General features: G+C 70.3%; 57 protein-coding genes and 2 pseudogenes (2 of these 59 only partly in view). 34 read left to right on the top strand and 25 right to left on the bottom strand.

The window, feature by feature from the left end:
* Nucleotides 1–412, top strand: the 3' portion of a protein-coding gene (locus FY030_RS11780) for a 6-phosphofructokinase (protein WP_202879700.1). Its footprint begins 1907 nt before the window's first position; 412 of the gene's 2319 nt are visible here — the last part of the coding sequence; the start codon falls outside the window, past its left edge; its stop codon occupies nt 410–412.
* A gap of 60 nt (nt 413–472) precedes the next feature.
* Here the strand turns inward: FY030_RS11780 and FY030_RS11775 are convergent, their stop codons facing one another.
* Nucleotides 473–1117 (bottom strand): winged helix-turn-helix domain-containing protein, encoded by a 645-nt coding sequence (locus FY030_RS11775; protein ID WP_158061674.1) that lies wholly within the window; start codon nt 1115–1117, stop codon nt 473–475.
* 181 nt (nt 1118–1298) lie between these two features.
* Between FY030_RS11775 and rplM the strand changes: the two genes are divergently transcribed.
* The 3 genes from rplM (at nt 1299) to glmM (ending at nt 3746) form a co-directional block, all read left to right on the top strand.
* Nucleotides 1299–1742 (top strand): 50S ribosomal protein L13, encoded by a 444-nt coding sequence (gene rplM, locus FY030_RS11770; protein ID WP_158061673.1) that lies wholly within the window; start codon nt 1299–1301, stop codon nt 1740–1742.
* A gap of 11 nt (nt 1743–1753) precedes the next feature.
* Entirely contained in the window at nt 1754–2257 is a 504-nt protein-coding gene (gene rpsI / locus FY030_RS11765; RefSeq protein ID WP_158061672.1) for a 30S ribosomal protein S9, read from the top strand.
* A 142-nt stretch (nt 2258–2399) separates the two neighbouring features.
* Complete coding sequence (glmM, locus tag FY030_RS11760; RefSeq protein WP_158061671.1) at nt 2400–3746, top strand: phosphoglucosamine mutase; 1347 nt, start codon at nt 2400–2402, stop codon at nt 3744–3746.
* Here glmM and FY030_RS11755 read toward each other — a convergent pair.
* The 4 genes from FY030_RS11755 to glpX form a co-directional block, all read right to left on the bottom strand.
* The gene (locus tag FY030_RS11755; protein WP_158061670.1) at nt 3724–4842 is read right to left on the bottom strand and encodes a MauE/DoxX family redox-associated membrane protein; all 1119 of its coding nucleotides are present in this window, start codon (nt 4840–4842) and stop codon (nt 3724–3726) included. The two genes, glmM and FY030_RS11755, sit on opposite strands and share 23 nt — an antisense overlap.
* Before the next feature lie 82 nt (nt 4843–4924).
* Complete coding sequence (locus FY030_RS11750; RefSeq protein WP_158061669.1) at nt 4925–5428, bottom strand: beta-class carbonic anhydrase; 504 nt, start codon at nt 5426–5428, stop codon at nt 4925–4927.
* Between the two features lie 89 nt (nt 5429–5517).
* Nucleotides 5518–6450, bottom strand: coding sequence for a carbohydrate kinase family protein (locus tag FY030_RS11745; protein ID WP_158061668.1), 933 nt, complete (start codon nt 6448–6450; stop codon nt 5518–5520).
* Nucleotides 6447–7472, bottom strand: a complete 1026-nt coding sequence (gene glpX, locus FY030_RS11740) for a class II fructose-bisphosphatase (protein ID WP_158061667.1) — start codon at nt 7470–7472, stop codon at nt 6447–6449. The genes FY030_RS11745 and glpX overlap by 4 nt, the downstream gene beginning before the upstream one ends.
* A 124-nt stretch (nt 7473–7596) precedes the next feature.
* On the opposite strand from glpX, the gene FY030_RS11735 reads away from it, so the two are divergent.
* The gene (locus FY030_RS11735; RefSeq protein ID WP_192498586.1) at nt 7597–8223 is read left to right on the top strand and encodes a DUF4245 domain-containing protein; all 627 of its coding nucleotides are present in this window, start codon (nt 7597–7599) and stop codon (nt 8221–8223) included.
* Between the two features lie 207 nt (nt 8224–8430).
* Here FY030_RS11735 and FY030_RS11730 read toward each other — a convergent pair whose 3' ends face one another.
* From FY030_RS11730 to xseA, 3 genes are all read right to left on the bottom strand, one after another.
* Entirely contained in the window at nt 8431–8721 is a 291-nt protein-coding gene (locus FY030_RS11730) for an exodeoxyribonuclease VII small subunit (protein WP_158061665.1), read from the bottom strand.
* A 270-nt stretch (nt 8722–8991) separates the two neighbouring features.
* Nucleotides 8992–10011, bottom strand: coding sequence for a type IV toxin-antitoxin system AbiEi family antitoxin domain-containing protein (locus FY030_RS11725; protein WP_158061664.1), 1020 nt, complete (start codon nt 10009–10011; stop codon nt 8992–8994).
* Between the two features lie 135 nt (nt 10012–10146).
* Nucleotides 10147–11379, bottom strand: coding sequence for an exodeoxyribonuclease VII large subunit (gene xseA / locus FY030_RS11720; RefSeq protein ID WP_158061663.1), 1233 nt, complete (start codon nt 11377–11379; stop codon nt 10147–10149).
* 54 nt (nt 11380–11433) lie between these two features.
* Here xseA and FY030_RS11715 point away from each other — a divergent pair, with 54 nt between their 5' ends.
* From FY030_RS11715 to FY030_RS11695, 5 genes are all read left to right on the top strand, one after another.
* Entirely contained in the window at nt 11434–12147 is a 714-nt protein-coding gene (locus FY030_RS11715; RefSeq protein ID WP_158061662.1) for an alpha/beta fold hydrolase, read from the top strand.
* An 80-nt stretch (nt 12148–12227) separates the two neighbouring features.
* On the top strand, nt 12228–13295 hold the full coding sequence (locus FY030_RS11710) for a 4-hydroxy-3-methylbut-2-enyl diphosphate reductase (protein ID WP_158062807.1): 1068 nt from the start codon (nt 12228–12230) through the stop codon (nt 13293–13295).
* A gap of 343 nt (nt 13296–13638) precedes the next feature.
* Entirely contained in the window at nt 13639–14535 is an 897-nt protein-coding gene (locus tag FY030_RS11705) for a transporter substrate-binding domain-containing protein (RefSeq protein WP_192498585.1), read from the top strand.
* Between the two features lie 9 nt (nt 14536–14544).
* Nucleotides 14545–15303 carry an amino acid ABC transporter permease gene (locus tag FY030_RS11700; protein WP_420371858.1) on the top strand — a complete coding sequence of 253 codons (759 nt, stop codon included), beginning with the start codon at nt 14545–14547 and terminating at the stop codon, nt 15301–15303.
* Nucleotides 15300–16070 carry an amino acid ABC transporter ATP-binding protein gene (locus tag FY030_RS11695; protein WP_158061660.1) on the top strand — a complete coding sequence of 257 codons (771 nt, stop codon included), beginning with the start codon at nt 15300–15302 and terminating at the stop codon, nt 16068–16070. The genes FY030_RS11700 and FY030_RS11695 overlap by 4 nt, the downstream gene beginning before the upstream one ends.
* 139 nt (nt 16071–16209) lie before the next feature.
* Here FY030_RS11695 and FY030_RS11690 read toward each other — a convergent pair whose 3' ends face one another.
* A complete protein-coding gene (locus FY030_RS11690; RefSeq protein WP_158061659.1) occupies nt 16210–17457 on the bottom strand; it encodes a DNA recombination protein RmuC in 1248 nt (415 codons plus the stop codon).
* Between the two features lie 17 nt (nt 17458–17474).
* Here FY030_RS11690 and FY030_RS11685 point away from each other — a divergent pair, with 17 nt between their 5' ends.
* The 3 genes from FY030_RS11685 (at nt 17475) to FY030_RS11675 (ending at nt 19426) form a co-directional block, all read left to right on the top strand.
* On the top strand, nt 17475–17675 hold the full coding sequence (locus tag FY030_RS11685; protein ID WP_158061658.1) for a hypothetical protein: 201 nt from the start codon (nt 17475–17477) through the stop codon (nt 17673–17675).
* A 74-nt stretch (nt 17676–17749) separates the two neighbouring features.
* A complete protein-coding gene (ychF, locus tag FY030_RS11680) occupies nt 17750–18835 on the top strand; it encodes a redox-regulated ATPase YchF (protein ID WP_158061657.1) in 1086 nt (361 codons plus the stop codon).
* A 180-nt stretch (nt 18836–19015) separates the two neighbouring features.
* A complete protein-coding gene (locus FY030_RS11675; RefSeq protein ID WP_158061656.1) occupies nt 19016–19426 on the top strand; it encodes a VOC family protein in 411 nt (136 codons plus the stop codon).
* Nucleotides 19427–19713: 287 nt separating this feature from the next.
* On the opposite strand, the gene FY030_RS17405 is transcribed toward FY030_RS11675, so the two are convergent.
* Nucleotides 19714–20109: a hypothetical protein gene (locus FY030_RS17405; protein WP_475475131.1), complete on the bottom strand. Its 396-nt coding sequence runs from the start codon at nt 20107–20109 to the stop codon at nt 19714–19716.
* Here FY030_RS17405 and FY030_RS16920 point away from each other — a divergent pair.
* Nucleotides 20048–20173 (top strand): annotated as a pseudogene (locus FY030_RS16920) (helix-turn-helix transcriptional regulator); the annotation flags it as partial. The gene FY030_RS17405 and the pseudogene FY030_RS16920 sit on opposite strands and share 62 nt — an antisense overlap.
* Nucleotides 20174–20515: 342 nt before the next feature.
* On the opposite strand, the gene FY030_RS11660 reads toward FY030_RS16920, so the two are convergent.
* Nucleotides 20516–21196, bottom strand: coding sequence for a response regulator (locus tag FY030_RS11660; RefSeq protein WP_238348256.1), 681 nt, complete (start codon nt 21194–21196; stop codon nt 20516–20518).
* The gene (locus tag FY030_RS11655) at nt 21193–22047 is read right to left on the bottom strand and encodes a sensor histidine kinase (protein ID WP_158061655.1); all 855 of its coding nucleotides are present in this window, start codon (nt 22045–22047) and stop codon (nt 21193–21195) included. The genes FY030_RS11660 and FY030_RS11655 overlap by 4 nt, the downstream gene beginning before the upstream one ends.
* 132 nt (nt 22048–22179) lie before the next feature.
* Between FY030_RS11655 and FY030_RS11650 the strand changes: the two genes are divergently transcribed.
* From FY030_RS11650 to FY030_RS11635, 4 genes are all read left to right on the top strand, one after another.
* Entirely contained in the window at nt 22180–22887 is a 708-nt protein-coding gene (locus FY030_RS11650; RefSeq protein WP_158061654.1) for an ABC transporter ATP-binding protein, read from the top strand.
* Entirely contained in the window at nt 22884–23675 is a 792-nt protein-coding gene (locus FY030_RS11645; protein ID WP_158061653.1) for an ABC transporter permease, read from the top strand. Before FY030_RS11650 ends, FY030_RS11645 begins: the two co-directional genes overlap by 4 nt.
* 2 nt (nt 23676–23677) lie before the next feature.
* Nucleotides 23678–24403, top strand: a complete 726-nt coding sequence (locus FY030_RS11640; RefSeq protein WP_158061652.1) for an ABC transporter permease — start codon at nt 23678–23680, stop codon at nt 24401–24403.
* 313 nt (nt 24404–24716) lie between these two features.
* Entirely contained in the window at nt 24717–25241 is a 525-nt protein-coding gene (locus FY030_RS11635) for a PH domain-containing protein (protein ID WP_158061651.1), read from the top strand.
* A gap of 27 nt (nt 25242–25268) precedes the next feature.
* Here FY030_RS11635 and FY030_RS11630 read toward each other — a convergent pair whose 3' ends face one another.
* The 4 genes from FY030_RS11630 to FY030_RS11615 all read right to left on the bottom strand — a co-directional run bounded on the left by FY030_RS11630 (nt 25269) and on the right by FY030_RS11615 (nt 30073).
* Nucleotides 25269–25778: a flavin reductase family protein gene (locus tag FY030_RS11630; protein ID WP_158061650.1), complete on the bottom strand. Its 510-nt coding sequence runs from the start codon at nt 25776–25778 to the stop codon at nt 25269–25271.
* A complete protein-coding gene (locus FY030_RS11625; RefSeq protein ID WP_158061649.1) occupies nt 25771–26547 on the bottom strand; it encodes a pyrimidine reductase family protein in 777 nt (258 codons plus the stop codon). The genes FY030_RS11630 and FY030_RS11625 overlap by 8 nt, the downstream gene beginning before the upstream one ends.
* A gap of 66 nt (nt 26548–26613) precedes the next feature.
* Nucleotides 26614–27861: an MFS transporter gene (locus tag FY030_RS11620; protein ID WP_158061648.1), complete on the bottom strand. Its 1248-nt coding sequence runs from the start codon at nt 27859–27861 to the stop codon at nt 26614–26616.
* The gene (locus FY030_RS11615; protein WP_158061647.1) at nt 27845–30073 is read right to left on the bottom strand and encodes an NADP-dependent isocitrate dehydrogenase; all 2229 of its coding nucleotides are present in this window, start codon (nt 30071–30073) and stop codon (nt 27845–27847) included. Before FY030_RS11615 ends, FY030_RS11620 begins: the two co-directional genes overlap by 17 nt.
* Before the next feature lie 102 nt (nt 30074–30175).
* On the opposite strand from FY030_RS11615, the gene FY030_RS11610 reads away from it, so the two are divergent.
* On the top strand, nt 30176–31069 hold the full coding sequence (locus FY030_RS11610; RefSeq protein WP_192498584.1) for a universal stress protein: 894 nt from the start codon (nt 30176–30178) through the stop codon (nt 31067–31069).
* Between the two features lie 52 nt (nt 31070–31121).
* Here FY030_RS11610 and FY030_RS11605 read toward each other — a convergent pair whose 3' ends face one another.
* From FY030_RS11605 to FY030_RS11595, 3 genes are read right to left on the bottom strand one after another with little or no spacing between them, the layout of a single operon-like run.
* On the bottom strand, nt 31122–31823 hold the full coding sequence (locus FY030_RS11605; RefSeq protein ID WP_158061645.1) for a type 1 glutamine amidotransferase: 702 nt from the start codon (nt 31821–31823) through the stop codon (nt 31122–31124).
* Nucleotides 31824–31873: 50 nt separating this feature from the next.
* The gene (locus tag FY030_RS11600; RefSeq protein WP_158061644.1) at nt 31874–32257 is read right to left on the bottom strand and encodes a VOC family protein; all 384 of its coding nucleotides are present in this window, start codon (nt 32255–32257) and stop codon (nt 31874–31876) included.
* 2 nt (nt 32258–32259) lie between these two features.
* Complete coding sequence (locus FY030_RS11595) at nt 32260–33165, bottom strand: helix-turn-helix domain-containing protein (protein WP_238348255.1); 906 nt, start codon at nt 33163–33165, stop codon at nt 32260–32262.
* Between the two features lie 189 nt (nt 33166–33354).
* On the opposite strand from FY030_RS11595, the gene FY030_RS11590 reads away from it, so the two are divergent.
* Nucleotides 33355–33675, top strand: a complete 321-nt coding sequence (locus FY030_RS11590) for a putative quinol monooxygenase (protein ID WP_158061643.1) — start codon at nt 33355–33357, stop codon at nt 33673–33675.
* 10 nt (nt 33676–33685) lie between these two features.
* On the opposite strand, the gene FY030_RS11585 is transcribed toward FY030_RS11590, so the two are convergent.
* On the bottom strand, nt 33686–35752 hold the full coding sequence (locus tag FY030_RS11585) for a hypothetical protein (RefSeq protein WP_158061642.1): 2067 nt from the start codon (nt 35750–35752) through the stop codon (nt 33686–33688).
* 198 nt (nt 35753–35950) lie between these two features.
* On the bottom strand, nt 35951–37408 hold the full coding sequence (locus FY030_RS11580; protein WP_158061641.1) for a sodium/glutamate symporter: 1458 nt from the start codon (nt 37406–37408) through the stop codon (nt 35951–35953).
* A gap of 149 nt (nt 37409–37557) precedes the next feature.
* Between FY030_RS11580 and FY030_RS17360 the strand changes: the two are divergent.
* The 4 genes and pseudogenes from FY030_RS17360 (at nt 37558) to FY030_RS11560 (ending at nt 41920) form a co-directional block, all read left to right on the top strand.
* Nucleotides 37558–38714, top strand: a pseudogene (locus FY030_RS17360) (2-keto-3-deoxygluconate permease).
* 4 nt (nt 38715–38718) lie between these two features.
* Nucleotides 38719–39999, top strand: coding sequence for a four-carbon acid sugar kinase family protein (locus FY030_RS11570; protein WP_158061640.1), 1281 nt, complete (start codon nt 38719–38721; stop codon nt 39997–39999).
* Nucleotide 40000: 1 nt separating this feature from the next.
* A complete protein-coding gene (gene pdxA / locus FY030_RS11565; RefSeq protein WP_158061639.1) occupies nt 40001–41032 on the top strand; it encodes a 4-hydroxythreonine-4-phosphate dehydrogenase PdxA in 1032 nt (343 codons plus the stop codon).
* 81 nt (nt 41033–41113) lie between these two features.
* Entirely contained in the window at nt 41114–41920 is an 807-nt protein-coding gene (locus FY030_RS11560) for a GntR family transcriptional regulator (RefSeq protein WP_192498583.1), read from the top strand.
* Here the strand turns inward: FY030_RS11560 and FY030_RS16415 are convergent, their stop codons facing one another.
* A complete protein-coding gene (locus tag FY030_RS16415; protein WP_192498582.1) occupies nt 41921–42073 on the bottom strand; it encodes a hypothetical protein in 153 nt (50 codons plus the stop codon).
* 136 nt (nt 42074–42209) lie between these two features.
* Between FY030_RS16415 and FY030_RS11550 the strand changes: the two genes are divergently transcribed.
* Nucleotides 42210–43898 (top strand): ABC-F family ATP-binding cassette domain-containing protein, encoded by a 1689-nt coding sequence (locus tag FY030_RS11550; RefSeq protein WP_158061636.1) that lies wholly within the window; start codon nt 42210–42212, stop codon nt 43896–43898.
* A 60-nt stretch (nt 43899–43958) separates the two neighbouring features.
* Here the strand turns inward: FY030_RS11550 and FY030_RS11545 are convergent, their stop codons facing one another.
* Nucleotides 43959–44429 carry a PPOX class F420-dependent oxidoreductase gene (locus tag FY030_RS11545; RefSeq protein WP_158061635.1) on the bottom strand — a complete coding sequence of 157 codons (471 nt, stop codon included), beginning with the start codon at nt 44427–44429 and terminating at the stop codon, nt 43959–43961.
* A gap of 338 nt (nt 44430–44767) precedes the next feature.
* Here FY030_RS11545 and FY030_RS11540 point away from each other — a divergent pair, with 338 nt between their 5' ends.
* Nucleotides 44768–45124 (top strand): hypothetical protein, encoded by a 357-nt coding sequence (locus FY030_RS11540; RefSeq protein ID WP_158061634.1) that lies wholly within the window; start codon nt 44768–44770, stop codon nt 45122–45124.
* A gap of 48 nt (nt 45125–45172) precedes the next feature.
* Here FY030_RS11540 and FY030_RS11535 read toward each other — a convergent pair whose 3' ends face one another.
* Nucleotides 45173–46225: a LacI family DNA-binding transcriptional regulator gene (locus FY030_RS11535; RefSeq protein WP_158061633.1), complete on the bottom strand. Its 1053-nt coding sequence runs from the start codon at nt 46223–46225 to the stop codon at nt 45173–45175.
* 106 nt (nt 46226–46331) lie between these two features.
* On the opposite strand from FY030_RS11535, the gene FY030_RS11530 reads away from it, so the two are divergent.
* The 8 genes from FY030_RS11530 to FY030_RS11495 are packed head-to-tail and all read left to right on the top strand — an operon-like array spanning nt 46332 to nt 54290.
* Nucleotides 46332–47579, top strand: coding sequence for an amino acid ABC transporter substrate-binding protein (locus FY030_RS11530; protein WP_158061632.1), 1248 nt, complete (start codon nt 46332–46334; stop codon nt 47577–47579).
* Nucleotides 47579–48457, top strand: coding sequence for a branched-chain amino acid ABC transporter permease (locus FY030_RS11525; RefSeq protein WP_238348253.1), 879 nt, complete (start codon nt 47579–47581; stop codon nt 48455–48457). Before FY030_RS11530 ends, FY030_RS11525 begins: the two co-directional genes overlap by 1 nt.
* The gene (locus tag FY030_RS11520; protein ID WP_238348252.1) at nt 48441–49562 is read left to right on the top strand and encodes a branched-chain amino acid ABC transporter permease; all 1122 of its coding nucleotides are present in this window, start codon (nt 48441–48443) and stop codon (nt 49560–49562) included. The genes FY030_RS11525 and FY030_RS11520 overlap by 17 nt, the downstream gene beginning before the upstream one ends.
* Nucleotides 49559–50338 carry an ABC transporter ATP-binding protein gene (locus FY030_RS11515; protein WP_158061630.1) on the top strand — a complete coding sequence of 260 codons (780 nt, stop codon included), beginning with the start codon at nt 49559–49561 and terminating at the stop codon, nt 50336–50338. Before FY030_RS11520 ends, FY030_RS11515 begins: the two co-directional genes overlap by 4 nt.
* On the top strand, nt 50328–51128 hold the full coding sequence (locus FY030_RS11510; protein ID WP_158061629.1) for an ABC transporter ATP-binding protein: 801 nt from the start codon (nt 50328–50330) through the stop codon (nt 51126–51128). The genes FY030_RS11515 and FY030_RS11510 overlap by 11 nt, the downstream gene beginning before the upstream one ends.
* Nucleotides 51125–52276, top strand: a complete 1152-nt coding sequence (locus FY030_RS11505; RefSeq protein WP_192498581.1) for a Gfo/Idh/MocA family protein — start codon at nt 51125–51127, stop codon at nt 52274–52276. Before FY030_RS11510 ends, FY030_RS11505 begins: the two co-directional genes overlap by 4 nt.
* Nucleotides 52273–53433 (top strand): dihydrodipicolinate synthase family protein, encoded by a 1161-nt coding sequence (locus tag FY030_RS11500; protein WP_192498580.1) that lies wholly within the window; start codon nt 52273–52275, stop codon nt 53431–53433. Before FY030_RS11505 ends, FY030_RS11500 begins: the two co-directional genes overlap by 4 nt.
* On the top strand, nt 53430–54290 hold the full coding sequence (locus tag FY030_RS11495; protein WP_238348251.1) for a sugar phosphate isomerase/epimerase family protein: 861 nt from the start codon (nt 53430–53432) through the stop codon (nt 54288–54290). The genes FY030_RS11500 and FY030_RS11495 overlap by 4 nt, the downstream gene beginning before the upstream one ends.
* Nucleotides 54291–54424: 134 nt before the next feature.
* On the opposite strand, the gene FY030_RS11490 is transcribed toward FY030_RS11495, so the two are convergent.
* On the bottom strand, nt 54425–56078 hold the 3' portion of the coding sequence (locus tag FY030_RS11490; protein ID WP_158061628.1) for a helicase-related protein. The gene runs 1472 nt beyond the window's last position; only the last 1654 of its 3126 coding nucleotides appear in the window; its start codon lies beyond the right edge, outside the window — the gene reads right to left on this strand; its stop codon occupies nt 54425–54427.

Genomic DNA, 56078 nt, shown 5'->3' with positions numbered 1-56078 from the left:
GGCGATCCGGGGGGAGCAGGCCAGCGAGCACTACTCGGCCGAGCTCATGACCCGCATCTTCGAAAAGGAGGGCGGCGATCTCTTCGACGTGCGGCAGATCGGGCTGGGTCACGTGCAGACCGGCGGCGAGCCCACGCCGTTCGACCGGTTGCTGGCCACCCGGTTGGCCCGAGCCGCCCTGGCGCACATCGACCACGAGCTGACCACGGGGGAAGCCAGCACCTGCTACGTCGGGGAGGTCAACGGGCAAGAGCGCTTCACGCCCATCACGCAGTTGGCCGAGGACCTGGAGCCCATGGTGGACCGGCCACGCAGCCAGTGGTGGCTGGACCTGCGGTCGATAGGGTCCGTCGTCTCCGACCGGCACGCCAGCAGCCCGGTGGTCGGCGTGCCGGTGACTGACGGCAGCTAGGAGCGCACCGATGACCGTGCCGGTTCAGCGGTGATGCTGCTGGACTGAGGGGGATGCAGATCAAGGCGAGCGGCGGTCGACCGGCAGGGCGCAGGTGTAGACGACCACCCGCTTGGCCAAAGGGTTGCCCTGGCCGACCCGGTGATAGCGCTCCAGGACCTCCAGCAGCTCGGCGCGCAGAGCGGTGGCCTGCTCGGCAGTGACCTGGACCGTGTGGTCCTGCAGCCCGCATACGTCTTGCCAGACGGGGTTCCAGGTGTGCTGCTCAGTCAGCCAGGACCGGGCTCGGTCGCCGAAGTGGGCCAGGTAGTCCAGGGCCAGCCAGTCCACAGCGTGGGCATCGTCCTCATCGACGTCTTCCTCGCCTCCCCCGGCGCTCGCGGTGACCAGGGCAACGTTCTCCTGAGCCACTGCCTCCCATACCCGGCGCCGGCCGGTGCCGGTGCCGGTGTCCTGGACCAGGTCGACGCTCTCGAGCTGACGCAGGTGGTAGGAGGTGGCGCCGGTATGCGTGTCGAGAGCCCTGGCCAGGTCACTGGCGGTCATCCGCCCGTGCACCCGCAGCTCGGCCAGGATCCGGCTGCGCAGGGGGTGGGCCAGGGTGCGCAGCGCGGACCGCTCCGGGGTGCGAGGGCCGCTGCGGGCGGCCCGGCCCCGCTCCCCGGGACGGGTGCCTCCGGCGCCCTCGTCGTTGCGGGCGGTCATGGTCGGCAGCCTACGCGCACAGACTTAGATGCACAATACTTGTGCACGTACGCTCGGCGGGAGGGGTGGCGAGCCTACAGAAAGGGCGTCTGACCTGCTGGTTTGCGTGTTTTGGGCGGGGGAGCGCGCGTCGGTAGACTTGAGGGGTTGCCCAATCACACACCAGACGAAGGTTAGGCAGATGCGAACCTACACCCCCAAGGCCGGCGAGATCACCCGCGCCTGGCACGTCATCGATGCCACGGACGTCGTCCTGGGTCGGCTGGCGTCCCAGACGGCGATCCTGCTGCGCGGCAAGCACAAGACCATCTTTGCCCCGCACGTGGACACCGGTGACCACGTCATCATCATCAACGCGGCGAAGGTGGCCCTCACCGGCGCCAAGCTGGAGCAGAAGAAGGCCTACCGGCACTCCGGCTACCCCGGCGGCCTGAAGGCCGAGAGCTATGAGGAGCTGCTCGAGAAGAACCCCGCCCGGGCCGTGGAGAAGGCCGTGCGCGGCATGATCCCCAAGAACTCCCTCGGGCGCCAGATGCTGACCAAGCTGAAGGTCTACGCCGGCGACACCCACCCGCACTCGGCCCAGCAGCCGGTGCCCTATGAGATCTCCCAGGTCGCGCAGTAAGGAACATGACGATGACTGACATCAACCTCGACGTCGACACCGACGAGTTCGACGAGAACGCGATCTCCGAGTACACCACCGAGTCCGAGACCTCCACCGAGGAGCAGGCCCTCCGCCGCAGTGCTTCTGTCCCCGGTGCCGCCACCGGCCGCCGCAAGCAGGCCGTGGCCCGCGTCCGGATCGTCCCGGGCACCGGTGAGTGGCGGATCAACGGCCGCACGCTGGAGGAGTACTTCCCCAACAAGGTGCACCAGCAGATCGCCGGCGAAGCGCTGGCCCTGCTCGAGCTGGACGGCGCCTATGACGTGCTGGTCCGCGTGCACGGCGGTGGCCCCTCCGGTCAGGCCGGCGCGGTCCGCCTTGGCGTGGCCCGCTCGCTCAACGGTGTGGACCCGGAGCTGAACCGCTCGGCCCTGAAGAAGGCCGGTCTGCTCACCCGGGACGCGCGCGTGCCCGAGCGCAAGAAGGCTGGTCTGAAGAAGGCCCGCAAGGCGCCGCAGTACAGCAAGCGCTGATCCCCGGTCCTGCGGGACCGACCCACGAAGGGGGCGCGACATCCGTCGCGCCCCCTTTCGCGTGCGGCATACTGCCAAGTTGACTGCGGCGGGCGCTGGCCGGCACGCGAATGCAACACCACCTCGAGACAAAGGACCCAGGATGGGACGACTCTTCGGCACCGACGGCGTGCGGGGCCTGGCCAACAAGGACATCACCGCGGAGCTGGCGCTCGACCTGTCGGTGGCGGTGGCGCACGAGCTCGGTGGCCAGAGCGTCTTCGGCGGCCAGCGCGCCACCGCGGTGGTCGGTCGTGACCCCCGGGCCTCCGGAGAGTTCCTCTCCGCGGCCGTCATGGCTGGCCTGGCCTCGGCCGGGGTGGACGTGCTGGACGCTGGCGTGCTGCCTACGCCGGCCATCGCCTACCTCACGGGCAGGATGAACGCGGAGATGGGGGCCATGCTCTCGGCCTCGCACAACGCCATGCCGGACAACGGGCTGAAGTTCTTCGCCCGTGGCGGGCACAAGCTCGCCGACGAGATCGAGGACCGGATCTCCGAACGATTGGGGGAGGGCTGGGAGCGCCCAACCGGTGCGGCCGTGGGCCGCATCCGCCCCTTCCCCGCCGGGGCAGAGTTCTACATGGAGCACCTCCTGAAGGCCGTCCCGGGTCGGCTGGACGGTCTGCGGATCGTGGTCGACGCCGCCCACGGCGCTGCCTCGGTGGTGGGTCCGGAGGTGTTGCGTCGCGCCGGGGCGACCGTCGACGTCATCGGTGGGGACCCCGACGGGCTCAACATCAACGACGGTGCCGGTTCCACCCACCTGGACCTGCTCCAGGAGGCGGTGCGGCTGCGGGGCGCCGACATGGGGGTCGCCTTCGACGGCGATGCCGACCGGTGCCTGGCCGTGGACGCCCTGGGGGAGCAGGTGGACGGCGACCAGATCATGGCGATCCTGGCGGTGTCCCTGCGGGAGCGGGGCTGGCTGCGTCAGGACACGCTCGTGGCCACCGTGATGAGCAACCTGGGCCTGATACAGGCGCTGCGGCGCGAGGGCATCTCGGTGGTCCAGACCGCCGTGGGTGACCGCTACGTGCTGGAGGAGATGCGGGCCAGGGATTTGTCCCTCGGCGGGGAGCAGTCCGGGCACGTGATCATGCTGGACCACGGCACCACCGGTGACGGCGTGCTGACGGCGCTGGCCCTGGCCGAGCGGGTCGTCTCCAGTGGCCGCCCGCTGCACGACCTGGCCGCGGTCATGACGCGGCTGCCGCAGGTGCTGACCAACGTCAAGGGCGTCGACAAGGACCGGGTGGGCAGCGACGAGGCCCTGCAGGCCGAGGTGGCTGCCATCGAGGCAGAGCTCGCCGGGGCGGGCCGGGTGTTGCTGCGCAAGTCCGGCACCGAGCCGGTGGTCCGGGTCATGGTCGAGGCCGACTCTCAGCAGCGGGCCCAAGGGTATGCCGACCGCCTCGCCGGCGTGGTCAAGGAGCGTCTGGCGCTCTGACCCCGTCGGCCCGGACCGGAGCGTCCGGCGCTGTGACCCGCTCGGCCCGGGCCCTTGCAGCGGGATCGCCGGCACCGCTGGGTAGGACGTCGGTCGAGAGTCGGGCGACGAGGTGTTCGATCGCCTCGACCCCGTTGACCGGCCCGTCCATGACCCGTCCGCGGGTGTCGACCAGGACCGCGGCTGGGCTGGCGCCGGCCTGCAGGTCCGAGTAGACCCGGGCCCCGGGGTCCCACCAGACCCCGGGGAGGTGATGGAGGCGGGGCTCCTTCCACGGGACGTGGGTGTGGACCAGCTGCACGCCCAGGTCCGGCAGCCGCTCGCGCCAGTCGGGCAGCCGGTCGATGGTGACCATGGTCGAGCCGCACCAGCAGTCGGCCAGCACCAGCAGCTGAGCCTGCTGGGCGGCCAGCCGGCCCACGGCGATGACCTCGAGGTCGCGATCAACGAGCAGCCCGTCAGCCACGGGACCGGCCGGGGTGCCCGCCTGTTTGTGCGCGCTGGTGGCTGTGCCGGGCTGCTGGCTGGTGACGTGCGCGGAGAAGGCGCCGGCCTGGGGACCCTGGGCACCCTGGTCGCCGCGGGTGCCGAGGACGAGGACGGTCACGGCGGCCAGCGTCACGGTCAGCAGCAGCCATGCCCAGTCCCCGGCGTCGAAGGCTGCGAGCAGGCCGGTGGCCGTCCCACCAAGGAGTGCGACCACGGCGGTGACCAGGGCGAGCGTGAGCAGAATGGTGTTGCGGATCACCGTCCGGCCGGTGATCCGGTGGTCACCCACCCGGCCGAAGCAGGCGCAGGTGGGGCGGGGATCAAAGGTCATCGCCCGGGCGATCAGCACCCAGAAGGCCAGGAAGAGCAGCACCGCGGCCAGCGACCCGAGCGCGAAGGTCCACCGCCACGGCGTCAGCAGCAGGGCCGCCACCGTCAGCTCCGCCCACGGCAGGAGACGGGCGACCGCGGCGTTGGCGACCACGCCGGGCAGCCGTAGCAGCGTCATCATGCTGTGCGTCGACCTCGAGTCCGGCAGTTTGGCCAGCCCGCTGAGGACCAGCACGGCGGCCAGCGTGAGCGGAGCCAGCGCAAGCGCGGGGAGCATGAGGTCAGGCTACGTCAGACGCCGTCGTGGGGGATCGTGCGTTCCGCGGAACGAGGCAGGCCCTGCGGGAGGAACCGACGGCTCACACCAGCTGGTCCAACGCCCCGGTGTCGACGTCGTAGAGGAACCCGCCCACGTCGACGCGGCCGGTGATGAGCGGGTGGGTGGTCACCCGGCGCACGTCCTCCACCAGGGCAGCCTTCTGGTCCTCCACGACGTGGAAGTGCTGCCACCAGGCATCCTGCCCGGAGGCCTCGGTGATCTTCTCGCGCAGATCGTTCTCGCTGAACTTCGTCATCGCGCACCGGGTATGGGGCACGATGAGCACCCGCTTCACGCCCAGCAGGTGCACGCCGAGCACCAGGGCCTCCAGCGCAGCCTCGGTGACCCGGCCTCCCGGGTTGCGGAAGATCTTGGCGTCCCCGTGGGTCAGCCCGACCATGCGCAGCGGCTCGATCCGGCTGTCCATGCAGGTGACGATCGCCACCCCGGCCCGGGCGATCCCGTCGAAACCTTTGAGCTCCTCGGCGTGCGAGGACGCGTAGTCGGCGTTGGCGGCGAGCAGGTCCGCGAAGGCGTCGGTCATGGGGCAGGGCCTTTCGTGCAGGTGGCAGGCAGGTCGCTTTCACCCTAGCGGGGGCCTGGGGACGAGTCGGGCGGGAGCTTCGCCCGCCTTCAGTGGAGGTCGGCGCGACTGGGCGCGGCGGCGCCAGCCCGGCCCACCGTCCACGAGGCGGTGGCGACCGCGCGCCGCAGGGCTGGCTCGAGGTCCTGGGCCGTGGCCCGGCGCAGGCGTTCCCTGGCCTCGCTGCCACCCAGCAGACCGGTGTCGAGGAGCCCGGAGAGCAGTCCTGCCATGAAGGAGTCCCCGGCCCCCACGGTGTCGACCACCTCCACCTGCTGCGCGGGCAGCTCTACGGTTGCCCCGCTGGCCGACAGGTGCGCCAGCGGTCCCTCACCACCGCGGGTCACCACGACCAGCAGCGGGGAGAGCCGGCCCCACTCGCGCGCCACGTCCAGCACCGGTGCGTCGGCATACAGCCACTCGACGTCCTCCAGGCTGGCTTTGACCACGTCGCTGCGGCCCAGGCACTCCTCGATCCGCTGCCGCGCGTCGTCCGGCCGGCCCATGAGCGTCGGTCGGCAGTTCGGGTCATAGGAGACGGTCGCGCCCGCCATCCGCGCCTGCGCCATGAGGTCGACGACCGCGCTGCCACCCGGCTCGACGGTCGCCGCGAGGGACCCGGTGTGCAGGTGCCCGACCCCGCCCAGGTCCTGCTCGCCGAGCCGCCAGGCCAGGTCGAAGTCGTAGGTGGCCACGCCCTCGGCGTCCAGGTGCGCCGTGGCGCTGGAGGTGCGCTCGGCGGCGAGGGAGCCCTCGGTGAGCTGCACGCCATACCCCTCAAGGTGGGCGCGGAGGCGCCGACCGCGGTCGTCGTCAGCCAGGTATGCGGTGAGCCGGCTGGGGTGGCCCAGGGCGGCCAGGCCGACGGCGACGTTGGCGGGGGACCCGCCCACGTGCTCGGCGCGGCGCCCGTCGGGGGAGACGACCACGTCGGTCAGGGCCTCCCCGACGGTCAGCACGACCGGGTCAAGGCGCTGGCTCACACGGCATCCGGGGCGTGCGCGTCGGCGATCGCCGCGACCTTGTCGAGGCGGTGGTGGGAGGTGATCTCCCGGATGGTCCCGGAGCGGGAGCGCATGACGAGGGACTGGGTGATCGCGGCGCCCGAGCCGTAGCGGACACCGCGCAGCAGGGGCCCGCTGGTGATCCCGGTGGCGGCGAAGAAACAGTTGTCGCTGGTGACGAGGTCCTCGGTGGTCAGCACCCGGTCCAGGTCGTGGCCAGCGTCGATCGCCTTCTGCCGCTCGTCGTCGTCCTGGGGCCATAGCCGGCCCTGGATGACCCCACCCGTGGCGCGCATCGCGCAGGCGGTAATGATCCCCTCCGGGGTGCCCCCCACGCCGAGCAGGATGTCCGCCGAGCCCTCCTCGCGGGCGGCGGAAAGGGCGCCGGCCACGTCGCCGTCGGTGATGAACCGCAGACGGGCGCCCGCGTCGCGGACCTGCTGGACGTAGTCCGCGTGGCGCGGCCGGTCGAGCATGACGACGGTGACGTCCTCGACGTGCTTCTTCTTGGCCCGGGCCAGACGCCTCAGGTTCTCCCGGATCGGCAGCCGGATGTCCACCCGGTCGGCGGCATCCGGTCCGACGACCAGCTTGTCCATGTAGAAGACCGCCGAGGGGTCGTACATCGTGCCGCGCTCGGAGACGGCGATGACCGAGATCGCGTTGTCCATGCCCTTGGCGGTGGGGGTGGTGCCCTCGACCGGGTCGACGGCCACGTCCACCTGCGGGCCCTCCCCGTTGCCGACGCGCTCGCCGTTGTAGAGCATCGGCGCCTCGTCCTTCTCACCCTCGCCGATGACGACGATGCCGTCCATGGCGACCTGGCTGATCACCTTGCGCATCGCCTCGACGGCGGCGTTGTCGGCCAGGTTCTTGTCGCCACGGCCCACCCAGCGGCCGGCAGCCAGCGCCGCGGCCTCGGTGACCCGCACCAGCTCCAGGGCGAGGTTGCGGTCGGGGAGCACCTGGTCGGTGGGCTTGGGGGAGCGGTCGGCTGCCATGGGGGCGGACTCCTTCGTCTGGACGGTCAGGCGAGTCCCAGCCTATCCCGGGCCGTGGACGGCGCAGGCGCGGGAGGAGGCGGGCGCGGGAAGACACAGCGCCAAAGGGTGGGACTATGAAGGGGTGAGCACCGCAACACCCCCTACCCAGACACCGGACCGACAGCCCGGCCCGCAGCAGAGCCCGCAGGACAAGCGTCGCAAGCGGCTCGCGTCCTACTCGGTGCGCAATATGGTGCTCTCGGTGCTCCCGGTGGGGGCGCTGGCACTGGTGTGGTGGGCGATCCCCTTCAACCCCGCCGAGCCGGTCCGACCCAACGTCGAGACCGAGGCGACTGCACAGTATGTCGCGCAGCAGTCCGACTTCCCGGTCTGGGTGCCGCAGCCGCCGGAGGAGTGGATCGCGACGGTCGCCTGGTACGAGGCCCGCTACGACGAGATGCCGACCTGGCACATCTCCTACGAGACGCCCGAGGGGGAGTACCTCGCGCTGACCCAGGCCGCAGACGTCACCGATCGCTGGCTCGACGAGGTGCTGCGCAACGGCACCGAGGACCGCGATGTGCAGCTCACCGGGCCCGGCGGCGAGCAGACGTTCACGCAGTTCGAGGGGCCGCGGCCCAGCAACGCCGAGCTGGCTTGGCTGCTCGGGCCGGAGGACACCGGCGGCTCGACCGTCGTCGTGCACGGGACCGCCGGGGCGGTCGCCGAGCTGCCCGAGTTCCTGGAGTCGGTGCGAGCGCGCGACTGACTCGAAGCGGCACACGCTCCGGGCTGAGGCTGAGGCTGAGGCTGAGGCTGAGGCTCGAGGCGTGGGCTCCGGTTCGGGTTGGCTCACGCGGGCCCCGGGTCGGGTGGCTCACGCGGGCCCCGGGTCGGGTGGCTCAGTCGGGTCGCTCAGTTGGTGGTGAGCGGCTCCCGCTCGGGTCTGTTTGGGGTCTGTCTGCCTCGGGTCTGTCTAGTCCGAGGCTGCGTCAGGCGTCTCGTCCGACGGCTCGCCGGTGCTGGTGGAGGGCTCGGCGATTGGCTCCCCTTCACCGGTCGCCCGGTCCAGGGTCGACTGCGCGGCGTCCAACTTCGCCTGGCAGTGTGCGGCCAGCTCCTCGCCCCGCTCCCAGAGCAGCATCGACTCCTCCAGCGGCACCTGGCCCGACTCGATGCGGGAGACGAGCCGGACCAGCTCGTCACGAGCCTGCTCGTAGGAGAGGTCGGCGACGGGCGTCGGGGCGTCGGCGTCTGAGGTGCTCACCCGCTCCACTCTAGTAGGCGCTCGTGCAGGGCAAGTCCCACCGACCGCGGCGACCCGAGGCGGCCGTTGCGCGCAGCACTCGACCCTTGACCTTGCCGTCGTGTCGGCTCGAGGGCTCAACGTGCGCGGCCAAGGACGCCTTGATCTCACCGGGCGGACGCGGGGTCGGTGAGGTGGGTGGGTGTCGCCAGAGCGACACCAGCCCACCGCGGACCCTCACGTCAACCTCGCCCGGAACGGTCCCCGGGGCTGAGATCCGGGCCGCACCGTTCACCCAGCTCGGAAGGTAGAGAGGCGCCAACGCGGGTCACGGGGAAGTCGACAGTCGCGGCCGCAGGCGCGGGGTTGTCCTGCCCACCCCCGTGCGCGCTGGGCGGCGGCCACGTCGGCGGCGAGCTCGCAGGGACGGACCACGACCTCGACCCAGCCCGCGCGGATCGTGACCTCGCCCTTACCCGCGGCTTCCCGGTCCCGGCCTCGGTCCTGAAGCTGCCGGGTTGAGTGAAAGAGGTCGCCGTCGATCTCCAGCCCCAGTCCCCGTCCCCGGTCCTTGAAGTCGAGGCTGCGCGACCGGCCGTCGGCCACCGCCTGCGGGCCGTCCATCGGCACCTGCCGCTCCATCGGTGGCAGGCCGTGGGCCTGCTCGACGTCGCGCACGTAGCGGGCCTCAGCCACGCTGCCGAGGCCGTTCTCCGCGGCGGCCAGCACCTCCTTCAGCACCTCCCGCCGCGGGTGCCGGGGATGATGGCGAAGCTCCTCGCGCAGCTGGGGAACGGCGATCCTCCTCGTGGACACGGCACGGGTGACCAGCGCCAGGGCGTCGTCCAGGGTCGTCCCCGGCAGCGCCAGGACGTCGAGGAGTGTCTGCCCCAGCGACGTGACCGGGACCTGGTGGCGCAGGGTCGTCGTGAGCCGCCGACGTCGGCGGGTGTGGACGCCCCGGAGCGAGCTGCGCCGGTGCGTGGCGTCCGGCTCGGCGAGCGTGAGGATCTGCGGCGGGTTCGGATGCAGGCCCCACAGATGCAGGGCGCAGTGCAGGCTGACGACGGCCCCAGGACCCCTGGCCAGGGTCGCGGCCCTGGCCCTGTGTCGCCAGCTGACCTCGCCGCTGTGCGTGGCGTAGACCCCCGCGAAGATCTTCTGCCACCGGCCGGTCCTGAGCCGGTGCCGGATCATGGACGGTGTGATGCCCCGCGCCAGCGCCTGCCGTCGCGAGATCACCGGTGGCAGCGAACTCGGCATGAGGATGAGGATGTCCGAGCCGGCGGCCGGGGCGCAGGGCTCGTCCACAACGGCGGTTTGACGTGCGGGCTGAGGTAGATCGGTGTCGCTATTGCGACACCGATCTACCGCACTCCCGCAGGCTGCAGTGGTGGACCGGGGCTCGCGTGAACCTCCGCGGTCAGGCCAGCCTCGGCGATCGGCTCAGCCGCTCACCGGCCGCACGGCGAAGTCACCACGGGCGACGGTGACCCGCAGCAGCTCGGCGGCGTCGACCCCCTCGCGGTCGCGCACGATGCTGCCGTCGGCGTGCCGCACCACGGCATACCCCCGCTCCAGGGTGTGCTGCGGTGAGACCGCGCGCAGGTGACGCAGCAGCTGGTGGGAGCGGTCGCGCTCGCGGACCAGTCGCTCCTCCAGCCGGCCGCGGCCCCGCTGCACCAGGTCGGCGACCTCATCGCGGTGCCGCGTGATGATCGCTGCCCGGTCGGTCATGACCGGGCGGGAGAGCAGGGCCTCCAGCCGTTCGCGTTCGGCGCGGATACGGGCACCCACGGCACGGCGGCTGCGGCCCCGGACGGTGACCAGCCCCCGCAGCTCGTCCGCGACATCCGGCACGACGGCGGCCGCTGCATGGGTCGGCGTGGAGGCGCGCAGGTCGGCGACGAAGTCGAGCAGGGGGGTGTCGCTCTCGTGCCCGATGGCCGAGACCACCGGCGTCGTCGTGGCGGCGGCGGCGCGGATGAGGGTCTCGTTGGAGAAGGGAAGCAGGTCCTCGAAGGACCCGCCGCCGCGGGCGACGACGATGACGTCCACCTCGGCCAGGGCATCCAGCTCGCGCAGCGCAGCGGTCACCTGTGCCACCGTCTCGGTGCCCTGCACCGCCACCTGCCGGACCTCGACCTGCGCTGCGGGCCAGCGCCGCGCGACGCCGGCCAGGACGTCGCGCTCGGCCGCGGTGGCCCGCCCGGTGATCAACCCCACCCGGCGGGGCAGGAAGGGCAGGGGGCGTTTGCGGCCGGGCTCGAAAAGCCCCTCGCTGCGCAGCAGCTGCTTGAGGTGCTCCAGCCGGGCCAGCAGTTCCCCGACGCCGACGTGGCGCATCTGCCGGGCCTCCAGCTGCAGGGTGCCCCGCTTGGCCCAGAACGTCGGCTTGGCGTGCACCACCACCCGGGCGCCCTGCTGGGGCGGACTGGGCATCGCGTCGAGCGCACCGGTCGGGATCGCGACGGACAGGGACATGTCGACGTCGGGGTCGCGCAGGGTGAGGAAGGCTGTCGACATCCCGGGTCGACGGTTGAGCTGCACGATCTGCCCCTCGACCCACAGCGGCGACATCTTCTCGACGTAGTCGCCGATCTTCATCGACAGGACGCGCACCGGCCAGGGGGCGGACGCGGTGGTCTCCCGGGCGGTGGCGGGCAGCTGCGAGGGCACGAGGTCAGGGTATGCGGTGCTCCGTCGCCTTCCTGCCCCCCGCACACTGGAGACATGACACGGGCGCTGATCCTCCTGCACGGGACCCGGATGAGCCGACGTCAGTGGCGCCCCTACGAGGAGCTGCTGACCGGGCTGCCGCTGGTGGCCCGTGACCTGCCCGGGCACGGGGAGCGGGCCGGGGAGGAGTTCACCCGGGAGGCGGCCCTGGCCACTGTGGAAGAGGCCGTGGCCGAGGCCCGCAGCATCGGCGACGGCAAGCCGGTGCTGGCCGGGCACAGCCTCGGCGGTTACCTGGGGGCAATGTGGGCGGCCCAGCACCCGCACGACCTGGGGGCGCTCGTGCTCATCGGGGCCACGGCCGACCCGGCCGGACCGCTGACCGGCCTCTACCGCGGTTTCGCCCGGGCCCTGCCGTATGTGGACGCCGAGCGGATGGCCCGCTGGATGAACGTGCTCTTCCGGCGTCTGGGTGCCAAGGGTGAGCATGCGCAGCTGCTCCCGGACGGCGCCGCCTACGCCGCGCTCCCGGCCGCCTGGGAGCTGGTGATGGACGAGTGCGGCCCGGAGCTGCTGCGGGAGGTGGGCTGTCCGGTCTGGATGGTCAACGGCCAGCTGGACCAGATGCGGATCCACGTGCGCAGGTTTGCCGCCGCCACCACCGACGCGCGCGTGGTGACGGTGCCCCGGGCGACCCACCTCATGCCGGCAACCCACCCCGAGCAGGTGGCCGCGGTGCTGCGGAAGGCTGTCGCCGACGCACGCTGAAGCACCTGGTCCGGGCGGTGTCCAGGGGGGTGCCAGACATCTTTCGTAGACTGTCCCCTGTGACTTCCACCACGCCGTCTATCCACCCTGCTGACATCGCCGCGCCCGCCCCCACGGGGGCAGATGGGGCCAAGCGAGTCCTGTTGGCCGCCCCGCGTGGCTACTGTGCCGGCGTCGACCGCGCCGTGATCACCGTGGAGAAGGCGCTGGAGCTGTACGGCCCGCCGGTCTACGTCCGCAAGGAGATCGTGCACAACAAGCACGTCGTGCGCACGCTGGAGAAGCGCGGTGCAATCTTCGTCGATGAGACCTCGGAGGTCCCCGAAGGGGCCCGGGTCATCTTCTCCGCCCATGGGGTCAGCCCGGCGGTGCACCAGGAGGCTCGCCAGCTGAGCTTGAAGACCATCGACGCCACCTGCCCCCTGGTGACCAAGGTGCACCGGGAGGCCGTGCGCTTCGCCAGCGACGACTACGACATCCTGCTGGTCGGCCATGAGGGGCACGAGGAGGTCGAGGGCACCGCTGGCGAGGCTCCCGAGCACATCACCCTGGTCCAGAGCCCTCAGGACGTCGAGCACGTCGAGGTCCGCGACCCGGAGAAGGTGGTGTGGCTGTCCCAGACCACGTTGTCGGTCGACGAGACGATGGAGACGGTGCGTCGGCTGCGGGAGAAGTTCCCCCTGCTGCAGGACCCGCCCAGCGACGACATCTGCTACGCCACGCAGAACCGCCAGGTCGCGGTGAAGCAGATGGCGGCTGAGTGCGACCTGATGATCGTCGTGGGCTCCCAGAACTCCTCCAACTCCAAACGGCTGGTCGAGGTGGCGCTGGAGTACGGCTCCCGCGACGGGCACTTGGTCGACTACGCCGACGAGATCGACAAGGCCTGGCTCGACGGGGTGCAAACCGTGGGCGTGACCAGCGGGGCCAGCGTGCCCGAGGTGCTGGTGCGTGACGTGCTGGACTGGCTCGCCGAGCGTGGCTATGCCGACGTCTCGGCCGTGACCGCCGCCGAGGAGTCCCTGCTCTTCTCGCTGCCGCCGGAGATCCGTCGGGACCTCAAGGCAGCCGGCCAGGAGTCGGTCAAGGTCCAGCACGACCCGGGTGCGATCCCCAGCGCCCGGAAGGCAGAGGGCTCGCTGCGCTGACCGGCCCGACGGTAGAGCACACGGTCCCGGCGGGAGCGCTGAGGTCCGCTGAGGTCCGCTGAGGTCACGGTTCAGTAACGCTTGGACAGCGGTCACGGCGCCTCGGGCCCCCTGATTCTCCGCGTTTCTCCGGGTTTCTGCGGGTTTCTTCGTGCGCGTAGCGGATCTGCCCGCGGTTGGCAACCGGGTGCCCGTCCGGACAGACGACCGCACCGGCTCGTGGCATGGTGGAGGCCACCGGGTCCGCGTCAGGCCACCGTCGGGGGGTGGTCGGGTGTCGGCCCGGGGCACGAGGGAGCCGCAGCCGGTGGCTCCCGTCGCACTGAGGAGTATCAGGATGTCGATGACCACTGCCCGCACGGCCCTCGCCGCGCTTGCCGCCTCGAGCGTGCTCGTCCTGTCCGCCTGCGGCGACAACGGTGATGACAACGGCGACGCCAACGGCACGGCCGGATCGGACAACGGCTCGGCCGCGTCCGACGACATCCAGGGTGACCTCATCAACGACGGCACCCTGGTGGTGGCGATGTCCGGTGAGTTCCAGCCGTTCAGCTACTTCGACGGCAACACGCTGACCGGCTTCGACCACGACATCGGGGCCGCGGTCGCCGAGGAGCTGGGCCTGGAGATGCAGGGTGAGGCGGCCACCTTCGCATCCCTCATCGGCGGGCTGCAGGCCAACCGGTATGACGTGCTCGTCGCCTCGATGACCCCCACGGCGGAGCGGGCGGAGGCGGTCGAGTTCACCGACGGCTACTACAGCTCCGGTGCGCAGGCGTTCGTGCAGGACGGCACCGACTGCACCGACATCTCCCAGATGGACGACCCGGTGATCGGGGTGGCGACCGGCACCACCTACATGACCTACCTAGAGGAGGAGGGCGCTGACTGGGTCGGTGAGGTCCGCTCCTTCGACTCCGACGTGGTCGCCCTGCGCGACCTGGGCACCGGCCGGCTGGACGCCGTGATGACTGACCGCCTCGTCGGCCTCTACCAGATCGAGGAGGCGGGTCTGGACGTCGTCGAGTGCGGCGACCCGCTCTACACCGAGTCCCCTGCCTTCGCCGTCAAGAAGGGCAACACCGGCCTGGTCGAGGACCTCAACGAGGCGTTGGCCGCCATCGTGGAGAACGGGACCTACGCCGAGATCAGCGAGGAGTACTTCGGCCAGGACATCTCCGGCACCGCCGGTGAGCAGACCGACGTCTCCAGCGACGACGACGCCGAGACCGACGGCTGACCATCCGTCGTGGACGAACTCCTCGCCACGCTGGAGCAGTTCTCCTGGCGGTTCGCTGAGTACGCGCCGCTGTTCATCGAGGCCACCTGGCTCACGCTGAGCCTGACGGCGGTCTCCCTGCTCATGGCCATGGTCGGCGGCGCCGGCATCGCGGCCCTGGCCGTGAGCAAGGTCCGGCCGCTGCGGTGGCTGGCCACCGCTTACATCGGCCTGGTCCGGGGCACGCCGCTGATCACCCAGATCTTCATCATCTACTTCGGACTGGCCTACGTGTGGGCGCTGCCGGCGTTCTGGGCCGGCGCGATCGCGCTGGCCTTCCACAACTCGGCCTACATCGCGGAGATTATCCGGGCCGGCTTTCAGTCGGTGCCCAAGGGACTGACGGAGGCGTCCAGGTCACTAGGCATGTCGAAGATGAAGACTCTGAAGCGGGTGCAGGCGCCGTTGGCGCTGCGCACGACGCTCCCGGTGTTGGGCAACCAGTACATCATCGCGGTGAAGGACTCCTCGCTGGTCGCCTTCATCGGGATGACCGAGCTGTTCCGCACTTCGCAGAACATGGCGGCCACCACCTACCAGCCGTTGACGGCCTACATCATTGTCGCGGTCTACTACCTGGCCATCGTGCTGGTGCTGACCCTGGTCGTGAACGGGCTGGAGCGACGGCTGAGCAGACACCGGCGACCGGTGACGGCCGACGAGAAGGACACCGACCCCTCGGGTCCTCTCACCACCGTGGGCAAGCAGGGGACGGAGGGCCTTAGATGACGCAGGAACAGAGCGCGCCGAGCCACGGCGCGGGACCTCTGGTCCAGATGCGCGGGATCGTCAAGAAGTTCGGCTCGACCACGGTCCTGGACGGCATCGACCTTGACGTGCGTGAGGGCGAGGTCGTCTGCCTCATCGGCCCCTCCGGGGCCGGGAAGTCGACGCTGCTGCGGTGCATCAACGGGCTGGAGCAGATCTCCGCGGGCACGATCGAGGTCGGCGGGGATCGGTTGGTGTATGAGGAGAAGCACCTGAACGCGATCCGCTCCCGGATCGGGATGGTCTTCCAGTCCTTCAACCTCTTCCCGCACATGACCGTGCTGGAGAACATCAGCGTGGCCCAGCGCGAGGTGCTGGGGCGCGGTAAGGGTGAGGCCAGGGAGAAGGCGGAGTCCCTGTTGGCGCGGGTGGGCTTGAGCCAGAAGGCCGGCGCCTACCCCGACAACCTCTCCGGCGGTCAGCAGCAGCGGGTGGCGATCGCCCGGGCGCTGGCGATGGACCCGAAGGTCATGCTCTTCGACGAGCCCACCTCGGCCCTGGACCCTGAGCTGGTCGGGGAGGTGCTCAAGGTGATGCGCGACCTGGCCGACGAGGGCATGACCATGGTCGTGGTGACCCACGAGATGCGCTTCGCCCGGCAGGCGGCCGACCGCGTCGTGCTCCTGGCCGACGGCGGCATCGCCGAGCAGGGCCCGCCCGAGCAGGTGCTGGACGACCCCCGCAGCGAGCGCGGTCGGGCCTTCCTCCACGAGCTGATCTCGGGGTAGCTGTGCCCCTGACCCCGGCCCTGGCGCGGAGTCGACGTCTTGGCCGCGTCTATGGGCCCTTTTCGTGCTGACCGCCGGATAATTCCGGGGTGGTAGCACGAAAAGGGCCGCCAAGACGGTATGGGGCGAAGCGCGACGTTCAGGCCAGGCGGCGGGGCTGCTGGGCCCGGGCCTCCTCGGAGGCTCCCGGTGCGGGCAGCGGGTCCTCGAGGGCGCGCTGGGGCGTGGCCTGCGTCAGCTCGTGGGCCAGTTCCTCGGCGAGCAGCTCGGGGCTGGTCAACGGGCGGGGCGCGGCCTGCACCGGCTCACTCGGGTCCAGGGCCTGGTCGGCCAGGCCCAGCTCCTGCATGCGGCGCGCAGTGACCAGGACGCGGGACTCCAGGGTGCCGACGAGCTGGTTGTAGGTCTCCACGGAGCGACGCAGCGCCGTGCCCATGGCACCCAGGTGGCGCCCGACTGTGCCCAGCCGCTGGTGCAGCTCGGCGCCCAGGCGCAGCAGCTCCTGGGCGTTGCTGGTCAGGGCCTCCTGCTGCCAGGCCAGGGCCGTGGCGCGCAGCACTGCGAGCAGGGTGGCGGGCGAGGCCAGCACGACCCGGCGTGCCTGGGCTCGGTCGTACAGGTCCGGCTCGGCCCGCAGGGCGGCGGCCAGGACTGCGTCGCTGGGGACGAAGCAGATGACGAGCTCGGGGGAGGCGGTGAACGCGCTCCAGTAGTCCTTGGCGGCCAGTGTCTCGACGTGGCCGCGCAGGGCGCGGGCGTGCTCGCGCAGCAGCCGGGTCACCTCCTCGGGCGCCAGGTCGTCGGCCTGGGCCCGCAGGAAGGCGGTCAGCGGTGCCTTGCTGTCGATGACGAGCGTCTTCGCACCCGGCAGCCGGACCACCACGTCGGGGCGCACCCGGGCGTCGTGCCGGCTGATCCCGCTGACCTGCTCATCGAAGTCGCACTGCTCCAGCATTCCGGCGTGCTCCAGCACCCGTCGCAGCTGCACCTCGCCCCAGGTGCCGCGGGTGCCGGAGGAGGACAGTGCTCCGGACAGGGCAGCGGTCTGCTGCTGCAGGGCCCGGGTCTGCTGCGCCACCTGGGCCAGGTGCTCCCCGACCTGACCGAACTGCTCGACGCGGTCGCGCTCCAGGGTCCGCACCTGCCGTTCCACCCGCTCCAGGGAGTCACGCAGGGGAGCGAGCTCCGCCGCAGCCTGGCGGTCCAGCTCCCGTGCGTCCAGGGCGGCGTCCAGCTCGCGCCGCAGCCCCTCCGCCTCGCCGCGGGCGACGTCCCGCTCGGCACCCGCCGCCGCCGTTTGCGTCCGCGCGAGGAGCCAGCCCCACGACATACCCAGCAGCAATAGCGCGATTGCGGCAAGGGTGAGGACGAGAGGGGAGAGCTCCATGGACACACCCTCCCAGCGTGGTCCGACACACCCGCGGACCCGCAGGTCACGACCCGGTCGCGTCGGCCACACGTCGTGAGGGATGCGAGCTGATCGAGGCGGCCGAGCACGTCTTCGTCGTCAGCGGCGACCACGACGCCTTCATCGTGAAGATCACCGAGGGGGTGGGCGTAGGTCCGGGCCTTCTGCGTCCACTTCCCGGGCGAGAAGAACCGTAGGAGCGTCCGGGGCGTCGCCGTCGTCAGCCCGCGCGCCAGGTGGACGGTGGTCCTACGACTAGACTGCTGACCCCGTGGCACTCTCCATCGGAATCGTCGGCCTGCCCAACGTCGGCAAGTCGACCCTCTTCAACGCCCTGACCAAGAACTCCGTGCTCGCCGCGAACTACCCGTTCGCGACCATCGAGCCCAACATCGGGGTGGTCCCGCTCAAGGACGACCGGCTGGGCCGGCTGGCGCAGATCCACGGCTCGGCCAAGATCCTGCCGGCGACGGTCAGCTTCGTCGACATCGCCGGGATCGTGCGTGGCGCCAGCGAGGGGGAGGGGTTAGGCAACAAGTTCCTGGCCAACATCCGCGAGGCTGACGCGATCTGCCAGGTGGTCCGAGCCTTCCGCGACGACGACGTCGTGCACGTCGACGGCAAGGTGAGCCCCCGCGACGACATCGAGACGATCAACACCGAGCTCATCCTCGCCGACCTGCAGACGCTGGAGAACGCCGTCCCGCGCCTGGAGAAGGAGGTCAAGGGCAAGCGCGCCGACAAGGAGGTCCTCGACACCGCGCTCGCCGCGCAGAAGGTGCTTGAGGTCGGGGACACCCTGTATGCCGCGGGAGAGGCGGGCGGGGTGGATTCGGCCATCGCCAGGAGCCTGGGCCTGCTCACCACCAAGCCCTTCCTCTACGTCTTCAACCTCGACGAGGACGGGCTGACCGACGAAGCGCTGCACGCCGAGCTGGCCGCACTGGTGGCCCCCGCCGAGGCGATCTACCTCAACGCCAAGCTCGAGTCCGACCTGGCCGAGCTGGACGATGAGGAGGCGCGTGAGCTGCTGGAGTCCGTCGGCGTGAACGAGCCCGGCCTGGACCAACTGGCCCGGGTCGGCTTCGACACCCTGGGTCTGCAGACCTACCTCACTGCCGGCCCCAAGGAGTCCCGCGCCTGGACCATCCGCAAGGGCTGGACCGCGCCCCAGGCTGCCGGTGTCATCCACACCGACTTCGAGCGGGGCTTCATCAAGGCCGAGGTCGTCTCCTTCGCCGACCTCGACGCGGCCGGCTCGATGCAGAAGGCCAAGGAGGCCGGCCGGGTCCGTATCGAGGGCAAGGACTACGTGATGGCCGACGGTGACGTGGTTGAATTTCGTTTCAATGTGTAACTTGCTGGCCAGAGCAGGTTTCGCTCCTGAGGGATGCTGGCATGGAGTTCCGGTTTAGGGCGCTGGCACATGCAGATCATGGCGTGTGGGCTGATCTCGCCCAGCACTCGTTTTTCAGCAACGCCCGCCAATCGGCCCGCTGAGAGCTGACGGATAGCCGCGTGTGGGAGAATGCCGGTCATGGCCGAGTACCCGCAATTACTACACACCGTCATCGATGCCGCTGACTGCCGTGGGCTGGCTGAGTTCTACCGACGACTGCTCGGCCTGCACTACCGGGACGGCGACGAGCCGCCGACTGAGGGCGAGGATGCAGCCGACTGGCTCGTGCTGCTCGACGCTGCCGACAATCGCGTTCTCGCCGTGCAGGAGAAGACGACCACGACACCACCGGCCTGGCCCTCCGAGGAGGTGCCGATGCAGATGCATATGGATTTCGCTGTGCCCAGCATGGTTGAGCTTCAACGACATCGTGCACGTGCAGAGACATTGGGTGCTCGGTTGCTCCAAGACCGATCGGGTGATGACGACGAGCCGCTCTATGTGCTCGCCGACCCAGCGGGGCATCCGTTCTGCCTTTTGGTGAGGTGAGGTCTTAGACGTTCCTCTGTGCCGGAACTCGGTGGTGTGGAACTCTCCCCACGGTCTCATCCCTATTCATCGATTGTCCGGACAACCAAAGCGACGGCTTGAGTTGCGGACGGCTTGTCGGTCAGGCCCAGCCCTCATACGAAGGCCGATGACGACTACTCAAGCGAACAGACACCCCAGATGGGACGTCGACCGCTAATACACTTACGTCGAAGCGATCCTGCGCCCTTGGACGGTGCGGGCCAGATGGGCTACAGGCAAGCGAAGTGACGTGGTCTGGAGAGGCGTCAAAGCCAAGCCCTGGGTCTAGCCGAGATCGAGACCTGGCTTGAGGCAGCGCCAATCACATGGGCATGGCTCTCGGAGGAACTGGGCTGTCGCCATACGGCCTTCGCACCGCCTGACGTGGTGGCGCGACTGGGCGGCACAAACACATCCGGCAATGACGCCGGAAGAATGTCGAGGACCTCCGGATCCCACCGGGGAACCGACTGGAGCGACTGGTCGGTGACCTCCGCGGGCAGCACAGCATCCGGGTGAACGCGCAATGGCGCATTTGCGTCGTCTGGAGAGAAGGAGGTGGGGAAGATGTCGAACACGTCGACTACCGCTGAGACCGACCTGATCGAGCCGATCCATCCGGGAGAGATCCTGATGGAGGACTCATCGACCTTCGAGATCACGCAGAACAGGCTGACTGTATCGATCGGAGTGCCGCCGCGGCGGATCAACGAGATCGTGCACGGGGTCGGTCCACCGTTCCATCGACACGGGCGAGGAGTCGATCCTTGCCTGCGGTCTACCTTCGGGGTGGCAGGTCGGCGTGCCGACGGCGGGCTCGTCACCGGACAGAACCCGGACTTTGCCAAGGCGACTGCGAAGAAGGTCGCGGAAGTCCTGAAGCACCCTCCGGCCGGTCCGGGCCGAGACGAGAGGCGTCGGTGCGTCCCCTCTACAACCCCTTCACTCGCACGAGGCCGACGAACTGCATCTCGTCCACGTGGAAATCAGATGCGCACGGTGCCCTTCCCTGTCGGCTTGCGCTGCCAGCGCCCGGGGCGTGCGTCGGCGGCCACCAACAGATCGACGTCAGGCAGGCGGACGAACGAGGGCCGCCTCATACGCCACGATGACCAACTGGGCACGATCGCGGGCCTGGAGCTTGGCGAGCAGGCTTCCGATGTGGGTCTTGACGGTCTTGATCGAGATGACGAGCTTTGCCGCGATCTCGTCATTGGACAGTCCGCGGGCGACCAGGACCAGCACGTGCCTCTCGCGCTCGGTGATCCGCTCCAGGCCTCGCGATCGTGCAGCGACCGGCTGGCTGACGTAGTGCTCGACGAGCCGCGTGAGGATGGCAGGTGCGAACAGGGACTCGCCGGCGTGGGTGCGCCGGATCGCGTCGAGGAGCTGAGCCGGGTGCGAATCCTTGAGGAGAAAGCCGCTGGCACCGGCGCGGAGCGCTCCGTAGACGTACTCATCGAGCTCGAACATGCTGAGCACGAGGACCCGGCAGTGTGAGAGCGCCGGATCGGCGACGATGGCGTGCGTTGCCTGGATGCCGTCACCGCCGGGCATGCGGATGTCCATGAGGACCACGTCAGGGGACAGTTCGCGCGCGAAGCGGGCGGCCTCTCCCCCCGTGGCGGCCTCGCCGACGATGCTGAGGTCCTCGGTCCCGTCGATCAGGAGGGCGAGGCTGTGCCGCAGCAACTGCTGGTCGTCCGCGATCAGCACACGGATCACCGGCGAGGGAACTTCTGCCATCATGCGTGGTCCGTGTCGGGGATCCGGGCGACGAGGTGAAAGCCGTGCTCCTCGGGCTTTGCACGAAGAGTGCCTCCGAGGATCTCAACGCGTTTTCGGAGGCCGTCGAGGCCATGACCAGCGCCGGGGTGTGATCGCCAGGTTCCTTGTGGTCCCGCGTCGCGCACGTCGACGACGATGGACTCGGCGTCGCGACCCACTCGGATCCGCACCGGGGTGGGGCCGGCGTGGCGGAACGTGTTGTTCAGGGCTTCGCGCACGACGGCACAGATTGTCAGCTGCACCCCCGGAGACACCTCGCCCAGGTCGTCGAGGTCAAGAGTGACCCTGAGGCCGGCGGCGTCCGCCTCCTGGGCGATCGCCGGCAGATCGCTGAGGCTATCGGCCGGATGCAGGGACGCCGCGCCCGGTTCGTGGAGCACTGTGAGCATGCGGCGCAGCTCGATAGTCGTCTCGCGGCTGACGCGTTCGACGTCGGCCAACGCGCTCGCCCGTTCCGTCTCGGCCGCGGGTCCGGCCATGGTGCGGGCGACAGCGGCGCGGACGGTGATGATGCCGAGCCCGTGGGAGACGAGGTCATGGAGGTCGGAGGCGATGCGCAGGCGCTCGGCCTGCGTCGCGCGCTCTGTCGCCCACGCCGCGAGGTCCTCCTCGTACTGCCGGCGCTGAGAGCGCGTGCGCACCAGAGCCCAGCACAGCACCGTGAACGCGATCCCGATGGCGGAGAGCGTTGCCGCCCGCGCCGCACCGGGGGGATCGACGCCCATCACCGAGAGCACGAACGCCAGGACGAGCAGGATCGCCGCCGCGACGGCCCACGTGCGCGGTCTCCACGTCGGCCGGCCGGCTTCCATCCACCAAGTCTAGGTTCCGGCATCTCCTGCGGGCATCGGACCAGGGTCTGAGAGACCCCGGACCGAGACGGCACAGCAAGAACCGGGCTCGGGTCCGATGCTCTCTGGGTTCCGGGCGGCTGTCATGGAGGAATGCTGACCATAGACGGCCTCTTCAAACAACGAGGCTCCCGCCTTGTCCTCTCCGACGTGACCTTCCAGGCGCTGCCTGGAAAGGTGACCGGCTTCCTCGGCCCCAACGGGGCGGGGAAGTCCTCGACCCTGCGGATCCTGCTCGGGCTGGACCACCCGACCAGGGGCCACGCGCTGGTCGACGGACGTCCCTACCGCAGCCTGCACGACCCGCTGCGCATCGTAGGGTCCATGCTGGACGGGTCCGGCGCGCACCGCTCCCGCACCGCCCGCAACCATCTCGCCTGGGTCGCACGCAGCAACGGCATCCCCAGGCGCCGGGTGAACGAGGTGCTCGATCAGGCCGGCCTCGCCGGCGATGGCCACACGCGTGTCGGTCGGTTCTCCCTGGGCATGGGGCAGCGACTCGGCCTCGCCACAGCACTGCTGGGAGAGCCCGGTGTACTCGTGCTTGACGAACCGGTCAACGGCCTCGACCCCGAGGGCATCCGCTGGGTACGCGGCCTGCTCCGCGGCCACGCCGACGCCGGAGGCACCGTCCTGCTGTCCAGCCATCTGATGAGCGAGGTCGCCGAGATCGCCGACGATCTCGTCATCATCGCCGGCGGGCGGATCGTCAAAGCTGGACCGCTGGCACAGGTCACCGCCGGATACACCACCCTCGAAGACGCGTTCTTCGGGCTGACCGGCGAGGCGGGTCAGCGATGAGCCTCCTGCAGATGATCGCCGCGGAACTGCGCAAGGCCACGACCCTGCCCGCGGTGTGGGCCGGGGTCGCCGTGGCGTTGCTGGGGTCGATCGGCATCACGGTGCTTAACGCCGTGACGACGCGCAACGCGATCGCGGCCGGACGCGCGGAAGAGCTGCTGGCCGACACCTCGCCGTTCGAGACGGCATACGCCGCCGTGCCGCTCGGCACGGTCGGCGCGGTGATCATCGGCGTCATGGCGATGAGCAGTGAATACACCGCCAATAGTCCTGATGCCGGCGGCGGACGGCAGATCAGCGCGACCCTCGCCGCGACGCCGCGACGGATCACCCTCCTCCTGACGAAGGCGATCACGATCGTGCTGCTCGTCGTGGCGACCGCGCTCGTAACCATCCCGGCCTGCGTCGCCATCGCCATGGCGATCATCGGCGACGCCGGGCAGGAGGCCGTCGCCACGGATGAGGCCGTGCTGCGTTCGCTCGGCGCGATGCTGTACTGGGTGCTCACCGGCCTACTGGCGTTCGCGATCACGGTGCTGACCCGCAACGGCATCATCCCGCTCATCATCCTCATCGTGAACAGCTCGCTGGTATCGATCTCCCTGCTCCTGACGAACATCACCCCCCTGGCGCACTGGCTGCCGGACATGGCCGGACGCCGACTGTTCGGCGGGGTTCACACCGTTGACGGCGGGCTCGAGGCCCTCCCCGGTGCGCTCGTGATGGCAGCCTGGACGCTCGCCCTGCTGGCCGCCGCGAGCGGCGTCTTCTCCCGGCGGGACGCCTGACCATGCGGCTTTCACGTGTCGTGGCCACAGAGCTGATCAAGGTCCGCGGCCTGCCCGCCGTCGTCGCCACCGTGTTCGCGACCATCGGTGTCGCGATCGCCCTCGCCGCCGGGATCGCCGCGACCTCGAGTTCGTCGGCATCTCGGTCCGACCCGGTGGAGATGACGCTGGCTACAGTTCCCTTCCTCCAGATCGGCATCATCCTCATCGCGATCCTCGTGGTGGCGAGCGAGCACGCGGGCAGCCAGATCCGCACGACGCTCACCGCCATACCGCAGCGGACGCTGCTGCTTGCGGGAAAGGCGATCGCCTACCTCGTCACCGCCGTCCTCACCGCCGCGGTGTCCCTCTGCGCAGGATTCGCCACGGCCGCGATCACGCTCGCCGCGCGCGATGCCTCACCGGCCGGAGACGTGAACGCCTGGCCCGTGGTGGGCGCTGGCCTGTACCTCGTGCTGATCGGCCTGCTCGCCCTCGCCCTGGCCGTCCTGCTCCGCTCGCTCGTCCCGCCGCTCGTGACGATGCTCGCGCTCGTGCTCATCGCCTCGCCCCTCCTAGCTGGCTCTACCGAGCACGCCCGCTGGCTTCCTGATCGAGCAGGCAGCCTTCTCTATCAGCCCGATGCCGACGCCGTGCTCACCACCGCAGGAGGCGTGCTCGTCCAGTTCGCCTGGATCGCCGCGACCAGTATCATCGCGGCCGCAGCCTTCACCTCGCGCGACGCCTGACTCCGCACGCCCGGGCCGGCATCGACGGGTGGACTCAAGCTCATGACGAACACGAACCGCCGAACGTCTGGGGCTCGTCTCCGGCTGGCCCGGGTTGGAAGCAATCAGCAACTGAGTGGCAGAAGGTGCGGGTTCGAGGTACTCGGTCGCCCATGCCATGCGACTGTTGAGGGCGAGCAGGTTGGATCGTCGGTCCCTCCGCTCGGGCTGACCTAGATGCACTTAAACGCGGCGACGTGGTGGAGTTCAGGTTCAATGTGTAGCGGACTCCGCGTCAAAAAGTAGTGCAACCCCCTGGACGTAGAGTCGATCCATGACGTCGTCACGACGAGAGAAGTTGCGGGCGGCCGCTGAGCTGCAGCGTGAGATGCGGGAGCGACACGGCGAGGACGTCGAGGCGGTGATGGCGCAGGCCCTCGCGGCGACCTCGACCACGCGGGCGGAGCGGACCTACCGCGAGGCGATGGCGCGCAACACCGGCCAGCGCTTCGCGGTGAACGACTTGATCCTGCCCGAGAAGGTGCTGCATCCGGAGGAGACGGTGCTCGACGTCGCGGTGGGCGGGCTGTCCTCGGACACCTTCCCGCTGCTGCTGGTCACCGATCGTCGGGTCGTCCTCACCATCGACCAGCCGTGGCGACGCTGGCGGGTCCTGCGTGAGGCCCCGTCGGCAGACGTCCTTGGCGCGGAGGTCGAGTCCCGGCTGCTCGGCGGCCGGCTGCGGGTGCGTCTGCGCCAGGGCAAGGACATCGTGCTGAAGCTCGCAGCGCAGGAGCGCCCGGAGGAGGTCGCCGCGCTGATCCGCCGCCTGGCGAGCGGGGGCGGCGCGCCGCGGTGAGGTCGTGGGCAGGCCCCCCGCGTCAGGTCACGGCCGGACCGACCGATCCTCGCTGGGGCGGCCTGGCGTGAGATGGACGACGTCGGTGAGCCGGAGCGGTGCCAACCCTCCCTCGCTGGCGGCCGACCGCACCCGTCCGGTGAGGCAGACGTGGTCGCCACCGTCGTCGAGCAGGGTGAGGCGTTCGAGCAGGAAGCGGTGCGGGCACTGCCTGATCAGCGGGACCCCGTGCTCGTCGATGTCGACACCCAGCCCGGCGAACTTGTCCGTCTCCAGGCCGGTGCGGGCCCCGAAGCGCTCGGCCAGGGCCAGGTCTTGCTGGGTGAGGAAGTGGACGGCGAAGTGGTCGGCGCGCAGAGCGACCCGGTAGGTGTGGTTGGCCTTGGACAGCCACAGGCAGTACTGCTGCGGGGACATGCTCGACTGCGCGTGGTAGCCGACCAGGCACCCGGCACGCACGCCCTCGGAGGCGGTGGTCACCACGACGACGGCCGGGTCGGCAGCGCCCATGAGGGTGTCGAACGCCTCTTCACCCATCCTCCCGCCCTTCCTGCCGCCCTTCCTGCCGCCTAGCCTCATAGCGCAGGAAGACGGTGTCGTCCTCGGCCATGATCGACTCCAGCGCGAACCCGGCCAGCCCCGACCCGGGTGGGGTGATCGAGACCGGCAGCGGGTCGCTGCCCATCAGGGGCGAGATGGACAGGCACAGCTCGTCGAGGCGGTCGGCGGCGACGACCTCGCCGAGCCAGGTGGGTCCGCCCTCGCACAGCACGACGCGGTGGCCCAGGCCAGCCAGCGCACGCAGGGCCGCCGCCGGCTCCACCCGCTCCTCGCCCGCGACGACCACGACGGCGGAGCGCTGCGCCTGCGCCAGGCGCCCAGGGTCGGCAGCGGCGCAGGTGATGACGTGGGTGCGCGCATCCTCTGGAACGTCGGTGAACGCCCGGGCCGCCCAGTCGAGGTCGAGGCTGCGACTGACCACGGCGACCGGGGGCAGCGCCGGCTTGCCGAGGCTGCGTCGCCGGGCCTGGGCCTGTTCGGAGAGCCGCACCGGCCCGAACCTCTCCCGGCGCACCGTCTCGGCGCCGACCATGACGATGTCGGCGATCTCGCGCATCGCGCGGTAGAGCGCCTGGTCCGGCTTGGTGGACAGCGGACCGACCCGGCCGCCGACGGCCGCCGAGCCGTCGAGCCCGGCGACCATATGCCCGGTCACCCAGCACTCGTGCCGCGGCTTCGACCGGTCGACCGATAGATAGGGCGCGAGCGGGTCAGGGACCTCGGCCCCGAGCTCGAGAAGGTGCATGGACCGACCCTAAGCGCGAGCACGCGAGCGGTGCAGGTCGGTGTGCCGGCTTCTCGGCCGCCCGTCTCAGCGGGCCAGCTCGTCGTCGACGTAGACGTGGCGGGCCACCCGCAGACCGGCCAGCACCATGACCACGCCACTGGCCATCAGCAGCGCCAGGACCAGCGTCCAGTCCCCGGCCACTCCGTAGATCGCCCCGACCACCAGCGGCCCCAGTCCGGCCAGGACATAGCCCACCGGCTGCACGAAGCCGGACAGCTGCGCGGTCACGTTCGGGTCGCGGGTGCGGGCGGTGATCAGCCCGATCGCCATCGGGAACGCGAAGCCGGACAGCCCCAGCATGCTGGCCCAGAGCCAGGGCAGGGTCGCCGGGGCCACCAGCAGGCCGGCATACCCGCCGACCAGCAGCGCCCCCATGATGGTGATGTGGGGGGCCAGGGTGGTCGCCCGGTCGATGACCGTGGGCATGGTCAGCCCGCCGATCACCCCCAGCAGGGTCAGCAGGGACAGCAGCGCCCCGGCGTGGACCGCGGACAGACCGGCGTCACGGTAGATCTGCGGCAGCCAGCCGAACTGCACGTAGGCGTTCATCGACTGGACGCCGAAGAGCAGGGTCAGCGCCAGGGCCGTGGGGGAGCCGGTCAGCCGGGCGTTCGGCGGGAAGAACTGGGGTGGCTGGCCGCGGGAGGCGCGCAGCTCACGCCGCGCCAGAACCACCCAGGGCAGCAGCGCCAGGCTGGCCAGCAGGCCATACGCGCCCAACGCCGTGCGCCAGCCACCGGGTGCCGCGGTGAGTGGAGCCGCGAGCGCGGAGCCGACCGCGCCGCCCAGGATCAGCCCGGCGCCGTAGAGGCTCATCAGCCGCACCCCGCCGTCCTTGCTGTGCCGCTTGACCCAGGCGGGGACCAGGACGTTGCCGATGGCCATCCCCGCGAGCGCCACCGTCGAGAGCAGCAGGAAGACGACGGTGGAGCCGGAGGTGACCCGCAGGAGGAGCCCGGCGACGATCGCGACCAGCCCCAGGCAGATGCCCATGGTCATCCCGACTCGGCGGGACAGGCCCACGGCGAGCGCGCCGATGGCGCCGAAGGCGAAGCCGGGCAGCGCCGTGAGCAGGCCAGCGGTGGTGCTGCTCATCCCCAGCCCCTGGCGCACCTCGTCGAGGACGGGGCCGACCGAGGACGCGCCCGGGCGCAGGTTGAGCGAGATCAGCACCACCGCGAGCACGACGAGCCAGAGCGCGACGGTATGCCGTGCCCCGCGCCCACCTGGCTCGTGGTCGGGCGCGGGGCCCGGGTCAGGCGCGCTGGCCAACCAGGCCGTCGATGATGGAGTTGAAGGTGGCCGAGGGGCGCATGGCGGCGAAGGTCAGCTCGTCGTCGGGGTGGTAGTAGCCACCCAGGTCGACCGGGCTGCCCTGGGCGTCGATCAGCTCCTGGGCGATCGACTCCGCCTGGGCGGACAGCTGCTCCGCGACGGGGCTGAAGAACTGGGCCAGGGCGGCGTCCTGGCCCTGCCCGGCCAGCTCCTGGGCCCAGTAGAGGGCCAGGTAGAAGTGGCTGCCGCGGTTGTCGATCTGGCCCAGCCGCCGGGCCGGGCTGCGGCCTTCCGACAGCACCCTCTCGGTGGCCCGGTCCAGGGCGTCGCCGAGCACAGTGGCGCGCTCGTTGCCCTGGCGGTCGGCCAGGTGTCGCAGCGACTCGGCCAGGGCGAGGAACTCGCCCAGGCTGTCCCAGCGCAGGTAATTCTCTGACTGCAGCTGCTGCACGTGCTTGGGCGCCGAGCCGCCGGCGCCGGTCTCGAACAGGCCGCCGCCGTTCATCAGCGGCACCACCGAGAGCATCTTGGCGCTGGTGCCGACCTCCAGGATCGGGAACAGGTCGGTGTTGTAGTCGCGCAGCACGTTGCCGGTGACCGAGATGGTGTTCAGTCCCTGACGGATGCGCTCCACCGAGAGCCGGGTGGCTTCGACGGGGGAGAGGATCTGCAGGTCCAGCCCCTCGGTGTCGTGGTCGGCCAGATAGGTCTCGACCTTGGCGATGAGGTTGGCGTCGTGGGCGCGCTCGCGGTCCAGCCAGAAGACGGCCGGGTCGCCGGTGGCGCGGGCCCTGGTGACGGCCAGCTTGACCCAGTCACGGATCGGCTCGTCCTTGGTCTGGCAGGCGCGCCAGATGTCCCCGGCGCTCACCTGGTGCTCCATCAGCACAGTCCCGGATGAGTCGACGACCTGGACGGCGCCGTCGGCGGCGATCTCGAAGGTCTTGTCGTGCGAGCCGTACTCCTCGGCCTTCTGCGCCATCAGGCCCACGTTGGGCACCGAGCCCATCGTCGTCGGGTCGTAGGCGCCGTGCTCCTTGCAGTCCTCGATGACCACCTGGTAGACGCCGGCGTAGGAGGAGTCGGGGATCACCGCGATGGTGTCGTCCTCCTCACCCTGCGGGCCCCACACCTTGCCGCCGTTGCGGATCATCGCCGGCATGGACGCGTCCACGATCACGTCGCTGGGCACGTGCAGGTTGCTGATGCCCTTGTCGGAGTTGACCATCGACAGCCGGGGCAACTGCGCCAGCCGCTGCTCGATGGCCTCGCGGATCGTCCCGGCTTGCTCGCCGACGGCGTCCAGGCCGGACAGGATCCCGCCCAGGCCGCCGCTGGCGGACAGGCCAGCCGCGGCAAGCTGCTCGCCATACTGCCCGAACACGTCGGCGAAGAAGGTCTCCACGGCGTGGCCGAAGATAATCGGGTCCGAGACCTTCATCATGGTGGCCTTCAGGTGCAGGCTGAAGAGCACGTCCTCGGTCGCGGCGGCCTGGACCTGCTCGGCCAGGAAGGTGCGCAAGGCGGCGACGTCCATGAAGGTCGCGTCGATGACCTCACCGGCCAGGACCGGCACCGACTCCTTGAGCACGCTGACCGTGCCGTCGGCGGCGACGTGCTGGATGGTCAGGGTGTCCTGCTGCTCGATCACCACGGACTGCTCGTTGTGGGCAAAGTCGCGCTCGGTCATCGTCGCCACCCGGGTGCGGCTGTCCGCCGACCACGCGCCCATCGAGTGCGGGTGGCTGCGGGCGTAGTTCTTCACCGCGTCGGGGGCGCGCCGGTCGGAGTTGCCCTCACGCAGCACCGGGTTGACCGCCGAGCCCATGACCTTGGCGTAGCGGGCGCGCACGTCCCGCTCCTCCTCGGACTGAGGGCTCTCGGGGTATGCCGGCAGGTCGTAGCCCTGCTCCTGCAGCTCGGCGATCGCGGCCTTGAGCTGCGGCACGGAGGCCGAGATGTTCGGCAGCTTGATGATGTTGGCCTCCGGCGTGGTGGCCAGCTGACCCAGCTCGGTCAGCGCGTCTGGGACCTGCTGCTCGGCGGGCAGGCGGTCGGCGAACTGGGCCAGGATCCGGCCGGCGAGGGAGATGTCCCGCGTCTGCACCTCGATCCCCGCGGCGCCGGCAAAGGCCTCGATGATCGGCTTCAGCGAGTAGGTCGCGAGCAGCGGTGCCTCGTCGGTCTTGGTGTAAATGATCGTGGACATCAGGTGGTGTCTTCCTTGCCTCGGCGAGATCGGACGTCCCCCCGAGTCTACGGAAGGCCGTCGATAGGATGGGTCTACGGATCCCACATGGAGGTGGTCACGGTGACACGCAGGCTCACGAGCCCGATCGTCGTGGGGGTGGCCGGCGCCGGCCAGGGGGATCGCGCGCTGCTCTGGGCGGCCCGGACCGCGGCGCGCACGGGGACCTCCCTGGTGGTCGTGCACGCGAGCGAGCCGGAGGCGGTGGCCGCCCGGATGGCCGGGGCCGAGATCATGGCGGTGAGCGTCGTCCTGGAGGCCGAGGAGGAGATGCTGCGCGAGCTGCAGGAGCGGGTCGCGACACTGGCCCAGGAGCTGGAGATCTCCGCCCGCGTCGACGCGGTCCGGGGCAGCCCGGTCTCGGCGCTGCTGGCGCACCAGGACGAGGCGGCCGTCATCGTGGTGGGGACCGATGCCAAGGGGGCGATCGAGGAGTTCATCCTGGGCAGCACCTCGCTGGGGGTCGCCGCGCATGCCCAATGCCCGGTGGTGGTCATCAACCCCGGTGTCGACCTCGACGCCCTGGAGCATGGCCGCATCGGGGTTGCGGTGGACGGCAGCGCCGACAGCCGCAGGGCCGTCCGGGCCGCCATGGCGCTCGCCGAGCTGACCGGCGCCAGGGTCACTGCGGTCAACACCTGGTATCTCGAGATCGTCAACGGCTTCGTCCTCACCGAGCCGGGCTCGCGGGAGTGGGCGCAGCTGGAGGCGGACCGGCGCGCGCTCGTCGAGGAGGTCCTCGCCCCGGTGCGGGACACCTACCCCGGCGTCGAGGTGGACGTGGAGGTCGCCCGTGGTCCGGTGGTGATGACTCTGCGCGACCTTGCTGAGCAGTGGGACGTCCTGGTCGTCGGCAGTCGCGGGCTGGGCGGGCTGCGCGGACGTCTGCTCGGGTCGGTCAGCCAGCGGATGATGCGCACCGCGCCCTGCCCGGTGCTGGTGGTCCGCGCCGGCTGACGGGTCGAGGCGGCGGGTCGGCCTGCGGCGGGTCGAGGTGGCAGCTCGCCGCTCAGACGCCGACGAGGGCCGCGAACCGGGTGGCCAGCGGCTCCCAGGCCCGGTGCAGCTGGTCCTGCTGGGCCTGCAGCTCACGGGTCGCCTGGTGGGAGGTGGCCTCGGCCGGGTCGCGCGCCCAGCCGCCCACGATCGTGGCGTTCACCTCGGGGTGGAACTGCACGCCCCAGGCCCGGGGGCCGAACCGGGCCGCCTGCACGGAGCCGTCCGGCGCATGGCCCAGGCTGGTCACCCCGTCGGGCAGCCGGGCGGCGATGTCGTTGTTGTGGTGCAGGACCGGTGTGCCGCCTGCCAGGACGCCGGTGAGCAGGTCGGTAGTGCCGTAGGAGGTGGGGCGCCAGGGACGCAGGCCGATGGTGGGTCCGCCCGGGTTGACGGTCACCTCCCCGCCCAACGCGACCGTCGCCAGCTGGTGCCCAAGGCAGATCCCCAGGAAGGGGGAGCCGGCGGCGACGGTGGCGACGATGAGCCCCATGGTCGGGACCATCCAACGCTGGTCGGCTCCGTCGTTGGCGCCCATCCGGCCACCCATGACGATGAGCCCGGCATGGTCCCCGAGGGTGACCGGCAGGGCCCGCCCCTCCTGCACCGCCAGGACGTCGCAGTCGACCCCTGCACGGTCCAGCCAGGTCCCGAACATCCCGAGGGGGCAGACGTCCTCGGGTTGGACCACGAGGATGCGTGGACGCTGCGTCATGGCCGGATCTTAGCCCTGCTTCCCGGCTGCCACGGGCCGGCCCCGCGGTGTCACTCGCCGGGGTAGGTGCCCATCGACCAGACGTTGCCCTCCGGGTCCCGGACGGCGGCCGCACGGCCGCCGTAGTCCTGGTCCTCCGGCTCCCGCAGCACGCTGGCGCCGGCCGCGACCGCGCGCTCGAAGATCTCGTCGCAGTCCTCGCAGACGAGATAGGCCGCGGCCGTGCCCGGCTGCACGGGCCAGTCGGGGCGGTCGACGAAGGTGGAGCACATCACGCCGCCGCCCCGGGGCCAGACCAGCTCGGCGTGGACCACGGTGCGGGGGTCCGCGTCGTCGCGGTAGACCGCCCGCTCCTGGAAACCGACTGCCCTCAGCCAGCCCATCATCACCTCGGCGTCGCGGAACGCCATGCTGCACCACATACCTACGCTCATCGTCAGTGTCCTTCCGTCTTGGGTGCTCGACGCGGGTGGTCCGCGCCGTCAGCGCCATCGTCGTCGCCGGCCACGGGGGAGTCTTGAACGTATGGGAACTCCTCCCGCAGCCACCGGGCCGGGGAGCAGCCGGCCAGCTCGACCCACTCCCGGGTCAGGTGGGCCTGGTCGGCATAGCCGGTGTCCGCGGCCACCTCGGCCAGGCTCGGGCGCCCGGCGCGGGCGAGCGTCAGCAACAGCTGGTGCGCGGTCTGGAACCGGGCGACCCGCTGGTAGACCTTCGGGGACAGCCCGAGCTCGGCGCTGACCTGGGTCGTCAGGTGGCGGCGGCTCCAGCCGACCTCGGCCGCCACGGCGGCAACGCTCTGCCCGCTGGCGAGCCGGGACAGGGCCTGGGCGACCTCGCTCCTGGGTCGAGCTGCGGGCCGCTGCGCCATGGCGCCGACGAGGGCGTCCTGGACCAGCCTGAGCCGGTCGGACCAGTCAGCGGTGTCGTGCAGCTGCTCGGGGAGGTGACGGAGCTGGCGGTCGGTCGCTCCGGGCGGGTCAAGCTCGTCCAGCTGCAGCAGGGCAGCACCGAGGGCGGCAGCGGGCATGCCGAGCAGCGCCCGGGCCCCGGCGGGGGTGAGAGCGAGCTGCACGCCGCTCTGGTGGCCGTCGTGACGGATCGCCGCCGGCGCGGCGTGCAGCCCGGAGACGACCGACCAGCGACGTGCCCGGGATGAACCCTCCGCCCAGCTGACGTCAATGGGTTCATCGACCGGCAGGACGAGGGTGAGCGAGGTCGAGGGCAGCCCGCGGTGCACTCCCGGTGGGCCCATGGCCACGTCATACGCCACCAGCGAGGTGACGAAGGGCGCAAGGGCCGGGTGCACCGGCGAGGTGCGGTAGGGCTGCTGCCCGCTCACCGTGCCAGAGTACGGCGTTCAGCCACACGGCGGTGCTTGGTGCCGGCAAAGAGCGCCCCACCTGCGCCTGCTTCGGCCGGGTGGAAGTCGCGCGGGGCCAGACTGGCGGGTGGCGCCCGGACGGGCCAGGAGACTCGACCCGGCGGGCTGCCTTGACGGGGGTGCAGGAGCCTGTGGAGGATGCCGGTCATGTACCTGATCGTCGTGAAGTTCCCCGTCAAGCCCGAGTCGGCCGACCGCTGGATAGACATCGTGGCCGACTACACGTCCGCCTGCCGCGCCGAGGAGGGCAACATCTTCTTCGAGTGGTCGCGCAGCGTGGAGGACCCGAACGAGTTCGTCCTCGTCGAGGCGTTCACCGACGAGGGTGCTGCCGCGCACGTGCAAAGCCCCCACTTCCAGCAGGGCATCGACGCCATGCGCCCGCACATCACCAGCACTCCCAAGATCGTCTCTCGCCAGGTGGACGGGGACGGCTGGGAGGAGATGGGCGAGCTGAAGATGGACTAGGTCGCCGACGTCAGCCGGTGCCGTCGGCGCGGACGCGGAAGTCGATGCCGCGCACCGTGCCGTGGCCCGTGGGGTTCGTGACGTCGGGCACGGTGATGTCCCCGAGGTCGAGCTGCCACATGCCCAAGGTGCCGAAGTCGTCCAGCCGCGTGACTAGGTCAGGGCTCTTCTGGGTGGGGGCGGCCTCGCGCACTACCGCCCTGACGGAGTCGGCCCGGTGGACGACCTTGTCTGTGAGGCCGCCGAGTAGCCGCTTGCCGAGGGTGCGCCCCTTGGGCGGCAGCGGCTGGGGGTTGAGCGAGACCTTGTCGACGAGGCCGCCGGCGCGACCGAGCAGGCGGTTGCGCAGCGCGGGCTCCTTGGGCGGCAGCGGTTGGGGGTTGAGCGAGACCTTGTCCCCGGCGCGCCCGCCGACCACGATGATGGAGCGGTCCTCGCCTTGGCGGACGCCGGAGACCACGCCCGCCTCCTCCAGCGTGCGCAGGCTGACGGTCCGGTGCGAGCCGTCGGCCTGGACAACGGTGGCGTGCACGGCCTCCGAGGCCAGCGGCCCGACCAGGTCACGCGCTGGCTTGACCGTCACCCGGCCGCTCCAGTTCACCGGCTCGACCGCGCGGACCGTGCCGCCGCGCCATACCCAGTCCTTCGCCAGCTGGCAGCTGACGCTCAGCGGGGTGTCCGTCTCCACGTCCTCGACGCGGTAGCGACGGCGGGACCAGCCGCCCTCGTCGTCGTCCCACCACATCATCGTGGTGCGCCCGGACGGCATACCGGAGGCGTTGGTGCACCGGACCTCGAACTGCACTGGGCCGAGCCGGAAGAGGTCCATCAGGTCCTCATAGGCCACGCGGCTCCCGAGGGTCTGCGTCAGCTGGGCCGCCCCAAGGCTCTGGGGTGCGACCTCGGGCGGCGGGACGGGGGCGGGGCCGGTGGAGTCCCAGACGCTGGCCTGCGAGAACGGGCGTTGCACCTGCAGGGTGGCCGCGGTCGCCAGCGGGGCACGGGCTGCGGTGTCCGCCACGACGGCCTGCGCGACGGCGTCGGGGGTCGAGGACGACGCGGCCGTGAGTTGCTTCAGCGGCTGCATGCGCACCCTGGCCCACGTGCTCGGGTCGGTGGCGGCGGCGCTCCCGGACAGGCTGGTGCGCAGGGTGCGCAGGGTGTCGTCCGCGAGGTAGGAGGAGACGAGCCGGTCCAGCATGGCCGCCGTTGTGCGGCCCATGGGGGCGCCACTGTCGGCGCGCCAGGCGATCTCGCCCTCGATGACGCCGCTGCGGTCGGGGCGGCGGCTGACGAGCAGGAGGGCCTGGGTGTCGGTCGGCGCGCCGGCGGAGCGCAGCTGGGCGGCAGCGTCCGGTATGCCGTAGGCGGCGCCGAGCTGGCGGGCCAGGCTGGCCGGGTCACCGGCCAGCAGCTCCTGGTAGGCGTAGCCGTTGGCAGCCAGGGACGCGAGCTGGTCGTTGATCGGCCCGAGTTGGGCGTTCGCCTGGCCGGGCAGGTCCAGACCGTCCAGCATCTGTTGAGCGGTGCCTTCGATGCTGAAGTTGGCGAGGGCAGCCGCGGTGCGGGTCACGGCCATGACGATGTCGCCGGGCAGGTTCTGGGCGTCGATGCGCTGGAGCAGGATGCGCAGGTCCTCCACCGCGGTCACCCGCAGCGGCGCCAGGGCCGGCGGCACCGCCAGGACGACCGTAACCATCACCCCGAAGTCGACCGAGAAGCGCGGGTCGGCGTACTTGCCCAGGGCGGTGGGGGTGGTGGACGTGGCGATGATGGTGCAGCGGTCCGAGACGATCGTGAGCGCCAGCGACCCTGCACCGCGACGTTGGACCGAACGGGTCCAGTCCTGCGCGATGCGCACGTCGATGTCGTAGAGGCTGATGCCCTTGGCCAGCTCCCGCCCCCGCAGGCCCTTGATCAGCTGGGTGACCTGCCCGGTGACCTTCGCCCACGTGGAGGCGGTCAGGTCGTCCAGGAGGCCGCCCTGGTCGCGCTCCAGCCGGACCAGCTTGCCGGCGTCGACGTGCGCGTGCAGCAGCGTGCCGTCGGTGGGGATGTCGATGGTGAGGTCGGCCATCGGTGCGCCTCCTGCGGGAGGACGCGGCGCCGCGGGTGGTGTCGCGCCGGCGGGCTGGTGCGGCCCGCGTGAAACCAGGATAGGACCGCTGACAGCCCGGGCGCTAGAGGCTTTTCCGCCACCGGTGGCGCAGCACCGGGCCGCCCTCATGTTGGGGGCTAGGCCGTGAGGGGGTGCTGACGCGCACGTCCATACGGCTCAGGTGGTCACTGCGGACGTGCCTTCGCCAGTCTCGGCGCGCTCGGCCCTCGCGCGAGGGCCGTAGTAGAACAGTCCTACACCCACGGCAATGACGAGGAGGACGAGCATCGCGAAGAACAGCGGCCAGATGCCGGTGAGGAAGATGATCGGCACCGCCAGCGCGGTGACCATGCCGCCGCCGAAGAAGGGCTCGAAGACCAGCTGTTTGTAGCCGAAGGCTTCGAAGGCAGGGCTCTTCGCCTCGGGGTCGGTGATGCGCATGAGGATCAGGCCGGTGGCGGTGACGCCCATCGACTGACCGAAGTCGCCGATGCCCCGCTCGAACCAGTAGCGTCCGATGATCCGCGGAGCCAGCCACAGGAAGAGGGCCACGTTGACGCCGACGCCGGCGATTGCCAGCAGGGCGAAGGCGCCGATGTTGGCACCGATGGCGGTGAGCGAGAGGGTGCCGATGGCGGCGATGATGAGGAAGTCCAGGGCCCAGCCCTGGATCCGCAGCATCATCTGGTGGTCGATGATGTGGTCCACCTTGAGCGCTTGCGCCACCGCCTGCAGGATCACGCCGCCGATGAGGGCGAGCGGGAAGAGCGGGACGTAGGCGAAGATCTCCAGCGGCGTGTTGTCCTCGAGCATCACCGACGCGTAGGTCCGTGCCTCGATCCATCGCAGCGCCTCCAGGATGGCCCAGCCGATGAGGATCGCCACGGCCACCAGGGCCATGTGCAAGGACAGCGGCTCGACCGAGGCGGGACGGGAGGTCATCGTCGCGGCGGGGTAGTGCTCGTCCTTGCGGAACAGGCCCTTCTGCTCGTCGACGGACGTCTTGACGTCCCCCTTGAGCAGCTCGGTCCGGCCCGTGCGCACGCCCCAGTTGATCAGGGCGATGCCGATGACGATGCCGCCGACGATGCCGATCGTGGCCAGCCCGACAGCCAGGTCCGCGCCCTCGCCGAAGCCGAGGTCCTCCATCACCCCGCGCATGCCGGCCGCCGTGCCGTGGCCGCCCTCGAAGCCCATCTCGATCAGCGCGCCCGTCATCGGGCTGGCGCTCAGGACCGGGACCAGGATGAGGGCGGCGAGCAGGAGCCCCACGACATACTGGCTGGATCCCAGGGCAACACCCAGGGAGAGCTGCGGTCCGACGAGCCGTGCCGCGCGCTTGGGACTGGGCAGGTCCTGGCCCAGGAACATCGTGGCGAACACCACGCTGATGAGCAGCCCGGGCAGCGCCGCCCAGACCGTGAGCATCTCCTCGGTGAAGATGCCACCCTCGGACAGGCCCGGGACCAGCTGGCCGAGGACCTGCGGGCCCAGCAGCAGCAGGAGGGCGCCCCCGATGATCGAGCTGGGCAGGAACAGACGCTGCACCCAGCCCGTCTTGACCCGGATCACTTTCCCGATGAGCAGGAAGAACCCCAGGATCAGGAGTGCGAAGCCGATCTGGCCTGGAGACATACCGATCACCTCTGTCCGGAGTGCTTGCCGGGATTCTGGCATAGGTCAGGCCCCAGTCGGAAGGTCGTGGTCAGCGACCGAAGACCGAGACCGGCCATGAGGACAACCTGTCCATACAGGCGGTCTTGACAATTCAGGGGCGCCCCGTCATGGTGTTCCCTGAACTCATGGTGCGTACAGGGTGTTCGTGCCAATCGCCGTCAGGAGTGCTGATGTCAAAGACGCCAGAAGACCCGCGCGAGTCGCCTGCCGACCTCGGCACCGATCCGACCTCCACCCCGGAGAAACAGGACCGCGAGATCCTCCCCTTCTATCAGTGGATGGACAAGGTCCCGGGTGGGCTCATGCTCATCCCCCTGATCTTGGGCAGCATCGTCGGCACGTGGGGTGTCGGGTTCCTCGAACTGGGCTCTTTCACCACCGCCCTTTTCGCCAACAGCGCCCTTCCGCTCATCGCGCTCCTGATCTTCGCCACGGGAACGCAGGTCAGTGTCAGGACCAGTGGTCCGGTTCTCGCGACCGCCGGGGTCGTCCTGCTGATGAAGTCCATCATCCCGGCCTCCCTCGTCATCGCCCTCGGTTGGGTCGTCGGGCTCGACGGCATCTTTGGCCTGTCGATCCTTGGTCTGCTGGCGATGCTCGACAACTCCAACGGTGGCCTGTGGCTCGCCTTCACCGGACGCTACGGGGACAAGCGTGACCGGGGGCCTATATCGCCTCGGCCCTGAATGACGGGCCGTTCTTCTCGCTGCTCTTCCTCGGCGCGTCCGGTCTCGGCTCCATCCCGTTCTGGGCACTGCTGGGGGCCGTCATCCCCTTCATCCTGGGCATGATCGTCGGCAACCTGAACCCGCACTGGCGTGAGGTCGTCAAGCCAACCGCGGCCATCGTGATCCCCTTCTTCGCCTTCGCCCTCGGCACTGGGATCGACCTGGGTGCCGTCGTCAAGGGCGGGGCCACCGGGATCGCGGCGGCCCTCGTTCTGGCTCCGTTCACTGGGTTCCTGGTCTACCTTGGCTACCGGTTCCTGCTGCGACGGGGCTATCGGTCTGGCCTGGGCTTCGCCGCAGGCACGACCGCCGGCAACGCCATCGCCACGCCCGCCGTGGTGGGGGCAGCCGACCCGGCCTTCGCACCCTATGTCGAGACCGCCACAGCTCAGGTCGCTGCCGCCGTCCTCGTCAGCGCCATCGTGGCACCCCTGCTGGCCTCCTGGGCGCTGAAGCGGGAAGGTGGGCTGCTCTCTGAGGAGGAGATCGCCCGTCTCGACGAGATGGACCTTGGGGTCAGCGAGCCGAAGCTCTAGGCGCATGGCCAACGACCCATCGAGCGCCAGCAGGCGGATCGCCGTCATCGCCGATGACCTCACCGGAGCCACGGACAGCGTCGTGCAGTTCCGTGAGGCTGGGTGGACGGCATACCTGCTGCTGACAGACGAGGAGCCGGTCCAGGAGGACGCCAGCGGCGTCGTCGCGACCTCCCGCTCCCTGGACACCCGCGCCCTGACAAGCGATCAGGCGGCCGAGAGCACCAGACTGGCCGTGTCCGAGCAGCTGTCGGCCGGGACAGACAGGCTGTACGTCAAGATCGACTCCACGATGCGAGGCAGCGTGGCCGGTCAGGTGGCTGGTGCGCTCGCGGCGTGGTCCGAGACGCACCCTGACGCGGTCGCCGTGATCTGCCCGGCCTACCCGCAGATGGGCAGGGTCGTAGCGGGTGGCTCGATGCTGGTCAACGGGACGCCCCTGGACCAGTCGGCAGCCAGTTTCGACCCGGTCACCCCGGTCAGCAGCGCCGTGCTCGCCGAGCTGGTCCCCGGTGCGGAGTCCGTACCCAATGGTGGAACGGCGACCGATCTGGGGGAGGCACTCAGGACAGCGGCTCAATCCTCAGACCGGTTGGTCGTCGACGCCGAGACCGACGACGACCTGAGGCGGCTAGCCGAGGCGGTGGAGATCCTGGGTCCTCGAGCCATCTGCGTGGGTTCCGCCGGCTGGGCTCGCTATCTTGCCGAGGTATGGCGTCCAGCTGGGTCGCCGGACCCTACCAGTGCAGAGCCGGAGGCCATCAGCGGCACAGTCGTCGTCTCCGCCAGCACCCTCAACGAAGTGTCCTTCGACCAGATCTCCCACCTACGGACAGTTCTCGGCGAGCGGCACGAGCAGCACGAGTTCAGGGTGGACCAGCTCCAAGACCCCGCCGGTATGCGGCACCTGGGGAGAAGCATCGCCAACCGGCAGCCGGAGGTCGTCATCCTCCAGCCGAGCCCAGCTCGAGTGGAGGGCGTCGATGCCGCCGAAGCCGCTCGCGCGATAGCCCGTGGCCTGGCCGCGGCCATCGGCGGTATGACCGCGACCGGCGGCATTGACGCCCTTGTCCTGGTCGGCGGCGACGGGGCCGAGGCTGCGTTGCGCGAACTGGGCGCCACCGCCGTCCGCATTGACCGGCAGGCAAGCGAAGGCGTGCCGCTCGGACATATCGTCGGCGGACCGGCGGCTGGCTTGCCGGTCGTCACCAAGGCCGGAGGCTTCGGGTCCACCACCACGCTCACAGACGTCATCGGTGCCATGCGGCACCCCGAGGAGGATTGACATGTCCACACCAGTACTTGCCCTCACCATGGGCGATGCCGCAGGCATCGGCCCCGAGATCACCGCCAAGACGATGCTCCTGCACCCCGAGTTGCGCGAGCAGGCCACCGTCATCGTCATCGGAGACGCGGATGCGATGCGCGGGGGAGCCTCCAACGCCGGTCTTGACCCGGCCACGGTGCGGGTCATCGCCGAGCCGGCTGAGGCCACGAACGATCCCAACACCATCGAGGTGCTCCAGACGGGCCAGTCGCTGAAGCATGTGCCGCTCGGCGAGATCCATCCCGATGCCGGGGACGGCTCCTACCGCTACGTCGTCGAGGCGTGCACGCTGGCGAAGGCGGGCGAGATCGACGGCATTGTCACCGCACCACTCAACAAGGCGGCCATGCACGCTGGGGGACACATGTACCCGGGGCATACCGAGCTGCTTGCCGAGCAGTTCGGCGTCGAGAACTTCTCGCTCGTCCTGTCGGCCGGGGACCTCTACCTTTTTCACCTCACCACCCACGTCTCGCTCCGACAAGCCATTGAGGACCTCACCCGGGAGCGGACGGACAACGTCATCGAGCTGGTCGCTGCCTTCTCCCGGGCCATGGGCAAGCCGGACGAGGCCATCGCGGTGACCGGCCTCAATCCGCACGCCGGGGAGAACAGGTTGTTCGGCGACGAGGACGCGGACATTCTCCAGCCTGCCGTGGAGGCCGCCCGGGAGCGTGGACTGAACGTCCACGGTCCCTTGCCCGCCGACGCCGTGATCCCGCAAGCAGTCAAGGGGAAGTGGAACATGCTGGTCGTGTGCTACCACGACCAGGGCCACGCGCCGTTCAAGGCGGTCTACGGGGATGACGGGGTGAACATCACGGTTGGTCTGCCCGTTGTCCGCGTCTCCGTCGATCACGGGACCGCCTTCGACATCGCGGGCCAGGGGATCGCCCGTGAGGCGAGCCTCGTGCTCGCGGCCGAGCGCGCCGCAAAGCTGTCGCTGGGTTGGGGCGAGGTGTGGGAGGCGGCACAGGCCAAGGCAAGATAGGGCCGATCACCCTGTCGGCAGACTGACGAAACGAGGGAAGTGCCCGTGCGGACGCCTACCCCACGCCGGCCCTACCTGCACGTGGCCGTCAGCGACTCGCTCAGGGCCCGGATTAGCAATCGCGAGATCCCACCCGGTGCGATCCTGCCGAGCGAGATGGAGCTCACCACCGAGTTCGGCGTTTCGCGCTCCGTGGTCCGGCAGGCGCTGCGCACCTTGGCCGACGAAGGGCTCATCCAGGTCTCTCCGGGGCGCGGTGCTGTGGTCGCGACGCATGCGGAATGGCACCGCGACGCCCAGCGCACAGCCGGTCTGTCCACCCAGATGCGGGCGCTCAAGGCCCGGGTCAACACGCGGGTCCTTTCGTATGCCGTGCGCAGTGGCGGTGCGGAGGCGACCCGGCTGGGCTGCAAGGACGTGCTCGTCCTCGAACGCCTTCGCTACCTCGACGGCGAACCCGTGGCCTACATCCGGACCTGGCTGCCAGGTTGGGTCGCCGAGAAGGTGACGAGCGGCGACCTTGAGGACGCCTCGCTGCATATGCGGCTGCACGAGCACGCCGGGGTGGATGTCCACGGCGGCCCCCGACAGATCCATGCCGTCGGGGTCACCGGCGAGATGGCTGAACGGCTCGCCGTTCCCACCGGTTCGCCCGTGCTTCAGCTCACCGGGGAGAGCCTCGATCAAGACGGGAAGCCGGTGGAGATCTTCTCCACCTGGCACCGATCGGACCGGATCGCGCTCGACATCACCATCATCGACCCGGTTGTCGCCACGCCAGAGGGCTCGGACACCTTGAGCGCCTCCGCAGGTGGGGCCTTGGCGCAAGCGGAGAGATCACTGCGGGACGCCCTTCGCGCGATTCGCAAAGCGGCGACCGAGAACTAGTCAGTCCCGTGGGGGGTCGACCTCCGTGACGTCGACGGACCCGATGCCCAGCCCTGTCAGCCACGTCGGCAGGCGGGACCCGCGTCCCGTGGCGTCGACGGCCAGGTCGGCGTCATGGGCCGCCTCCTCGGCCGGGCCGCGATACAGCAGCACGTGCGGCTGGCGCCCCTGCGATACCCCCGGTCGGGGCTCAGGCTCCGACGGAAGCACGTCCCGCTCGATGACCGTGACGGAGCGCCGGTCGCCGGCGCAGGTAGGTCTCCGACGGACGGGCTGGGAGGATGGCCCGGTGACCGCGACGATCCAGGCCCGCGACGTGGCTGCCGGACATGGGGCCACCCTCTTGTTCTCCGGACTTGACCTCGTCGTTGCGCCGGGTGACGTCGTGGGGCTGGTCGGCCCCAATGGCGCCGGGAAGTCCACCCTCCTCCACGTCCTGGCGGGCCGCCGTCCCCCGGAGGCGGGGGAGGTGATCGTCTCACCCAGGACCGCGCACCTCGGGCTGCTGACCCAGGAGGCGGACGCGCTCGAGGGCGAGACGATCCGGCACTCGCTGGCCCGCCGCACGGGCGTCGCCGAGGCGGAGGCGCGGATGGACGCCGCCGCCCAGCAGCTGGGGGACCACCCGGAAGACGAGGCGAGCGGCACGGCATACTCCACCGCTCTGGAGGCCTGGCTCGCGCTCGGGGGCGCTGACCTCGACGAGCGGGCCGAGCAGGTCGCGGCCCGTCTGGGCCTGGCCGTCGACCTGGACCGGGAGGTGCGGACACTCTCCGGCGGGCAGGCGGCGCGGGTCGGACTGGCGGGGCTGCTCCTGTCGCGCTACGACGGCTACCTGCTCGACGAGCCGACCAACGACCTCGACGCGGCGGGCCTGGACCTGCTGGAGGAGTTCGTGCACGGGCTGGAGGCGCCCGTCGTGCTCGTCAGCCACGACCGCGCCTTCCTGTCGGCGACGGTGACCACGGTGGTCGAGATCGACCGCAGCCTGCAGCGGGTGGTGGCCTACGGCGGCGGCTACGACGCCTACCTGGAGGAGCGCTCGATCACCCGCCGGCACGCGCGGGAGGCCTACGAGGAGTATGCCGAGCGCCGCCGCGGTCTGGAGTCACGCGCCCGGATGCAGCGCGAGTGGATGAGCAAGGGGGTGCGCAACGCCAACAAGAAGTCCGCGCGGCGCCAGGAGAAGGACAAGTTCATCCGGGCCCACCAGGTCGCCACCTCAGAGAAGCAGGCGGCCAAGGCGCATCAGACCGAACGGATGATCGAGCGGCTGGACGTCGTCGAGGAGCCGCGCAAGGAGTGGTCGCTGCAGTTCTCGATCGCGCAGGCGCCCCGGTCGGGTGACGTCGTCGCGGTGGCGCGGGGTGCCGTGGTGCGCCGGTCGGGACCGACGGGGTCGTTCACGCTCGGGCCGGTGGACCTGCAGCTCGATCTCGGTGACCGGGTGGCGATCACCGGGCCGAACGGGTCGGGCAAGACCACACTGCTGGCCCTGCTCACGGGGCAGGTTGCACCGGACGAAGGGGCGGTGTCGCTCGGCTCACGGGTCGTCGTGGGGGAGGTGGACCAGGCGCGGCGTCTGCTGGACGCCGCCGACGAGACGCCGCTGGCGCGGGTTTTCGCCCTGGAGCTGCCGGAGTGGACCGATGCCGACCGGCGCACGCTGCTGGCGAAGTTCGGCCTCACCGGCGGGCACGTCGGGCGGTCGGCGTCGACGCTGTCGCCGGGGGAGCGGACGCGTGCGGCGCTGGCGCTGCTGCAGGCGCGCGGGGTGAACCTGCTCGTCCTGGACGAACCGACCAACCACCTCGACCTGCCGGCGATCGAGCAGTTGGAGCAGGCGCTGGAGGCCTTCGACGGCACGTTGCTAGTGGTGACGCATGACCGGCGGATGCTGGAGACGGTGCGGCTGACGCGCCGGTGGGAGGTCGACGCCGGAACGGTGGCCGAGGTGCTGCCCGGAGCGGGTGGCTGAGGATCCCCTGCGGTCTGGCCGAGTGAGAAGTGTCAGAGGACGAGCGGTCAGCTAGGGCGCTCAGCCATCCACTGCCAACTTCGCGGGGAAACCGCCCGTCGCGACGGGCGACCAGCGGGTGGGCGTGATGCGCAGCAGGGACTTGCCCTGCTTCACCATGGCCTGGCGGTACTCGTCCCAGTCCGAGTGCTCCCCGGCCACCGCCCGGAAGTAGTCGACCAGGGGCTCGACCGACTCGGGGCAGTCGATGACCTCGCACTCACCGTCCACCTGCACCCACGCATCCCCGAAGTCGTCGGAGAGCACGAGGACGCTCACCGTCGGGTCCCGCCGCGCGTTGGCGGTCTTGGCCCGCTCGGGGTAGGTCGAGATGACGATCCGGCCCTCGTCGTCCACGCCACCGGTGACCGGCGACGCCTGCGGTCGGCCGTCCTGTCTGGTGGTGATGAGCACGAGGTTGTGGCGCGGCCGGACGAAGTCCAGCATCTGGTCGCGGTCGACATCGGTGGTGGTCGCGATGGTCCTGAGCATGGGCCCAGTCTGCACGGTATGTGCGTGCTCCGCCTGTGCCGCCCCGGGCAAGGCCGTGGGGCCGACGCACCGCCGTCCACCGACTGGCGGAGGTCCACCGCCTGCGCGACCAACACACCCTGCCCCGCGTTGCGTACGTGCCGGGCAGGCACGACCCGGCGGCAGCCGGGCCGACATCCCTCGGCCGAGCATGCCGGTGCCGTAGGTTGCGGGTCAGGGAGATTCCCCCGTCGATGGTAGGAGAGATGATGCCGACCGACCGGAGCAGCGACGTTCCCGCGGGCCCTTCCCAGAGCGGTGAACCGCCCGCCAGCCACCAGGAGGCGGAGGCTCTGGGTGTGCGCAAGCACCCTCACGGCGACGCGAAGCGGTGGCTCGAGCACAACCTGGGGGAGGAGCAGGGACCGGTGTCCGGTGTCGCCCGGCAGCAGGAAGGGGACCAGGCGGTCGCAGCACCACGGTCGGGCGACCCGGCCGAGGACAACCTGGTCCAGCTCCCCGCAGGCGCCACGTTCGGCTCCGGGCACGAGCCGTCACCGCAGGAGCGGCAGGAGCTGCTGCGGTTCGCGGCGGCTGCCGATGCCGAGCTGGGCGGGCGCGAAGAGGGTGCGGCTGACAGAGTCCGCTCCGAGAAGGGCGGCACCGGGTGCAGTCGGACCAGGATGCCGGGGAGTAGACAGCATCCTGGGGCGTGACCCCGTCATGCCGCTGTGAACACCGCTCCCCGAGGGTGATGACGCCGCTCAGGCGGGCGGGCGCAGCACTGAGTCCGCCCGCGGCGGGGCGGTCGAACCCCGCACGACCAGCTCGTGGGCGGCCCGCCGAGATCGGCGGCGGGTGGCAGGGGGGGCCAGCGCGAGCTTGAGCGCCTGGCGTCCCATCTCGGACATCGGCAGCCGGATCGTGGTCAGACCAGGCGCGAGGTCACCGGCGACGGCTACGTCGTCGAAGCCGGTGACGGAGATCTGCTCCGGCACCATCACCCCCCGTGAGCGCAGCACCGAGAGGACGCCGATCGCCATATCGTCGTTCATCCCGATGACCGCCGTGACGTCCGGAGCCACCGTGAGCAGCTCGGTGATCGCCTGCTTGCCCCCCTCCCGGGTGAACGGCGCCTCGACCAGCGGCGTGGCGTCCAGCGACAGCCCGGCCGTCGCGAGCGCCCCGTCGATGCCGACCAGGCGGTCGGCGACGGTGGTCAGCTGCCGCGAGCCGGACACCACCCCGATCCGCCGGTGGCCCAGTCCCAGCAGGTGCTCCGCGATGGTGGTCCCACCCTCGCGGTTGTCCGGCTGGACCGTGTCGGCGCGCAGCGAGTGCCGCCCGATCACGGCAACCCGGCCCCCTCCCTCCTGGTAGCGCTTCAGGGACTGCACGACCCCGGCCTCCTTCGCGGGGTCGACGAAGCCTGAGCCCGCCACGATGATCGCGCCAACCTGGTTGGCGATGAGCGTCCGGACCTGGGCCAGCTCGGCCTCGGGGTCCCGACCGCTGTGGCAGATCTGCACGGTCAGCCCGCGGGTCGAGGCCACGCTCAGGACGCCACTGGCGATCTCGGAGAAGTAGGGGTCCCCGATCTCGTGCACCACCAGGCCCACCACCGAGCTCGGGCTGCCGGCCAGCGACCGGGCGTGCACGTTCGCGACATACCCGAGATCCGCGGCAATCTGCCGCACACGCTGGGCCAGCTGCGCGCTCACCCCCGGTGAGCCGGACATCGCCCGGGAGGCTGTCGCGATCGAGATCCCGGCTTCCTGCGCCACGTCCTTGAGGCGCGGGTTGCGCGTGTGCACCATAAATTCTCCCCGCATCGTCGCTCGGCTCTTGCCTCATCTTAGGTCAGCCCCTATTGTCTACGGAAGCGGTTACGCAAACGCTTACGTTCAACGAGGAGCGAGGGTCATGACAACAAGCATTCGCCGATGGGCGGTCGCCACGACCGCAGTCGTAGGTCTCACGGTCACAGGCTGTGGCATCGATGATCCGTCCGAAGGAGGTGATGACGCCGGGAGCTCCGGCGAGGCCTCGGACGACCCGATCAAGATCGGGATCTCGCTGCCCCTGACCGGAGACTTCTCCGAGCCGGGCAAGGGCGTGCAGCGCGGCTACGAGGCATGGGCGGCCTACGTCAACGAGAACGGTGGGCTGCTGGACCGCCAGGTCGAGCTGACCATCCTGGACGACCAGTCCAACGCGGACCGGGTCGCCTCCGACTACGAGAAACTCATCAACCAGGACGGCGTGGACCTGGTCTTCGGCCCGTTCTCCACCCGCCTGGTGGTGCCCGCCGCCCAGGTAGCCCTGGACTACGGCTTTCTCTTCGTCGAGCCCGCGGGCGCGGCCGAGGACGTCTTCACCCAGGGCTTCACCAACCTGTTCTACGCCGCGCCCGCGGTCGCCCAGGACCACTACAACTACCTGGCCGACCACATCGAGGCGATGCCCGAGGGCGAGCGCCCGGAGACGGCCGCCTACGCGGCGATGGACGACCCCTTCGCCCAGGGCACGGCCTACGGGCTGAAGGACCGCCTGGAAGAGATGGGCGTCGAGACGGTGGTGGACGAGGTCTACCCGCCCAACACCACCGACTTCTCCTCGATCGCGGCCAAGATCGCCTCCAGCGACGCAGACATCGTGGTCGGCGGCACCCAGTACCAGGACGCGGTGAACCTGATCATCTCGCTGCAGCAGCTGAACTACCAGCCGAGGATGGCCGCCTTCTCGACGGCGCCCACCAACCCGGAGTTCGCGTCCGCGATCGGTGATAAGACCGAGGGCATCATGGCCCCGACCGGCTTCACCCCCGAGGCGACCTACGAGACCACCGCCGAGTTCGTGGAGTACTTCACCGAGGAGAACGGCGCCGAGCCGAACGAGGACGAGGCCAACGCCTGGACCACCGGTCAGGTCGTGGCCGCCGCCGTCGAGGGTGTCGGCTGCGCCGACCCCAGCGCGGAGTGCCAGCAGCAGCTCATCGACTGGCTGCGCGAGAACGAGGTCCAGACCGTCGTCGGTCCGCTGACCTGGGATGCGGAGGGCCGCCCGCAGGGTGCCCACCTCATCCAGCAGTACGTCGACGGGGAGATCCGGATCGTGCTGCCCGAGGAGGCCGCCGAGGCTGAGCTGATCTTCCCCAAGCCAGAGTGGTGATGGCGCTCTTCCTCCAGAGCCTCATCCTCGGAATCTTGCTCGGCGGGCTGTACGCCCTGCTCGCAGCCGGTCTGACCCTGTACTTCGGGGTCATGCGGGTGGTGATGATCGCCCACTCGGCGTTCCTCATTCTCGCGGCCTACCTGGCGTGGTGGTTCACCTCCACCACCGGGATCGACCCCCTGGTCTCGCTGCTCGGCACCGTCCCGCTGTTCTTCGTGGTGGGCGTGCTGATGCAGCGGGTCCTGCTCTCCCGGCTCCGGCCGGCCACCCTGACGATGATGTCGGTGCTGCTCACCTTCGCGGTGGCGCTGACCATCGAGGGCACCATCGGGTTCGTCTTCACCGGGACCCAGCGGCGCATCCAGCTTCCCTACTCCGGGTCGAGCATCGAGTTCTTCGGCGCCCAGATCGCGGTGGTCAAGCTGATCGCCTTCGTGCTGGCGGCGATCTCGCTGACGGTGCTCTACCTGGTGCTGAAGAAGACGCGCTTCGGGCAGGCGCTGCGCGCGACCATCCAGAACAAGGAGGCCGCCGAGCTGGTCGGGATCGACACCCGCAAGGTGGCCGGCTACGGCTTCGGGGTCGGCCTGGCCACCGCGGCCATCGGCGGCACCGCGCTGGCGCTGGACGCCACCATCTACCCCTCGCTGCACTGGCACTGGATCGGCCCGCTGATGGCCATCATCGTGGTCGGCGGCCTCGGCAGCATCCCCGGTGCGGCCGCCGCGGCGATGATCCTCGGGGTCAGCCAGTCATTGCTGCAGATCCCGATGGGCACGACCTGGGCACAGACCATCTTCTACGTGGTGCTCTTCGCCACCCTCGTCTTCCGCCCGCACGGGTTCTTTGGAGGTCGCCTTGCGCAACGCTTCTGACACCATCATCCGGACCGTCCAGGTCGTCGCGGTGCTCGGCGCCGCGCTCGGGGTTCTTCTTTTCCCGATGACCGGCCCTGGCCCGTTCATCATGTCGGTGGGCGTGGTCATCCTGAGCTACGCCTGCATGGCGACCGGCTGGAACTTCGTCGGTGGGTTCACCGGCTACATGTCGCTGGGGCACGCTGCCTACACCGGCCTGGGCGGGTATGCCGTCGCGCTGCTCATCCTGCGCGCCGACGTCCAGCCGTGGCTGGCCCTGTTCCTCGGCGCCCTGATCGTCGCGGCCTTCTCGGTCCCGATCGGGTATGCCTCGCTGCGGGTCCGCGGTGCGTCCTTCGTCATCGTTTCCATCGCGCTGGTGCTCATCCTGCTGCTGGTCTTCCAGAGCTGGTCGGACGTCACCGGCGGCTCCAACGGTCTGCGGGTGCCGCGACCGTTCGGTCCCGAGGTGCTCCGGCCCGAGCAGCATGAGCGCTTCTACTACCTGCACGCTGCGCTGCTGGTCATCATGCTGCTCGCCTGGTGGGCCATCGACCGTTCCCGGTTCGGGGCGGGGCTCAAGGCGATCCGTGAGGACGAGGACAAGGCACAGAGCCTGGGTATCCCGACCTTCGGCTACAAGCTGGCGGTCTTCGTCATCTCGGCGTTCTTCACCGCGCTGGCCGGTGGGCTCTACGCCCTCTGGTTCGGCTTCCTGGACCCGATCTTCCAGTTCTCGATCCTCATCGGCTCCTACATGGTGCTGATGTCGCTGCTCGGCGGGATCCGGTCGCTGTTCGGGCCGGCACTGGGCGCGTTCATCGTCGGCTACGCCCTGGAGTTCTTCAAGGCGCAGTACGGCGACTCCCAGTTCCACCTGGTGGCCCTGGGCCTGCTGCTCGGGATCGTGGTGCTCTTCATGCCCGAGGGCATCCTGCCCACCCTCGGACAGCTGCTGAACCGGCTGCGTCCCGACGCGACCTCTATCCGGGAGCAGAGCGCCGAGGAGCTGGCCGCCAAGAACGCGGACGCGCAGAAGGCGGTCGACCAGCGGACGGAAGGCACCAACGGCCTCACCGCGGCGTCGCTCAGCGGGTCCAGCACCACCGGGAGGAAAGAATGAGCGTGGACAGCAGCACGACGCAGCAGAGTCCTGCGTCGGAGCACGAGATCGGCCTGTCGGTGCGTGGCCTGGCCAAGGCCTACGGTGGCGTGAAGGCGGTCAACGGTGCGGACGTGGACTTCCATCACGGCCGGATCAACGCCCTGATCGGCCCGAACGGCTCCGGCAAGACGACCTTCTTCAACTGCGTCACCGGGATGATCAAGGCCGACTCCGGCACCGTCACCTACCGGGGCAAGGACATCACCGGCAAGCCACCGCACAAGATTGCGCACGCCGGGATCGGCCGCAGCTTCCAACTGTGCCGGATCTTCCCGCGGATGAGCGTCCTGGACAACGTGCTGGCCGGGGTTCGTCCTCACGGCATCGGCCAGCTGCTGGGTTCCGGCCGCCGCGCGGCCGACGTCAAGCGGGCCCAGGAGCTGCTGGCCCGGGTCGGGATCGACCACCTGGAGCGCTCCGACGCACGGGACATCTCCTACGGGCAGCAGAAGCTGCTGGAGCTGGCCGGGGTGCTGATGACCGACCCCGAGACGATCATGCTCGACGAGCCCGCGGGCGGGGTGAACCCCTCCCTCATCGAGCGGATCAGCTCGCTGATCGTCGAGCTCAACGCCGAGGGGCGCACCTTCATCGTCGTCGAGCACAACATGGACCTGGTGATGCGGCTCAGCGACCACGTCATCGTCTTCGACCGCGGTGCGGCGATCGCCGCCGGACCACCCTCGCTCGTGCAGAGCGACCCTGCCGTCCTGGAGGCATACCTTGGCGTCTGAACATCTTCTCGAGCTGGTCGACGTCGAGGCCGGCTACGGCCGCGCGGCCCTGGTGCTGCGCGGGCTGACCGTGCAGGTGCCGCCGGCACAGATCGTCTGTCTCGTCGGCCCGAACGGCGCAGGCAAGTCCACCGTGCTCAAGGTCGCCAGCGGCATGCTGGCGCCGCGGGCCGGCAAGGTCGTCGTGGACGGCCAGGACGTCACCGGCCACGGTCCGCAGCAGATGCTGCGGGCGGGGCTGTCCCACGTCCTGCAGGGGCACAGCGTGTTCCGGGAGATGACCGTCGGCGAGAACATCTCGCTGGGGGCGTTTACGGTCCGCGACCAGTCCAGGACCCAGGAGCGTCTCGACTTCGTCAAGTCCCTCTTCCCGCTGGTGGCCGACCGGTGGAACGCCCTGGCGGGTGCCCTCTCCGGTGGACAGCAGAAGCAGGTCGAGTTTGCCCGCTCGCTCATGGTCGACCCGAAGGTGGTCCTGCTGGACGAGCCGTCGATGGGCCTGGACCCCAAGGCCACCGCGGTGGTCTTCGAGCAGGTCGTGCGGATGCGTGACGCCGGCACCGCGGTGCTCCTGGTGGAGCAGAACGCCCGCCGGGCGCTGGAGTCCGCTGACATCGGCCTTGTCCTCGACCTGGGACGCGTCCACATCAAGGGCCCGGCCCGGCAACTGCTGGACGACCCGAAGCTCGGCGAGCTCTACCTCGGCGGCCGCCCGCAGGAGGACAAGGCCCACGCCACCACCACCTCGGGCAGCACCTACTCACCCACGAACGAAGGACACGCAGGATGACCACGCATACCGTCCGTATCTTGATGAACGGCGTCACCGGACGGATGGGCTACCGCCAGCACCTGGTCCGCTCCATCCTGGCGATCCGGGACGACGGCGGCGTCGAGCTGCCGAACGGGGACCGCATCCAGGTGGAGCCGGTGCTGCTCGGCCGCAACGCCGAGAAGCTGGCCGAGCTCGCCCGCCGGCACGACATCGCCGAGTACGGCACCGACCTCGAGGCCGCGCTGGCAGACGAGAGCGCCACCATCTACTTCGATGCGGCCACCACCCAGGCCCGCAAGGGCGCGATCCTGTCGGCGATCGCGGCCGGGAAGCACATCTACACCGAGAAGCCGATCGCGGAGTCGGTCGCGGACGGTATGGACCTGGTCCGGGCGGCGGAGGAGGCCGGGGTGACCACCGGGGTCGTGCACGACAAGCTCTACCTCCCCGGGCTGCTGAAGCTGCGCTCGCTGATCGACTCCGGTTTCTTCGGCCGGATCCTGTCGGTGCGCGGCGAGTTCGGCTACTGGGTGTTCGAGGGTGACCTGACCCCCACCCAGCGACCCAGCTGGAACTACCGCGCCGAGGACGGCGGCGGCATGGTGCTCGACATGTTCTGCCACTGGAACTACGTGATGGAGGGCCTGTTCGGGGCCGTCGAGGCGGTCACCGCCAAGGCGGTCACCCACATCCCCCAGCGCTGGGACGAGAACGGCGAGCCCTTCCAGGCGACCGCCGACGACGCGGCCTACGGGATCTTCGAGCTGGAGGGCGACATCATCGCCCAGGTCAACAGCTCGTGGGCGGTCCGGGTGGACCGCAAGGAGCTGGTCGAGTTCCAGGTGGACGGCACCCACGGGTCCGCCGTCGCCGGGCTCTTCGGCTGCCGGGTGCAGCCGCGCGTGGTCACCCCGCGCCCGGTCTGGAACCCCGACCTGCCGACCGACCAGGACTTCCGGTCGCAGTGGACCGAGGTCCCGGACACGCAGGAGCACGGCAACGGTTTCCGGGCGCAGTGGGAACGCTTCCTCATCGACCTGCACGAGGGCCGCAAGCACCCCTACGACTTCGCCTCCGGAGTGCGCGGGCTGGAGCTGGTCGAGGCAGGGCTGCTCTCCTCCGCCGAGGGTCGGCGGGTGCCGATCACCGAGGTCCGCGCGTGACCGGCACGATCAGCCTGCCGCAGGCGGACGGGAGCTGGCGCGACGTCACCCTCCAGCCGGCCCGCACGTGGGAGAAGCACCCCGGCGGGTTCTCCACCCGGATCGCGTTCGCCGCCGCGCACGTCGTGGCCGACCCCTGGCAGGAGAACGGCCCCGGTCAGCCGGCCGCCATCGACTGGGACTCCACCCTGGCGTTCCGTCAGCACCTCTTCGACCACGGCTTCGGGGTCGCGGAGGCGATGGACACCGCGCAGCGCAACATGGGCCTGGACTGGCCGGCGATCCAGGAGCTGGTCAGCCGCAGCGCCGCGCAGGCGCAGGCCGCCGGTGCCCGGATCGCCTCCGGCGCCGGCACCGACCACGTCGCCCGCGGCGATGACCTGGAGGCCGTCACGGCGGCATACCTGGAGCAGGTCGCCTTCGTGGAGGGCACCGGCTCCCAGGTCATCGTCATGGCCAGCCGGCACCTGGCGGCGGTGGCCCGCAGCGCCGAGGACTACCTCCAGGTCTACGACCAGGTGCTCAACCAGGTCGGCTCGCCGGTGATCCTGCATTGGCTGGGTCCGATGTTCGACCAGCAGCTGCTCGGGTACTGGGGCAGCGAGGACATCCCGACCGCCACCGCGACGTTCCTGGAGTTGGTCGCGCGGCACGCCGCCCGGATCGACGGCGTCAAGGTGTCGCTGCTGTCCGCCGAGCACGAGGTGTCGCTGCGGGCGGCGTTGCCCGAGGGCGTGCGCCTCTACACCGGGGACGACTACAACTACCCCGAGCTCATCCGCGGCGACGGCGAGCGGCACAGCGACGCGCTGCTCGGGGCCTTCGCCGCGATCGCGCCGGCGGCGTCGGCGGCGCTGACCGCGCTGGACGCCGGTGACCTGGACGCCTACGAGGCGGAGATGGCGCCGACCGTGCCGTTGTCGCGGCTGGTCTTCGCCCCCCCGACCTGGTTCTACAAGACCGGGATCGCGTTCCTGTCCTGGCTCGCCGGACACCAGAGCGGGTTCACCATGGTCGGTGGGTTGCAGTCGGCCCGCCCGGTGACCCACCTGGCGGAGGTGTTCGCGCTGGCCAACGAGGCCCGGCTGCTGCCCGACCCGGAGTTGGCGGCCTCCCGGATGGACGTGGTGCTGCGCGGTGCCGGGGTGACCCGGTGAGCAGCGCATCGGCAGGCGTCGACCCACGGCTGGCGCGGCTCTCGCTGAACCAGCGCACCTGCGCGGAGTGGACGCTGCGCGAGGCTATCGACGGCTGCCTCAGCGCCGGGCTCAGCAGCCTCGGCGTCTGGCGGGAGCCGGTCGCCCACGTGGGCCTGGAGACGGCCCGCCGGTGGGTCGAGGAGTCGGGGCTGCGGGTGTCCTCGGTGTGCCGGGGCGGGTTCCTGACCATGCCCGAGGGATCGCTGCGACGGGCGTCGCTGGACTCCAACCGGGCGGCGATCGAGGAGACCGCCACCCTGGGGGCGCCGGCGCTGGTGCTGGTCCCCGGTGGGCTACCCGAGGGTGAGCGGGACATCGATGCGGCGCGCCGCAGGTTCCTGGACGGGGTCGCCGCGTTGGTGCCGGAGGCGCAGGCGGCGGGGGTGGTGCTCGCGATCGAACCGATGCACCCGATCTTCGCCGCGGACCGGGGCGTGGTCTCCACCCTGGAGCAGGCGCTGGACATGGCCGAGCAGTTCCCCGCCTCGGCCGTCGGCGTGGTCGTGGACACCTTCCACCTGTGGTGGGAGCCGGGCGTGGAGCAGCAGATCGCCCGCGCCGGCGACCGGATCGCCAGCTACCAGATCAGCGACTGGATCACCCCCCTGCCGCCGGACGCGCTGCTCAGCCGCGGCATGGTCGGGGACGGGCACATCGACTTCGAGGCGTTCACCGGGTGGGTCGCGAGGACCGGGTATGCCGGCGACGTCGAGGTGGAGATCTTCAACGCCGACGTCTGGGCCACGCCCGGGGCCGAGGTCGTGGCCACGATGTCGGACCGCTACCTGGAGCGGGTCCAGCCCTGGCTCGGGTGAGCGACGTCCGCTCCAGGCTGGTGACGGAGGCAGCACAAGGGCGCCTACCCATGGATGACAGTCCGGACACCGCCAACGGAAATGACCACTGGAGGGGCCCGCTCGATATCCGTCGATCTGCATCGCACCTGAACTCACGGCGTGAGGTCGAGGGCAAGGTCGTGGTTGTCGCCGACGTAGGCAATCAGCTCCTCCTGGCGGGGCTGGCCCAACGTGAGCCGGTAGGCCCCGACGGTCCGTAGCAGCCGCTGGTAGTGCTGGGTGCCTCGGCTCATGGGTAGTACGGGCACGTGCCGCTCGATGGTGGCGCCGCCCGCAAGGGGGTACACCCAGTCCGGGAAGATCTCCGAGCGGTCGCCACGCTCGTCGGCAGCCAGGTCAAAGAGCACCGGCCAAGGACTCGGGCCGCCGACCAACGAGGTGTTGCCGCTGTGAGCCTGGGCGACGTTCTTGCGGACCGCGTGTCCGCGATAGCGATGGACCCGACCTTCACGCTGTTCCAGGTCGACGGGGTTGGAAGGCAGGTTCCAGTGCACCACGGCGTGCGAGTAGTGGTGGAAGTCGAGACCCTCCTGGCCGACGGAGGTAGAGGCAAGAACGAAGGGCCAGAAAGGTGAATTGAACGCCTCCCGGACCTGGGTCTCACGCTGGACGGTCTTGTCGTCCACGGCTGCGGCGCGGCCATAGCGGGCTGCGAAGTGGGTGCGGATTCGCCTGCGCTTAGGCGGGCTCACACCGTCGGCGAAGAAGTCCATGGCCTGCGGGGAGGCGAGCAGACCGCTCCCCTCGGCGAACTTCTCTCCGAGCTGCCGCAACTGCTCGGGCCTGTCATGCCCGGCGAGGGAGTGCGCAGCGTGCAGGACCTGGCCGTACTCATCCAGCACCGACTGCAGGTTGCCGTCCATCCCGTGCTGCAACACACGCCGCCAGTAGGGGTCATCACCCTGGCCCTCTACGACCGCCATGATCTCGGCGCCGTTGAACAGGGATCGCAGGGACCAGGCCCACTCTGACGCGGTGGCCCGCACGTCCCGGGCGCCAAGGTCGCCCGGGTCCGCGACAACCCTGGCGAGAGTGCGCAGGGCGCAGACCGCGGGCCCGCTCAGCGCCAGTTCGGTGAGCACGTCAGCCAGCTCTGCAGGTCGGGGCCCGAGCTGCGCAGCGTCGACGTGCAGCGCCTCATCGAGGTGCTGTCCAAAACCGTCCGCGCCCTGGTCACCGAGGCGCTTGCCCCCGAAGGTGAGGCCTTCGACAGTGGTCAGCCCGTGCAACCGGTCAAGGAGCAAGGGTGCTGCCCAGAACCACCGCTGGTCCGCCACACCTTCGCTGCCACCCGACGGCAACTGCTCCAGCGACCGCTCGACCCGCTTACGCACCTCAGCGACAAGATCCTCGCGGTCCAGGGGCAGGGACCGCCCCAGGTCGCGGGCGACCCGCAACGGGTCCCCGGCTCTCGCGAGCTCGACGCAGGGGTAGAGCAGGGCGAGGACCGGCATACCCGTCAACCGGCCGTCTGTCACAGTGCGCGTAAGCAGGCCACGGCGGCGGGTGGCGAAGTATCCCCGCTCGCGCATGGTCGGGGACTGTCCTGCCAGCCGGCGCTCCACCTCGTAGCTGAGGGTGGTCGCGATCCCCTTCGGGGCTACTCCCCAGGCGGAGAAGACGAGGCGCTTGGTGAAGCGCTGGAAGGCCGGCTCGGCATAGATGCCGCGAGGGGTGTAGTACGGCAGAGACGGCGCTAGCCACGCCGCGCGCCAGGCACCGGTGGACAAGACGTCGTCGGCGAGC

This window comes from Ornithinimicrobium pratense, from assembly GCF_008843165.1.
Taxonomy (GTDB): Bacteria; Actinomycetota; Actinomycetes; order Actinomycetales; family Dermatophilaceae; genus Ornithinicoccus; species Ornithinicoccus pratensis.
This window is presented reverse-complemented; position numbering and strand designations above follow the sequence as displayed.

Coding starts and splice junctions, on each gene's coding strand:
- FY030_RS11775 (WP_158061674.1), bottom strand. CDS start 1,117: ATGACCGCCCGCAACGACGAGGGCGCCGGAGGCACCCGTCCCGGGGAG.
- rplM (WP_158061673.1), top strand. CDS start 1,299: ATGCGAACCTACACCCCCAAGGCCGGCGAGATCACCCGCGCCTGGCAC.
- rpsI (WP_158061672.1), top strand. CDS start 1,754: ATGACTGACATCAACCTCGACGTCGACACCGACGAGTTCGACGAGAAC.
- glmM (WP_158061671.1), top strand. CDS start 2,400: ATGGGACGACTCTTCGGCACCGACGGCGTGCGGGGCCTGGCCAACAAG.
- FY030_RS11755 (WP_158061670.1), bottom strand. CDS start 4,842: ATGCTCCCCGCGCTTGCGCTGGCTCCGCTCACGCTGGCCGCCGTGCTG.
- FY030_RS11750 (WP_158061669.1), bottom strand. CDS start 5,428: ATGACCGACGCCTTCGCGGACCTGCTCGCCGCCAACGCCGACTACGCG.
- glpX (WP_158061667.1), bottom strand. CDS start 7,472: ATGGCAGCCGACCGCTCCCCCAAGCCCACCGACCAGGTGCTCCCCGAC.
- FY030_RS11715 (WP_158061662.1), top strand. CDS start 11,434: ATGACACGGGCGCTGATCCTCCTGCACGGGACCCGGATGAGCCGACGT.
- FY030_RS11705 (WP_192498585.1), top strand. CDS start 13,639: ATGACCACTGCCCGCACGGCCCTCGCCGCGCTTGCCGCCTCGAGCGTG.
- FY030_RS11695 (WP_158061660.1), top strand. CDS start 15,300: ATGACGCAGGAACAGAGCGCGCCGAGCCACGGCGCGGGACCTCTGGTC.
- FY030_RS11690 (WP_158061659.1), bottom strand. CDS start 17,457: ATGGAGCTCTCCCCTCTCGTCCTCACCCTTGCCGCAATCGCGCTATTG.
- FY030_RS11675 (WP_158061656.1), top strand. CDS start 19,016: ATGGCCGAGTACCCGCAATTACTACACACCGTCATCGATGCCGCTGAC.
- FY030_RS11660 (WP_238348256.1), bottom strand. CDS start 21,196: ATGATGGCAGAAGTTCCCTCGCCGGTGATCCGTGTGCTGATCGCGGAC.
- FY030_RS11655 (WP_158061655.1), bottom strand. CDS start 22,047: ATGGAAGCCGGCCGGCCGACGTGGAGACCGCGCACGTGGGCCGTCGCG.
- FY030_RS11650 (WP_158061654.1), top strand. CDS start 22,180: ATGCTGACCATAGACGGCCTCTTCAAACAACGAGGCTCCCGCCTTGTC.
- FY030_RS11645 (WP_158061653.1), top strand. CDS start 22,884: ATGAGCCTCCTGCAGATGATCGCCGCGGAACTGCGCAAGGCCACGACC.
- FY030_RS11640 (WP_158061652.1), top strand. CDS start 23,678: ATGCGGCTTTCACGTGTCGTGGCCACAGAGCTGATCAAGGTCCGCGGC.
- FY030_RS11635 (WP_158061651.1), top strand. CDS start 24,717: ATGACGTCGTCACGACGAGAGAAGTTGCGGGCGGCCGCTGAGCTGCAG.
- FY030_RS11630 (WP_158061650.1), bottom strand. CDS start 25,778: ATGGGTGAAGAGGCGTTCGACACCCTCATGGGCGCTGCCGACCCGGCC.
- FY030_RS11625 (WP_158061649.1), bottom strand. CDS start 26,547: ATGCACCTTCTCGAGCTCGGGGCCGAGGTCCCTGACCCGCTCGCGCCC.
- FY030_RS11615 (WP_158061647.1), bottom strand. CDS start 30,073: ATGTCCACGATCATTTACACCAAGACCGACGAGGCACCGCTGCTCGCG.
- FY030_RS11605 (WP_158061645.1), bottom strand. CDS start 31,823: ATGACGCAGCGTCCACGCATCCTCGTGGTCCAACCCGAGGACGTCTGC.
- FY030_RS11600 (WP_158061644.1), bottom strand. CDS start 32,257: ATGAGCGTAGGTATGTGGTGCAGCATGGCGTTCCGCGACGCCGAGGTG.
- FY030_RS11590 (WP_158061643.1), top strand. CDS start 33,355: ATGTACCTGATCGTCGTGAAGTTCCCCGTCAAGCCCGAGTCGGCCGAC.
- FY030_RS11585 (WP_158061642.1), bottom strand. CDS start 35,752: ATGGCCGACCTCACCATCGACATCCCCACCGACGGCACGCTGCTGCAC.
- FY030_RS11580 (WP_158061641.1), bottom strand. CDS start 37,408: ATGTCTCCAGGCCAGATCGGCTTCGCACTCCTGATCCTGGGGTTCTTC.
- FY030_RS11570 (WP_158061640.1), top strand. CDS start 38,719: ATGGCCAACGACCCATCGAGCGCCAGCAGGCGGATCGCCGTCATCGCC.
- pdxA (WP_158061639.1), top strand. CDS start 40,001: ATGTCCACACCAGTACTTGCCCTCACCATGGGCGATGCCGCAGGCATC.
- FY030_RS11545 (WP_158061635.1), bottom strand. CDS start 44,429: ATGCTCAGGACCATCGCGACCACCACCGATGTCGACCGCGACCAGATG.
- FY030_RS11535 (WP_158061633.1), bottom strand. CDS start 46,225: ATGGTGCACACGCGCAACCCGCGCCTCAAGGACGTGGCGCAGGAAGCC.
- FY030_RS11530 (WP_158061632.1), top strand. CDS start 46,332: ATGACAACAAGCATTCGCCGATGGGCGGTCGCCACGACCGCAGTCGTA.
- FY030_RS11525 (WP_238348253.1), top strand. CDS start 47,579: ATGGCGCTCTTCCTCCAGAGCCTCATCCTCGGAATCTTGCTCGGCGGG.
- FY030_RS11515 (WP_158061630.1), top strand. CDS start 49,559: ATGAGCGTGGACAGCAGCACGACGCAGCAGAGTCCTGCGTCGGAGCAC.
- FY030_RS11505 (WP_192498581.1), top strand. CDS start 51,125: ATGACCACGCATACCGTCCGTATCTTGATGAACGGCGTCACCGGACGG.